The 42,712-nt window shown below is 72.6% G+C and carries 34 protein-coding genes and 1 tRNA gene; 14 read left to right on the top strand and 21 right to left on the bottom strand.

The genetic code is table 11. The features are described from left to right. A partial coding sequence (locus ACLIYP_RS10870) for an ATP-dependent helicase C-terminal domain-containing protein (RefSeq protein ID WP_412712920.1) occupies nt 1–1,304 on the top strand: 1,304 nt, incomplete at its 5' end. Nucleotides 1,305–1,355: 51 nt separating this feature from the next. Here ACLIYP_RS10870 and ACLIYP_RS10865 read toward each other — a convergent pair. Both ACLIYP_RS10865 and polA read right to left on the bottom strand, forming a co-directional pair. Further along, on the bottom strand, nt 1,356–2,792 hold the full coding sequence (locus ACLIYP_RS10865; protein WP_412712919.1) for a lytic transglycosylase domain-containing protein: 1,437 nt from the start codon (nt 2,790–2,792) through the stop codon (nt 1,356–1,358). A 524-nt stretch (nt 2,793–3,316) separates the two neighbouring features. After that, nucleotides 3,317–6,061 carry a DNA polymerase I gene (gene polA, locus ACLIYP_RS10860; RefSeq protein ID WP_412712918.1) on the bottom strand — a complete coding sequence of 915 codons (2,745 nt, stop codon included), beginning with the start codon at nt 6,059–6,061 and terminating at the stop codon, nt 3,317–3,319. Between the two features lie 92 nt (nt 6,062–6,153). On the opposite strand from polA, the gene ACLIYP_RS10855 reads away from it, so the two are divergent. From ACLIYP_RS10855 to ACLIYP_RS10845, 3 genes are all read left to right on the top strand, one after another. Beyond that, complete coding sequence (locus ACLIYP_RS10855; protein WP_412712917.1) at nt 6,154–8,454, top strand: FdhF/YdeP family oxidoreductase; 2,301 nt, start codon at nt 6,154–6,156, stop codon at nt 8,452–8,454. 79 nt (nt 8,455–8,533) lie between these two features. Further along, nucleotides 8,534–9,007: a PaaI family thioesterase gene (locus ACLIYP_RS10850; protein ID WP_412712916.1), complete on the top strand. Its 474-nt coding sequence runs from the start codon at nt 8,534–8,536 to the stop codon at nt 9,005–9,007. Nucleotides 9,008–9,119: 112 nt separating this feature from the next. Next, nucleotides 9,120–10,013: a trypsin-like serine protease gene (locus tag ACLIYP_RS10845; RefSeq protein ID WP_412712915.1), complete on the top strand. Its 894-nt coding sequence runs from the start codon at nt 9,120–9,122 to the stop codon at nt 10,011–10,013. A gap of 125 nt (nt 10,014–10,138) precedes the next feature. Here the strand turns inward: ACLIYP_RS10845 and ACLIYP_RS10840 are convergent, their stop codons facing one another. The 6 genes from ACLIYP_RS10840 to ACLIYP_RS10815 form a co-directional block, all read right to left on the bottom strand. After that, nucleotides 10,139–10,903, bottom strand: coding sequence for an ABC transporter ATP-binding protein (locus ACLIYP_RS10840; protein ID WP_412712914.1), 765 nt, complete (start codon nt 10,901–10,903; stop codon nt 10,139–10,141). After that, nucleotides 10,900–11,889 carry an ABC transporter ATP-binding protein gene (locus tag ACLIYP_RS10835; protein WP_412712913.1) on the bottom strand — a complete coding sequence of 330 codons (990 nt, stop codon included), beginning with the start codon at nt 11,887–11,889 and terminating at the stop codon, nt 10,900–10,902. The genes ACLIYP_RS10840 and ACLIYP_RS10835 overlap by 4 nt, the downstream gene beginning before the upstream one ends. After that, the gene (locus tag ACLIYP_RS10830; RefSeq protein ID WP_412712912.1) at nt 11,886–13,286 is read right to left on the bottom strand and encodes a branched-chain amino acid ABC transporter permease; all 1,401 of its coding nucleotides are present in this window, start codon (nt 13,284–13,286) and stop codon (nt 11,886–11,888) included. The genes ACLIYP_RS10835 and ACLIYP_RS10830 overlap by 4 nt, the downstream gene beginning before the upstream one ends. Then, the gene (locus tag ACLIYP_RS10825; protein WP_093655306.1) at nt 13,283–14,206 is read right to left on the bottom strand and encodes a branched-chain amino acid ABC transporter permease; all 924 of its coding nucleotides are present in this window, start codon (nt 14,204–14,206) and stop codon (nt 13,283–13,285) included. The genes ACLIYP_RS10830 and ACLIYP_RS10825 overlap by 4 nt, the downstream gene beginning before the upstream one ends. 175 nt (nt 14,207–14,381) lie before the next feature. Further along, the gene (locus tag ACLIYP_RS10820; RefSeq protein ID WP_412712911.1) at nt 14,382–15,542 is read right to left on the bottom strand and encodes a branched-chain amino acid ABC transporter substrate-binding protein; all 1,161 of its coding nucleotides are present in this window, start codon (nt 15,540–15,542) and stop codon (nt 14,382–14,384) included. Between the two features lie 470 nt (nt 15,543–16,012). Then, nucleotides 16,013–16,666, bottom strand: coding sequence for an ANTAR domain-containing response regulator (locus tag ACLIYP_RS10815; RefSeq protein WP_412712921.1), 654 nt, complete (start codon nt 16,664–16,666; stop codon nt 16,013–16,015). Between the two features lie 123 nt (nt 16,667–16,789). Here ACLIYP_RS10815 and ACLIYP_RS10810 point away from each other — a divergent pair. Together ACLIYP_RS10810 and ACLIYP_RS10805 are read left to right on the top strand one after the other, a co-directional pair. Continuing rightward, nucleotides 16,790–16,864, top strand: a tRNA-Leu gene (locus tag ACLIYP_RS10810). 110 nt (nt 16,865–16,974) lie between these two features. After that, nucleotides 16,975–17,757: a transcriptional regulator gene (locus ACLIYP_RS10805; protein WP_412712910.1), complete on the top strand. Its 783-nt coding sequence runs from the start codon at nt 16,975–16,977 to the stop codon at nt 17,755–17,757. A 112-nt stretch (nt 17,758–17,869) separates the two neighbouring features. Here the strand turns inward: ACLIYP_RS10805 and pyk are convergent, their stop codons facing one another. After that, nucleotides 17,870–19,303 carry a pyruvate kinase gene (gene pyk, locus ACLIYP_RS10800; protein ID WP_412712909.1) on the bottom strand — a complete coding sequence of 478 codons (1,434 nt, stop codon included), beginning with the start codon at nt 19,301–19,303 and terminating at the stop codon, nt 17,870–17,872. Nucleotides 19,304–19,549: 246 nt separating this feature from the next. On the opposite strand from pyk, the gene ACLIYP_RS10795 reads away from it, so the two are divergent. Next, nucleotides 19,550–20,002, top strand: coding sequence for a hypothetical protein (locus ACLIYP_RS10795; protein ID WP_412712908.1), 453 nt, complete (start codon nt 19,550–19,552; stop codon nt 20,000–20,002). A 135-nt stretch (nt 20,003–20,137) separates the two neighbouring features. On the opposite strand, the gene pepN is transcribed toward ACLIYP_RS10795, so the two are convergent. Then, nucleotides 20,138–22,672 (bottom strand): aminopeptidase N, encoded by a 2,535-nt coding sequence (gene pepN, locus ACLIYP_RS10790; RefSeq protein WP_412712907.1) that lies wholly within the window; start codon nt 22,670–22,672, stop codon nt 20,138–20,140. Between the two features lie 134 nt (nt 22,673–22,806). Next, nucleotides 22,807–23,112, bottom strand: coding sequence for a chorismate mutase (locus tag ACLIYP_RS10785; RefSeq protein WP_412712906.1), 306 nt, complete (start codon nt 23,110–23,112; stop codon nt 22,807–22,809). Between the two features lie 130 nt (nt 23,113–23,242). Here ACLIYP_RS10785 and ACLIYP_RS10780 point away from each other — a divergent pair, with 130 nt between their 5' ends. Then, nucleotides 23,243–23,713 (top strand): PPOX class F420-dependent oxidoreductase, encoded by a 471-nt coding sequence (locus ACLIYP_RS10780; RefSeq protein WP_412712905.1) that lies wholly within the window; start codon nt 23,243–23,245, stop codon nt 23,711–23,713. 133 nt (nt 23,714–23,846) lie between these two features. Here the strand turns inward: ACLIYP_RS10780 and ACLIYP_RS10775 are convergent, their stop codons facing one another. The 4 genes from ACLIYP_RS10775 to lgt form a co-directional block, all read right to left on the bottom strand. Beyond that, nucleotides 23,847–25,310, bottom strand: coding sequence for a glutamate synthase subunit beta (locus tag ACLIYP_RS10775; protein ID WP_412712904.1), 1,464 nt, complete (start codon nt 25,308–25,310; stop codon nt 23,847–23,849). After that, nucleotides 25,303–29,871 (bottom strand): glutamate synthase large subunit, encoded by a 4,569-nt coding sequence (gene gltB, locus ACLIYP_RS10770; protein WP_412712903.1) that lies wholly within the window; start codon nt 29,869–29,871, stop codon nt 25,303–25,305. Before gltB ends, ACLIYP_RS10775 begins: the two co-directional genes overlap by 8 nt. Before the next feature lie 357 nt (nt 29,872–30,228). Beyond that, on the bottom strand, nt 30,229–30,975 hold the full coding sequence (locus ACLIYP_RS10765; RefSeq protein WP_412712902.1) for a VIT1/CCC1 transporter family protein: 747 nt from the start codon (nt 30,973–30,975) through the stop codon (nt 30,229–30,231). Nucleotides 30,976–31,170: 195 nt separating this feature from the next. Further along, nucleotides 31,171–32,157, bottom strand: coding sequence for a prolipoprotein diacylglyceryl transferase (lgt, locus tag ACLIYP_RS10760; protein ID WP_412712901.1), 987 nt, complete (start codon nt 32,155–32,157; stop codon nt 31,171–31,173). 361 nt (nt 32,158–32,518) lie between these two features. Here lgt and ACLIYP_RS10755 point away from each other — a divergent pair, with 361 nt between their 5' ends. The 6 genes from ACLIYP_RS10755 to ACLIYP_RS10730 all read left to right on the top strand — a co-directional run bounded on the left by ACLIYP_RS10755 (nt 32,519) and on the right by ACLIYP_RS10730 (nt 38,602). Beyond that, complete coding sequence (locus ACLIYP_RS10755) at nt 32,519–32,908, top strand: DUF485 domain-containing protein (RefSeq protein ID WP_410538962.1); 390 nt, start codon at nt 32,519–32,521, stop codon at nt 32,906–32,908. Continuing rightward, entirely contained in the window at nt 32,905–34,605 is a 1,701-nt protein-coding gene (locus ACLIYP_RS10750; RefSeq protein ID WP_412712900.1) for a solute symporter family protein, read from the top strand. Before ACLIYP_RS10755 ends, ACLIYP_RS10750 begins: the two co-directional genes overlap by 4 nt. Nucleotides 34,606–34,792: 187 nt before the next feature. Further along, nucleotides 34,793–35,899, top strand: coding sequence for a sensor histidine kinase (locus ACLIYP_RS10745; RefSeq protein WP_412712899.1), 1,107 nt, complete (start codon nt 34,793–34,795; stop codon nt 35,897–35,899). Beyond that, nucleotides 35,896–36,681 carry a LytR/AlgR family response regulator transcription factor gene (locus ACLIYP_RS10740; protein ID WP_412712898.1) on the top strand — a complete coding sequence of 262 codons (786 nt, stop codon included), beginning with the start codon at nt 35,896–35,898 and terminating at the stop codon, nt 36,679–36,681. The genes ACLIYP_RS10745 and ACLIYP_RS10740 overlap by 4 nt, the downstream gene beginning before the upstream one ends. Next, nucleotides 36,678–37,133 (top strand): hypothetical protein, encoded by a 456-nt coding sequence (locus ACLIYP_RS10735; RefSeq protein WP_412712897.1) that lies wholly within the window; start codon nt 36,678–36,680, stop codon nt 37,131–37,133. The genes ACLIYP_RS10740 and ACLIYP_RS10735 overlap by 4 nt, the downstream gene beginning before the upstream one ends. Beyond that, nucleotides 37,130–38,602, top strand: coding sequence for a sodium/solute symporter (locus ACLIYP_RS10730; RefSeq protein WP_412712896.1), 1,473 nt, complete (start codon nt 37,130–37,132; stop codon nt 38,600–38,602). The genes ACLIYP_RS10735 and ACLIYP_RS10730 overlap by 4 nt, the downstream gene beginning before the upstream one ends. A 91-nt stretch (nt 38,603–38,693) precedes the next feature. On the opposite strand, the gene trpA is transcribed toward ACLIYP_RS10730, so the two are convergent. The 6 genes from trpA to ACLIYP_RS10700 all read right to left on the bottom strand — a co-directional run. After that, on the bottom strand, nt 38,694–39,512 hold the full coding sequence (gene trpA / locus ACLIYP_RS10725; protein WP_412712895.1) for a tryptophan synthase subunit alpha: 819 nt from the start codon (nt 39,510–39,512) through the stop codon (nt 38,694–38,696). Next, nucleotides 39,512–40,762: a tryptophan synthase subunit beta gene (trpB, locus tag ACLIYP_RS10720; protein WP_412712894.1), complete on the bottom strand. Its 1,251-nt coding sequence runs from the start codon at nt 40,760–40,762 to the stop codon at nt 39,512–39,514. Before trpB ends, trpA begins: the two co-directional genes overlap by 1 nt. Nucleotides 40,763–40,919: 157 nt before the next feature. Continuing rightward, nucleotides 40,920–41,072, bottom strand: coding sequence for a tryptophan biosynthesis modulator TrpM (gene trpM, locus ACLIYP_RS10715; RefSeq protein WP_410538954.1), 153 nt, complete (start codon nt 41,070–41,072; stop codon nt 40,920–40,922). Nucleotides 41,073–41,088: 16 nt separating this feature from the next. Continuing rightward, complete coding sequence (trpC, locus tag ACLIYP_RS10710) at nt 41,089–41,895, bottom strand: indole-3-glycerol phosphate synthase TrpC (RefSeq protein WP_412712893.1); 807 nt, start codon at nt 41,893–41,895, stop codon at nt 41,089–41,091. A gap of 237 nt (nt 41,896–42,132) precedes the next feature. Then, nucleotides 42,133–42,375 carry an HGxxPAAW family protein gene (locus ACLIYP_RS10705; RefSeq protein WP_412712892.1) on the bottom strand — a complete coding sequence of 81 codons (243 nt, stop codon included), beginning with the start codon at nt 42,373–42,375 and terminating at the stop codon, nt 42,133–42,135. A gap of 48 nt (nt 42,376–42,423) precedes the next feature. Next, a partial coding sequence (locus ACLIYP_RS10700) for a Trp biosynthesis-associated membrane protein (protein ID WP_412712891.1) occupies nt 42,424–42,712 on the bottom strand: 289 nt, incomplete at its 5' end.

Below are 42,712 nucleotides of genomic sequence, written 5' to 3'. Positions count from 1 at the left end.
CCACGCAGCTGGCGCCGGTACGGCCTCGCTCAGCTCCACACACCAGGCGTCGTCCGGCAAGGAGTAGTGGAACTGGACGGCGTAGTGGCGGCCTGCATGAACGCGCAGCTGTGGCATGCCCGCAGGTGGTGGCGCTGCTGAGCGAGGAGCCGCCCCGGGAGTACGGGGACGAGGTGGCGGCGGTGTGGCGCACCGCGCGCCGGGGCCGGGACGCGTACGCCGCCCGCTGGCGCCGGGAGGCGCGCCGGCTGGAGGGAGCCCTGCCCGGCGGGCCCGGCGGGCAGGGCTGCGCGGGAGCGGCCGACGACGCGGCCGCCGGGCTGGTGGTCGCGCTGGCCTTCCCCGAGCGGGTGGCGCGCTCACGCGGCGGGCGGGCGTATCTGATGGCCTCCGGCACCCGTGCCGAGCTCGCCCCGGGGTCAGGGCCGGGCGACGCGCCCTGGCTGGCGGTCGCCGTCGCGGACCGGCCCGTGGGGGCCGCCTGCGCGCGGATACGGCTGGCCGCGGCGATCGACGAGGACACGGCGCGGGAGGCGGCCGGGGCGCTGTACGCAAAGGCCGAGGAGGTCTTCTGGTCCGCCGGGCGGCGCGATGTGGTGGCCCGGCGCGTGGAGCGGCTGGGCGCGGTCGAGCTGTCCTCCGGCCCACTGCGCGACCCGGACCCGGCACGGGTGCGGGCGGCCCTGCTGGAGGGGCTGCGGCGCGAGGGCGTGGGGCTGCTGCGCTGGACTCGGGAGGCCGAGTCGCTGCGGCAGCGGCTGGCCTTCCTCCACCGGGAGCTGGGCGAGCCGTGGCCGGAGGTGTCGGACGAGGCGCTGCCGGCGCGGGCGGACGAGTGGCTGGACGGGGTGCTGGGCTCGGCGCGGCAGCGGGCCGACCTGGAGCGCGCGGACGCGGGCCGGCTGCTGGGCGCCCTGCTGCCGTGGGCCTCCGGGGACGCCGCCCGGCTGGACGAACTGGCGCCGGAGCGGATCGAGGTGCCCTCGGGCTCGCGGATACGGGTGGACTACGGCGGGGAGCGGCCGGTGCTCGCGGTCAAGCTCCAGGAGCTGTTCGGCTGGCAGGAGGCTCCCCGGCTGGCGGGCGGCCGGGTGCCGCTGCTGGTGCACCTGCTGTCGCCCGCGGGGCGGCCGGCGGCCGTGACCGCGGATCTGGCGTCGTTCTGGCGCGACGGGTACCGCTCGGTGCGGGCCGAGCTGCGCGGCCGCTACCCCAAGCACCCCTGGCCCGAGGATCCGGCGGCCGCGGAGCCGACCGGGCGCACGGCCGCCGCGGCGCGGAGGGCGGCCGGGCGGGGGCGCTGAGCGGTGCGCGCCGCGGGGGTCCGGTGGCGCCGGCCCCCGCGGCGCGGCGGTTCAGTCCTCCTGGCGGGCCTGGACGGTGGCGCCGGCGGTCGGGGCGGGAGCCTGCTCCCCGTCGTCCTGCCCGGGCTCGTCCGGGTTCTCGGTGTCCTCGTCCCCGCAGGGGTCCTCCGGGTCCTCAGGATCCTCCGGGCCGTCCCCGGGCTCCTCCGGGTCCCCGGAGTCCCCCGGTTCCCCGCTCGGGGCGGGGGAGGGCGAGCCGGTGGGCTCCTCGGTGCTCTCGCCGGGCGCCTCCGGGCTCTCGGGGTGCTCCGGGTCCACCGGGCATTCGGGGTCCTCGCCGGGCTCCTCCGGCTCCTCCCCGGGCTCTTCGGGCTCCTCGCCGGGCTCCTCCGGCTCATCGCCGGGCTCTTCGGGCTCCTCGCCGGGCTCCTCCGGCTCCTCGCCGGGCTCTTCGGGATTCTCCGGCTCCTCCCCCGGCTCCTCGGGGTCCCCGGGCCGCTCCGGCTCCTCGCCCGGCGCCCCGGGCTCCTCGGAGTCGGCCGGCGGGAGGGGGACGATCGTTCCGTCCCTGGAGACGGGCGGCTTCGGGGAGGGCTTCTTGCCGTCCCCGTCCTTCCCGCCGCCGTCCTCGTCCTTCCGGTCGCCGGTCTTCTCCCCCGGACCCTCGGTGGAGTCGGCGGCCGGCTTTCCGCCCGGCCGTGCGGGCCGCGACTCGTTGCCCGCACCGGGGCTGTCGGGCAGCACTCCCTGGCCGTCGGGGACCTCGTGGGCGCCCTTGCGGTAGAAGTCCAGCCAGGACAGCACCGTGCGCAGGTACTCCCGCGACTGGTTGTAGCTGAGGATGGCCCGTTCCAGGTCGGCCGGGTCCGACAGGTTCCTGCCGCCCGCGCACAGGTAGCGCCCGGCGGCGAGGGCGGCGTCGTGGATGTTGTTCGGGTCCTCGCGGCCGTCGCCGTTGCCGTCCGCGCCCCAGTTGGCCCAGGTGGACGGGATGAACTGCATCGGCCCGACGGCCCGGTCGTAGCGGGTGTCGCCGTCGTAGGCGCCGCCGTCGGTGTCCGAGATGTGCGCGAAGCCCACGCCGTTGAGCGCGGGCCCCAGGATCGGCTTGTGGGTGGTGCCCTGGGCGTCCACGGCTCCGCCGCGTGCCTGCCCGGACTCCACCTTGCCTATCGCGGCCAGGAGTTGCCAGGGGAGGTTGCAGCCGGGCCGCTCCTCGCCCAGGGTCCGCTCCGCCCGCTTGTAGGCGGCCAGGACGGTGGCGGGTATGCCGGACTCGGCGGGACCGGTGACCTCCGGCAGGTCGCTGGAGGATCCGGGCTTGTCCGGCTTCACCAGCGGCGGAAGCTCGGTGTGGTAGGGGGAGTTGCCGTCGGCGGGAAGGTCGGACGCCTCCGGGGAGCCCGCCGCCTCCCGGCCGCCGGGTTGCACCAGTTCCAGGCCGGGTCCCTGCGACGCGGTGAGCGCGGCCATCGCCGCAGCCGCCACCGCGGTGCTGGTAACGCCCCTTCGGACCCTGCCCACGAGCCGCCGAGCCGCCATCTGCCAGACCCTCCACGCTGTTGTCCCGCGCTGCCGCGCCGCATCCGCCGGATGCGGCGCGTCTCAGACGCCCTGTACGGTTTTGTACGCCCTGTGTGCCCGGTTCGCCCGGCGCGCGCGGTGTGTTCGCGCTCCGAGCGCGCCGCCTCCCCGCGAACGGTAACGAGCGGGACACTACGGCAAGTTCGGCACCCGATCCACCACACCCGAGGACGACGCGGCAACGCACACGACCGTTCCACCGGACGTTCACCGCCGTTCGCCGTCCTCCGCGGCCGACCCTCCCGCGGGCGCTCGCGGCGCTTACGGTGCTCGCGGTGCTCGCTGCCCGTCCTGGACCGGACCCGGGCTCCCGGAGCCGGCCGCGGGCCGTTCTCCGCCCGCCTCCCCGCGCAGAGGACCGCCGTGTGCCGCCACGGGCGGGCCGTCCCCGGCCCGCGGGCGGCACACGGCGGTCTTTCGCGGCCGCCTCAGTGGGCGGCGTCCTCCCAGTTCCCGCCGGAGCCCACGGAGACGTCCAGCGGCGCCTTCAGCCGGACGGCCCCGGCCATCTCTCCGCGCACCAGCTCCTCCACCCGGGCCCGCTCGCCCGGGGCCACCTCCAGCACGATCTCGTCGTGCACCTGGAGCAGCATGCGCGAGCGCAGCCCCGCCTCGTCCAGCGCCCGGTCCACCTTCAGCATCGCGATCTTCACGATGTCCGCGGCGGTGCCCTGGATCGGGGCGTTGAGCGCCATCCGCTCGGCCATCTCGCGGCGCTGGCGGTTGTCGCTGTTGAGGTCGGGCAGATAGCGGCGGCGGCCCAGGATGGTGGAGGTGTAGCCGGTGGCCCGGGCGTCCTCCACCACCCGGTGCAGGTAGTCGCGCACCCCGCCGAAGCGTTCGAAGTAGGCGTCCATCAGCCTGTGCGCCTCGTCCGCGGCGATGCCGAGCTGCTGCGACAGGCCGAAGGCCGACAGCCCGTAGGCCAGCCCGTACGACATGGCCTTGATCTTGCGGCGCATCTCCGGGTCCACCCGGTCCTTGGGGACCTCGAAGACCTGGGAGGCGGCGGTGGTGTGCAGGTCCTCGCCGGAGGTGAACGCCTCGATCAGGCCCTCGTCCTCCGACAGGTGCGCCATCACCCGCAGTTCGATCTGGCTGTAGTCGGCCGTCAGCAGCGACTCGTACCCCTCGCCGACCACGAAGCCCCGGCGGATGGCCCGGCCCTCGTCGGTGCGCACCGGGATGTTCTGCAGGTTGGGGTCGGTGGAGGACAGCCGGCCGGTGGCGGCGACCGTCTGGTTGAAGGTGGTGTGGATGCGGCCGTCGGCGGCGATCGTCTTGATCAGGCCCTCGACGGTGGTGCGCAGTTTGGACTGCTCTCGGTAGCGCAGCATGATCACCGGCAGCTCGTGCTCGGTCTGCGTCGCCAGCCAGGTCAGCGCGTCGGCGTCCGTGGTGTAACCGGTCTTGGTCCGCTTCGTCTTCGGCAGGCCCAGCTCGCCGAAGAGCACCTCCTGCAGCTGCTTGGGCGAGCCGAGGTTGAACTCGTGGCCCACCGCGGTGTGCGCCTCGCGCACCGCCTGCTGGACGGCCGCGGCGAACTGCTGCTCCATACGGCCCAGCCACTCGCGGTCCGCGGCGATGCCCGCCCGCTCCATCCGGGCCAGCAGGCCCGAGGTCGGCAGCTCGATGTCCTGGAGCAGCCCGGAGGCGCCGACCTCCGCCAGCCGCCCGGTCAGCGCCCCGCCCAGGTCCAGGACGGTGCGGGCCCGGGCCATCAGCGCGTCCGCCTCGGCCTCCTCGTCCGCACCCAGCGCCAGCTGCCCGCTGCTCTCGGCGGGCCGGGCCGGCTCCCGGCCCAGGAACTCCACCGACAGCGCCTCCAGGGCGAACGAGCGGCGGCCCGGCTGCACCAGGTAGGCGGCCAGCGCGGTGTCCATCGTGACGCCCGCGACGCTCCAGCCGTGCTCGGCGAAGACCCGCATCAACGCCTTGGCGTCGTGCATCACCTTCGGCCGGGCCCCGTCGGCGATCCACGCCGCGAACGCCCGCTCGTCGGCCTCGTCCAGCTGGGCCGGGTCGAACCACACGGCCGGACCGCTCCCGGTGGCCAGGGCGATCTCGGCGACGCTGCCCGAGCCCAGCTTCCAGCTGTCGACGGTGGCCACACCCAGCGGATCGGAGCCGGAGGCGGCGTGCTCGGCCAGCCAGGGGGCCAGCTCGCCCGCGCCGGCGACCACCCCGTCGACCTCCACACCGTCCGCCGGGGCCGCCGCCTCCTGGCCGGAGGCGCCCGGGTCGACCGCGTACAGCCGGTCGCGGAAACCGGTGTTGCGGAACTCCAGCGCGTCCAGCACCACCTCCAGCGCCCCCCGGTCGTACGGCGCCCGCACCAGGTCCGCCGGGCCGGCCGGCAGCTCCACGTCGCACACCAGCGCCGTCAGCCGCCGGTTGAGCCGGACGCTGTCCAGGTGCTCGCGCAGCTTCTCCCCGACCTTGCCCTTGACCTCGTCGGCGCGCTCCAGCAGCTCGGCGAGGGAGCCGAACTGCCTGATCCACTTCGCGGCGGTCTTCTCGCCCACCCCGGGGATGCCGGGGAGGTTGTCCGACGGATCGCCGCGCAGGGCCGCGAAGTCCGGGTACTGCTCGGGGGTCAGGCCGTACTTCTCCTCCACCATCGAGGGGGTGAAGCGGGTCAGCTCCGACACCCCCCTGGTGGGGTACAGCACCGTCGTCGCGTCGTTGACGAGCTGGAAGGAGTCCCGGTCGCCGGTGACGATCGAGACGTGGAAGCCCTCGGCCACCGCCTGCGTGGCCAGGGTGGCGATGATGTCGTCCGCCTCGAAGCCCTCCACCGCGAACCGCCGGATGCCCATCGCGTCCAGCAGTTCGCCGATCAGCTCCACCTGCCCCTTGAAGCCGTCCGGCGACTTGGAGCGGTTCGCCTTGTAGTCGGCGAACTCCTCGGTGCGCCAGGTCGTGCGCGACACGTCGAAGGCGACCGCCAGGTGGGTGGGGTCCTCGTCGCGCAGCGTGTTCGCCAGCATCGAGGCGAAACCGTAGATCGCGTTCGTCGGCTGCCCGGTGGTGGTGGAGAAGTTCTCCTCGGGCAGCGCGAAGAACGCCCGGTAGGCGAGGGAGTGCCCGTCCAGCAGGAGCAGGCGCCTGTCCTGGTGCCCGGGCGGATCGGAGGGGTTCGCTGCGGTCGCTTTCGATGCTTTGTTGGCCACGCCCCGATCCTGCCACGCACCACCGACACCGGATCACGGGCCGCCCTGGAGCCACTGTCGCACGCCGGTGGCGCGTGGCAGGATCACCGGTCATGAGACGCAGGCCGCCCGCCACCGATCCCGTCCAGGACGCCCCCCGGGTCGGCCCCCCGCGCCGGAGTGCCGCCGGGCTGCCCGCCGTCGCCCGGTCCCTGCGCGTGGCCGGGGAGCAGATGGGGGTGCGGCGCACCGCGCTGACCCTGCTGAGGGTCAACCAGGAGGACGGCTTCGACTGCCCCGGCTGCGCCTGGCCCGAGCCGGAGCGGCGGCACACCGCGGAGTTCTGCGAGAACGGCGCCAAGGCCGTCGCCGAGGAGGCCACGCTGCGGCGGGTGACCCCCGCCTTCTTCGCCGAGCACCCCGTGGCCGACCTGGCGACGCGCTCCGGCTACTGGCTGGGGCAGCAGGGCCGCCTCACCCGCCCGATGTACCTGGCCGAGGGATCCGGCCGCTACGAGCCGATCGGCTGGGACGAGGCCCTCGAGATCGTCGCCGGCGAACTGCGCGCCCTGGACTCCCCCGACGAGGCCGTCTTCTACACCTCCGGCCGCACGAGCAACGAGGCCGCCTTCCTCTACCAGCTCCTGGCCCGCTGCCTGGGCACCAACAACCTGCCCGACTGCTCCAACCTGTGCCACGAGTCCTCCGGCGCCGCGCTGACCGAGACCCTCGGCGTCGGCAAGGGCAGCGTGCTCCTGGAGGACCTCCACCGCGCCGACCTGGTCATCGTCGCCGGGCAGAACCCGGGCACCAACCACCCGAGGATGCTCTCCGCGCTGGAGAGGGCCAAGAAGGGCGGCGCGCGGATCATCACCGTCAACCCGCTGCCCGAGGCCGGCCTGGAGCGGTTCGACAACCCGCAGACCCTGCGCGGCCTGGCCGGATCCGGCACACGGCTGACCGACCTGTTCCTGCAGATCCGCATCGGCGGCGACCAGGCCCTCTTCCGCGAGCTGTGCCGCCGGGTGCTGGAGGCCGACGGCGGGGTGGACGAGGCCTTCGTCCGCGAACACACCCACGGGTACGAGGAGTTCGCCGCCGCGGCCCGCGCCACCGACCCCGCCGACGTGCTGCGCGCCACCGGGCTCGCCCCGGCCGACATCGACCGCGCCGCCGAACTGGTGCTGGCCTCGGAGCGCACCGTGGTGTGCTGGGCCATGGGCCTGACCCAGCACCGGCACGCCGTGCCCACCATCCGCGAGATCGTCAACCTCCTGCTGCTGCGCGGCGCCGTCGGCCGCCCCGGCGCCGGGGTCTGCCCGGTGCGCGGCCACAGCAACGTCCAGGGCGACCGCACCATGGGCATCGTCGAGAAGCCCTCCGGCGCCCTGCTGGACGCCCTGGAGGCCGAGTTCGGCCTCCCCATGCCGCGCGAGCACGGCCTGGACGTGGTGAACGCCATCCGCGCCCTGCGCGACGGGCGGGCGAAGGTCTTCTTCGCCCTCGGCGGCAACTTCGTCGCCGCCTCCCCCGACACCGAGGTGACCGAGGCGGCCGTGCGGCGGGCCCGGCTGACCGTGCACGTGTCCACCAAGCTCAACCGCTCCCACTGCGTCACCGGCGCCCGCGCCCTGATCCTGCCCACCCTCGGCCGCACCGAGCGCGACGTCCAGGCCTCCGGGGAGCAGTTCGTCACCGTCGAGGACTCCATGGGCGTCGTCCACGCCTCCCGCGGGCGCCTCGCCCCCGCGAGCGAGCACCTGCTGTCCGAGCCCGCCATCGTCTGCCGGCTGGCCCGCCGCGTCCTGGGCCCCGGCCACCCCGTGCCCTGGGAGGAGTTCGAGGCCGACTACGCCGCGATCCGCGACCGCATCGCCCGCACCATCCCCGGCTTCGCCGACTTCAACGCCCGCGTCGCCCGCCCCGGCGGCTTCACCCTGCCCCACGCCCCGCGCGACGAACGCCGCTTCCCCACCGCCACCGGAAAGGCCAACTTCACCGCCGCGCCGCTGACCTGGCCGCACCTCCCGCCCGGCCGCCTGCTGCTGCAGACCCTGCGCTCCCACGACCAGTACAACACCACCGTCTACGGCCTCGACGACCGCTACCGCGGCATCGAGGGAGGCCGCCGCGTGGTCCTCGTCCACCCCGGCGACGCCGCCGCGCTCGGCCTGGCGGACGGCTCCTACGCCGACCTCACCAGCGAGTGGGAGGACGGCCGCGAGCGCACCGCGCCCGGCTTCCGCGTCGTCCACTACCCCACCGCCCGCGGCTGCGCGGCCGCCTACTTCCCCGAGACCAACGTCCTGGTCCCCCTCGACGCCACCGCCGAGACCAGCAACACCCCCGCCAGCAAGTCCGTGGTGATCCGCCTCACCCCCGCCCGAGGGCCCGCCGATCCCTCTGATAAGTAAGACGGTGTAGAGCACATCCATCACCCGCCGCAGGGCCGTGCCCCACCGGCCCCGGCACGACGATCGGAGCCACGCGCCCATGGGCGAGCCGACCAGCACCGTCTTCCCCCAGGAGATCCTCGACCAGTGGGCCGGGCGCGGCATCGACCTGCCCGCCCTGTTCTCCGCCGGACGCCTCGGCGAGCGCATGGGCCTGGTCATCACCCACGCCGCGCCCGAGAAGGTCGTCGGCACCCTCCCCGTCGAGGGCAACACCCAGCCCTACGGGCTGCTGCACGGCGGCGCCTCCGCCGTGCTGGCCGAGACCCTCGGCTCCGTCGGCGCCATGCTCCACGGCGGCCCCACCAGGCTCGCCGTCGGCGTGGACCTCAACTGCACCCACCACCGCGGACTGACCTCCGGCACCGTCACCGGCACCGCCACCCCCGTGCACCGCGGCCGGTCCACCACCACCTACGAGATCGCCGTCACCGACGAGCAGGACCGCCGCGTGTGCAGCGCCCGGCTCACCTGCATGCTGCGCGACGCGCCCGGGGACGCCTACCGCACCTGACCGGCCCTCACCGAAAAAGCACAGGTCAAAGGGTTCTCCGCACCCGGTCCGATGCGCTTCGATACCGGTCCGGGCCGCCATCGGGGCGGCCGGGACCGAAAGGACACCGATCGTGCGGGCCACACGCCTGACATCACCCCGCAAGCGCGCCGCGGCCGTCACCACGGCCGCCGCCGCGCTCACGGTGGCAGCAGCCCTCCCCGCGGCGGCCATCAGCACCTACAACTCCTCCCCCGCCCCCGAACGGACCGAGGTCGGGGCCCTGGTCGTCACCTACGACCACGACGAGGACGCCGCCACCCCCGACCGCGTCGACTGGTTCTGCTCGGGCACCATGATCGACCGCGACACCTTCCTCACCGCCGCCCACTGCACCACCGACTGGCCGGCCGGCGCCCGCTTCCACGTCTCCCTGGAGCAGGACGTACAGGCCGCCCTCGACGCGGCCGCGCGGGAGCACCCCGGCGACCCGGCCGCCGTCGCCGCGGCCGTCGCCGTCGAGGGCACCGCGCACAACCACCCGGAGTACCCCGGCCCCGCCACCGACACCCGCGACATCTCCGTCGTGGAGGTCCCCGCCGGCCGGATGGCCGACCGCTGGGACTTCACCCCTGCCACCCTGCCCACCGCCGGGCAGCTCGACGCCCTGGGCCCCCAGGCGCTGGACGGCACCGGCTTCACCGTCGCCGGCTACGGCACCCAGGAGGCCCAGCGCGGCCCCGGCGGCCACACCCACCCCGGCGGCGGCGTGCGGATGAAGGCCCCTACCTCCTTCAACGCCCTCAACAAGGCGTGGGTGCGCGTGGCCATGACCGCCCCGCAGGGCAACGGCGGCGCCTGCTACGGCGACTCCGGCGGCCCCAACTTCGCCGAGATCGGCGGTGAGCGCGTCCTGGTCGGCACCACCATCACCGGTGACGCCCCCTGCTACGCCACGAACGTCGCCTACCGCCTCGACGCGCCCGGCGCCCGCGCCTTCCTCGCCCCCTACACCGACCTGCCCTGACCCGCGCACGCAACCGGACCCGTCCGCGCGTCCGGCCGGCACCACCGGCCGGACGCGCGAACGGCGGTGCCGCGGCGGCCTGCAGGCCGCCGCGGCACCGCCGCCTCACCCGACGAGGAGAGCCGTCAGGCGCCCTCGCCCAGATAGGCCGCCCGCACCCGCGGGTCGGACAGCAGCTCGGACGCCTCGCCCTCCATCGCCACCGAGCCGGTCTCCAGCACGTACCCGCGGTCGGCCATCCGCAGCGCCTGGGCGGCGTTCTGCTCCACCAGCAGCACCGTGGTGCCCTGCTCGTTGATCTCCTTGACGATCTCGAAGATCTGCTGAACGATCAGCGGCGCCAGACCCATCGACGGCTCGTCCAGCAGCAGCACCTCAGGCTTGCCCATCAGGGCGCGGCCGATCGCCAGCATCTGCTGCTCACCGCCCGACAGCGTCCCGCCCAGCTGGCTCTTGCGCTCCCCCAGCCGCGGGAACAGCGTGAACACCCGGTCCATGTCGGCCTTGTCCACCGACTTGAACCGGTACGCCCCCATCTGGAGGTTCTCCCGGACGGTCATCCGCGGGAACACCCCGCGCCCCTCGGGGACATGGCCGATGCCGAACCGGACCAGATCGTGCGACTTGATGCCGTCGATCCGCTCCCCGTGCAGCAGCACCTGCCCCTCGCGCGGCGCGATCATCCCCGACGCCGTCCGCAGCGTGGTCGTCTTGCCCGCGCCGTTGGCGCCCAGCAGCGCGACCACCTCACCGCGGCGGACCGTCAGGTTGACGCCCTTGAGCGCCTCGATGGCGCCGTAGAACACCCGCAGGTCCCGCAGCTCCAGCACCACCGGGGCGGCAGGCTCGCCGCCCTGCGGCTCCTTCTTCAGATCCGTGGTGACGCTCACTCGTGCTCCTTGGTGTCCCGCCGCGGCGCCTCGGCACCGGCTTCGGCACCGGCCCCGGCTCCGGCGTCTTCCTCCGCGCCCGCGCCCTCGGCACCGTCCCCGGCACCGCCCTCGGCGACGATCTCCGCCACCGCGGCCTCGTCCTCCTCGGCCACCGAGCCCAGGTACGCCTCGATCACCGCCGGGTCCTGCTGCACCTGCGACGGGGAACCCTCGGCGATCTTCTTGCCGAAGTTGAGCACCATCACCCGGTCGGCCACCGACATCACCAGCCGCATGTCGTGCTCGATCAGCAGCACGCTCACGCCCAGCTCGGTGTTGATCCGCCGGATCAGCTCCTCCAGCTCCAGCTTCTCCGTCGGGTTGGTGCCCGCCGCCGGCTCGTCCAGCAGCAGCACCTCCGGATCCGTCGCCAGCGCCCGCGCGATCTCCAGCCGCCGCTGGTCGCCGTAGCTCAGCGACCCCGCCAGCTCGTTCATCTTCTCCAGCAGGCCGACGTACGACAGCACCTCGTGCGCCCGGCGGTCGCTGGCCCGCTCGGCCTTCCGCGCGTTCGGCAGACCCAGCATGATCGACACCGGACCGGCCTTCAGCCGGGTCTCCGCAGCGATCTTGACGTTCTCCAGCGCGGTCAGCGCCCCGAACAGCCGGATGTTCTGGAACGTGCGCGCCAGGCCCCACTGGCTGACCACGTGCGGCTTGGCGCCCAGCAGCGAGTGCTCACCGCCCGAGCGAGGACGGAAGACGATCCGCCCCTCCTGCGGCACGTACGCACCCGTCAGCGAGTTGAACAGCGACGTCTTGCCCGCACCGTTGGGCCCGATGACCGCCAGCACCTCACCGCGCCGCATCCGCAGCTCGACGTCGTCCAGACTGGTCAGACCGCCGAACCGCAGCGTCACGCCCGACGTCTCCAGCACCAGCTCACCGGCGCCGGCCGAACCGCCCGCCGGCCCCTGCTCCTTCTTCACCGTCTCGGTGGTCACGGCTGCCTGCCTTCCGCCGGGCCGGTCGCGTCGGCACCGCCGAGCCCCGCCTCCGCCATCTGCAGCTCACGCTTGCGGCGGCGGGAGGGCAGCACACCCTGCGGCCGGTAGATCATCATGATGACGAGGAGAGCGCCCAGGTACATGTAGCGGTCCTTGGGATCCACCCACTCGCGCAGGTACTCCGGCAGCCACACCAGGAACGCGGCGCCGAACAGCACCCCGGGGATCGACCCCATGCCGCCGAAGATGACGTAGGCCAGCACCAGGATCGACAGCAGGATCGCGAAGTTCTCCGGGTTGAAGTACCCGACCTTGCTCGCGTACGCCACCCCGGCCACACCCGAGGTCGACGCACCGATCGCGAACGCCATCAGCTTGTACCGCACCGTGGGCACACCCGTGGCCGCCGCGGCCACCTCGTCCTCGCGGATCGCGGTCCACGCCCGGCCCACCTTGGAGTGCTCCAGCCGCAGGAACAGGAAGATCGCCAGCACCACGAAGGCGACCAGCAGCCAGTAGTACGGCATCGGGTCCAGCTTCCACTCGTAGGAGAAGAAGCCCAGGTCGACGCTGAACCGCTCGACCTTCACACCGCGCGCGCCCTCCGTCACCCCGTCGGCGTTCTTCGCCACCAGGTAGACGATCTCGTGGAAGCCCAGCGTCACGATCGCCAGGTAGTCGCCCCGCAGCCGCAGCGTCGGAGCACCCAGGACCACCCCCGCCACCAGACACGTCAGCACCGCGATCGGCAGCACCAGGAAGTTGTTCAGCGCCACCGGCGGCTGGACCGGCAGCGCGCCCGTCCAGTACGCCGCGCTGTACGCGCCGATCGCGAAGAACGCGATGAAGCCCAGGTCCAGCAGACCCGCCCAGCCGATCACCACGTTCAGGCCGATCGCCAGCAGCACGAAGATCGCGATCTGGTCCACCAGCACCTGCTGCCAGTACCGCTCGACCCCCAGCGGCCCGAACACCACCAGCGCCAGCACGGCCGTCAGCACGCCCATGCGCACCCGCTTGTCGGCCGACCACACCTGGCGGACCCGCTCCAGCGGGCCGGAGGAGACCTTCTTCGTGCCCTTGACCGCACGCGAGGTCTGGTCGGCCAGGAACTCCCGCACCGCCCAGACCGCCACCGCGATCGCCAGCCAGACCCACAGGCCGACACCGGTGAAGTCCTCGCGCAGCGCCAGGAACAGGTCCTGGGTGGTGCCCTCCTCGCCCGTCATCAGCCTGAGCGTCACCGCCAGCGCCAGCAGGGCCCCCAGCCGCCGCCAGCGCGGCTCCTGGTACCAGTGCACCCTCCGCAGCCGGGCCGCCGCCGACAGCGGCGCCGTGGCGCTCTTCGGCGAGTCCTGCCCGGCCCCCTGCGCAGTCGAGGTCTTGATGCTCACGCCGTCCTCCCCACACGCTCGCCGAGAATGCCGGTCGGACGGACCATCAGCACCAGCACCAGCACCACGAAGGCACCGACGTAACGCCAGTCGTCACCCCACAGGCCCACCGTCATGGTCTCCACCACGCCCAGCACCAGACCGCCCAGCATCGCGCCGCGCACATTGCCGATACCGCCCAGCACCGCCGCCGCGAAGGCCGTGATACCGGGCAGGAAGCCCATCGTGTACCAGACCTGGCTGTTGGTGCCGAACAGGAAGCCGGCCGCACCGCCCAGCAGACCGCCGAGCACGAACGTCCGGGACACCACCTTGTCGATGTCCACGCCCATCAGCGACGCGACCTCCGGGTCCTGCGCCACCGCGCGGATGCCCGAACCCATCTTCGTGCGGTTCACCACGTAGTCCAGGCCGACCATCATCGCCACCGCCGACACCAGGATCAGCACCTGCGTGATCGTCAGCTCGGCGCCGAAGACGCTCAGCACCTTCTTGTTCTCGTACATCGACGGCATCGGCAGCGGATTGCGGCCGAACAGCTTGCCCGCCAGGTTGTACAGGAAGAACGAGGCGCCGATCGCGGTGATCAGGAACACCAGGCGCGGCGCGTGGTGTCTGCGCAACGGCCGGTACGCCACCCGTTCCAGACCGAAGGCCACCGCGCCGCCCAGCGCGGCACCCGCCAGCATGCCGATCAGGACGTAGGCGACCGAGCCCATGCCGGAGGGCGTCGACTCGGGGATCAGGGCGGTCAGGGCCAGCAGGCCCCCGTAACCGCCGAACATGAAGACCTCGCTGTGCGCGAAGTTCAGAAGCTGGAGCACGCCGTACACCAGCGTGTAGCCGATGGCGATGACGGCGTAGAGACTGCCGAGCACCACCCCTAGGACGAGGAAGTCCCAGAACTCACTGAGGGACATCGAACTGTCTTCCTTGTGGGAATGTGCCGCCCGGCCGTGCGTTCAGCACTCGGGGAGCGGGCGGCGCGAGGATCACGGAGGCGGACGCCCGGCACGAGCGCGGTGTCCACCGGTGTCACGCCGGCCGGCGCGGGAGCGAACCCACCGCGCCGGCCGGCCGGAAGCGTCGGCCTGCTCAGCCGGCCAGCTCGTCGACGCTGCCCTGGTACTCGATGCCCTCGCCCTTGACCTGGTACAGGTAGATGGTCTGGTTGGTGAACTCACCCTTGTCGTCGAAGGAGAACTCCTTCGTCAGACCCTTGTACTTCGCCCCGCGCAGAGCGTCCACCAGCGCCTGGCGCTCGACGCCGCCGTCCTCGTGGAGCTTCTTGATCTCCTCGATGATCATCATCGCGGCGTCGTACGACTCGGCCGAGTACGTGCCCGGAGCCTGCTTGAACTCCTTCTCGTAGTCCGCGGCGAACTTCTTCGTCGCGTCCTCCTTGGTGGCGTCCGTGCACGGGCAGGTCAGCAGCCAGCCGTCCGAGGCGTCGCCCGCCAGCTCTATGAACTGCGCGTCGTTGGTGCCGTCACCCGACATCGCCACGCCGTCGAAGCCCGCCTCCTTGAGCTTCTTGGCGAACGGGCCGGCGTCCTGGTAGTAGCCCGCGTAGATCAGCGCGTCCGGCTTGTTCTTGGTGACGTTCTTCGCCGCGGCGCTGTAGTCCGGCGTCTTCTGCGGCACGCTCTGGCGCACCACGTCCACACCGGCGGCCTTCAGGTCCTTCTCGGCGACGTCCGCCAGGCCGATGCCGTAGTCGGTCTTGTCGTCGACCACCACGACCTTCTCGGCCTCGACCTTCTCCGACAGGTACTTCGCCATCCCGGCGCCCTGGGCGCTGTCGTTCGGCACCGCGCGCAGGAACGTCTCGTAGCCCTTGGTCGTCAGGTCGGGACGCGTCGCCGACGACGACAGCGCCACCAGGCCCGCGGCCCCGTACACCTCGGCGGCCGTGTCCGCCGGGCCCGAGAACGCCGGGCCGATCACCGCGACGACGTCCTCGTCGTCGATCGCCTTCTGCGCGGCCGCCGTCGCCTTGTCCGGCAGGCCCTGGTCGTCGACCGGGACGTACTCGACCTTGAACCCGAGGTCGCCCTCGGCGTTCGCCTGGTCGATCGCCAGCTTGATGCCGTTCTCCATGTTCTGGCCGAGCTGCACGTTGTCGCCGGAGAGCGGGCCCTGGAAGGCGATCTTGTACGCGTCGCCGCTTCCGCTGTCCCCTCCGCCGCAACCGGTCAGCGCGAGCGCGCCGACGGCCATGGGAATGGCCAGCTTGACGATGGTCTTGTTGAGCACGTGGAACCCCCTGGAGCCTGCTCAGATCACGACGACCGCCGTACCGTTCCGGCGTCGCGGTCCGCACGTACGTACGTGCGGCGTGGCCCGGAATCTATTGCCCCAGAAGCAGACCAGATAGGTGAGAGCGGCAGATGTGATCTCCCTGTGACCTGCGCCATGCGCCGGAAACAGAACACTCCTTACCGGAGAACGGACAGAAAGGGAAAGATCATCAGGGGTCGGACCCCGCGAATTCCCAACCCGCCGGCCACAAAAGCCCGCCGCGGCAACCCAGTTGCGACCGCACACGGCCCGCACGAAGATCCGGAATCCCCCCTCCCTCTCCGACACCCCCAGCTCACACGGGGCCGGCGCCGCCGAAGGCGGCCGCGGCCCGCCCTTTGCGGCCCGGCGCCGGCAACGACCCCCGCCGCACCCGGGCCGCACCCCGGACCGCCCCTGACGGGCCCCGCGCCCCCCGTGCGGCGTCACCGCTGCTGCTTCTTCTCCTCCGCGTCCTGGATCACGGCCTCGGCCACCTGCCTCATCGACAGCCGGCGGTCCATCGAGGTCTTCTGGATCCACCGGAACGCGGCCGGCTCGGTCAGCCCGTACTGCGTCTGCAGCACCCCCTTGGCCCGGTCCACCAGCTTCCGCGTCTCCAGCCGCTGCGCGAGGTCGGCGACCTCCCGGCTCAGCACCTTCATCTCGTTGAACCGCGACACCGCCATCTCGATGGCGGGCACCACGTCGCTCTTGCTGAACGGCTTCACCAGGTACGCCATCGCGCCCGCGTCCCGCGCCCGCTCCACCAGCTCGCGCTGCGAGAAGGCGGTCAGCATCAGCACCGGGGCGATCGACTCCTCGGCGATCTTCTCGGCAGCCGAGATCCCGTCGAGCACGGGCATCTTCACGTCCATGATCACCAGATCCGGCCGGTGCTCCCGCGCCAGGTCCACGGCCCGCTGCCCGTCCCCGGCCTCGCCGACGACGGTGTAGCCCTCCTCCTCCAGCATCTCCTTGAGGTCCAGGCGGATCAGCGCCTCGTCCTCGGCGATGACGACCCGCGTCGTCTCCGGAGGCACGTGCGCCCGCTCGCCGGCCGCGCCGGCTCCGCTGTCGGCGCCGGCGTCGGTGCTGATGGGCTCGGGGATGTCCGCGGTGCTCACTGGGCTCCTCGTTTTCCGGCCAGGTGGACCACAAGAGCCTACCTAGTTCCTGTAAGGTGTACCTACGTCGGGAGGCCCCAGCCTTCGATTCACATGGCCCCGGTAGCCCAATTGGCAGCAGGCAATGGATTCAAAACCCATACAGTGTCGGTTCGAATCCGACCCGGGGCACTTTACCTTTATTTCCAAGGTTGCAAGCAAAGCGGGAAAACTTCACTGATCAGAGGGAATGCCCCTCGGATCCTCCCCCGGGGAACACTCTCTTGTACAGGCTCGCGAGCATGTACGACCTCGCCACGCGAAAGCGTGTCCTCGCCCTCGTCGACCAGGGTCGCAGCCTGAACTCCGTCAGCAGGCAGACCGGGATATCCCGCTCCGCGATCCGCGCCTGGCAGATCCGCATCCGGCCGCTCCCGAACGCCTCCCGGGAGGAGGACTGCTTCCGGTGCGGACCCGAGCCGTCCCTCCCCGCCGATCAGCCCGCCTACGCATACCTGCTCGGCCTCTACCTCGGCGACGGCTGCCTCAGCGCGCACCCCCGGCGTGGGGGCCACTATCTGCGGATCGCCTGCGCGGACGCCTGGCCCGGGCTGATCACCGCGTGCCGCGAGGCGATCACCGCCGTCCTGCCGGGCCGGAACGCCTACCTCGTACAGGCGCAGGGGTGCGTCATGGTCACCTCCTACGGCCGTCACTGGCCCTGTCTGTTCCCCCAGCACGGGCCGGGCAGGAAGCACGAGCGGCGCATCGCCCTGGAGCCCTGGCAGCGGGAAGTCACCGACGAGCACTCCTGGGAGCTGATCCGGGGGCTCGTCCACTCCGACGGCTGCCGGATCACCAACTGGACGACACGTCCCGTCGGGGGCGTGCGCAAGCGCTATGAGTACCCGCGGTACTTCTTCACCAACACCTCCGAGGACATCGTGCGCATCTACGGAGAGACCCTGGACCGGCTGGGAGTCGAGTGGCGGGCCGTACGCCGCCCCACCGGGGCGTACAGCGTCTCCGTCGCCCGCCGGGCGTCCGTGGCGCTGATGGACGCGCACATCGGGCCGAAGCACTGAAGCGGGCGGGCGGGAACGGGAAGGGCGGGGGAAGCCCAGGCCGCCGCTGGCGCGGGGCGGCGGCCGGGGCTTCCCGGTTCACGGGGCGGCCGGTCGGGCCGTAGGGAGCCGGTCAGCGGGCGGTGTGCTCCTCGCCGATGCGGTGGACGCGGACCATGTTGGTGGTACCGGGGACGCCGGGCGGCGAGCCGGCGGTGATGATCACCTTGTCGCCCCTCTCGCAGCGCCCCATCTCCAGCAGCCGCCGGTCGACCTGCTCGACCATCTCGTCGGTGCTGTGTGCGGTGGGACCGAGGAAGGTCTCCACGCCCCAGGTGAGGTTGAGCTGGGCGCGGGTGGCCGGGTCGGGGGTGAAGGCGAGGACGGGGACCGGTGAGCGGTAGCGGGACAGGCGGCGGACGGTGTCGCCGGACTGGGTGAGGGCCACGAGGAACTTGGCTCCGAGGAAGTCGCCCATCTCGGCCGCGGCGCGGGCCACGGCCCCGCCCTGGGTGCGGGGCTTGGCGCTCTCGGCGAGCGGGCGCAGGCCCTGGGAGAGCATGTCCTCCTCGGCCGCGGCGACGATGCGGCCCATGGTCCTGACCGTCTCGACCGGGTACTTGCCGACGCTGGTCTCGCCGGAGAGCATCACGGCGTCGGTGCCGTCCATGACGGCGTTGGCGACGTCGGAGGCCTCGGCGCGGGTGGGCCGGGAGGAGTCGATCATCGAGTCGAGCATCTGGGTGGCGACGATGACCGGCTTGGCGTTGCGCCGGGCGAGGGCGACGGCGCGTTTCTGCACCAGGGGGACGGTCTCCAGGGGCATCTCGACGCCGAGGTCGCCGCGGGCGACCATGAGGCCGTCGAAGGCGGCGACGATCTCGGCGAGGTTCTCCACCGCCTGGGGTTTCTCGATCTTCGCGATGACGGGGAGGTGGCGGTTCTCCTCCTTCATGACGCGGTGGACGTCGGCTACGTCGCGTGCGCTGCGGACGAAGGAGAGGGCTATGACGTCCACGCCGGTGCGCAGTGCCCAGCGCAGGTCGTCGACGTCCTTGTCGGAGAGGGCGGGTACGGAGACGGCGACGCCGGGGAGGTTGAGGCCCTTGTGGTCGGAGACCATGCCGCCCTCGGTGACCTCGGTGCGGATGCGGGGGCCGTCGACGGCGGTGACCTTCAGGGTGACGCGGCCGTCGTCGACGAGGACGAGTTCGCCGGGTGTGACGTCGTCGGCGAGTCCTCCGTAGGTGGTGCCGCACTGTTCGCGGTCGCCCTCGACGTCCTCGGTGGTGATGGTGAACTCCTCGCCGCGTTCGAGGAGTACGGGGCCTTCGCGGAATCGTCCGAGCCGGATCTTCGGGCCTTGAAGGTCGGCGAGGATGCCGACGCTGCGGCCGGTCGCCTCGGACGCCCGGCGCACACGGTGGTAGCGCTCCTCGTGCTCGGCGTGGGCGCCGTGGCTGAGGTTGAGGCGGGCGACGTCCATTCCGGCTTCGACGAGCGCCTTGATCTGCTCGTACGAGTCGGTGGCGGGGCCCAGGGTGCAAACGATTTTCGCGCGGCGCATGGCAGCGAGCCTATGACTTACCTGCCGGTAGGGAACTGTGGAGAGGGAACTGTTCAACGACCGTTCCATATAGTGCCGTTAACAACTTGTGAAATGGGCGCGGGGACGCTCGAACGAGCATTTCCATTCTCCCCCGACGGCGCGCGACGGTATGCGGACCTTCACTCCGGCCCATCGGCGCACGCACCTGATCCGCACTGTTTTCGTCCGGTGACACAGCGGATCGGGCGGCCTGGGGGAGGGTGTGTGTCGTTCGACGAGGAGTGGGCCGCTCTGGTGGCGAAGGCCTCGGAGCGCAGCGGTACCGGGACGCGGCTGAACGAGGCCGGACCCGGTGGCGGCGGGGGTGACGGGCACGACCTGTCGGCCGCCCAGGACGAGCTGGGGGCCGTCGGGCACGACGCCCATGTGCTGTTCGGGCGGTTGCGGAAGGACGGCGACGGCGCCCGCGAGTCCAGCGGCGGCGCCGCCACCGCTCTGAAGAACGCCGACTTCACGCCGGGCGAGGAGCTCGGTCTCACCGTCGAGGTGGGGGACTCCCGGTTCAGGACGTTGCTGCGGTCCTGCGCGCACATCTCCAACCACCTCGGCTGCAGCGCGAAGTCCTACGTCAAGCAGGACAAGGAGATCGAGGCGCGGATGCGGCACCGCGACGGCTCGGCCATGCCGGTGTCGGAGACCGAGCGCTACTACAAGTGATCGCGAGGTGGCCGGGGAAAGGACCGGGGGAAACGGACCGTGGCCGAGTTGACCTCAGAAAACGATCCGTGCACCGACCGGTGAGCGCGTGGGTGCCGGGCCCGGCCAGCGGGCCGGGCCCGGCACCCACGCGCGTCAGTGCGCCGCGCGTACGCGCAGGGCGCGGGCGAGGTCGTCGAGTTCGTCGGCGAGGGGGCGGCGCAGGGCGGGGGTGAGGGCGTCGCCGGCCAGGCACCGCTGCCCCAGGGCCAGGGTGCCGGGGTCGGTGAAGGGGCGGGGGAAGCCGTGCCGCCCCAGTGCCTGGGCGATGGCGGGGCCGCGGCGGGCGGCGAGGGCGGGGGCCCGGTCGAAGTAGCGGGGTACGTAGTCGCGCAGCAGGTCGTGCTGCTCTGTGTGCCAGAAGCCCTGGAAGGTGGCTTTGAGCAGGTAGTTGGAGAGGCTGTCGGATTCGCCGAACAGGGCCTGCCAGGCGGCTTCCTTGGCCGCGGGGTCGGGCAGGGCGGCGCGGCAGCGTGCGGCGCCCTCGGTGCCGGCGGCGCTGGGGTCGGCGTCGAGTGCGGCGCCGATGTCGGAGGTGTTCACGGCGCCGAGGACGGCGAGGCGGTGCAGGAGCCGCCAGCGCAGTTCGTGGTCGAGGGGGCGTCCGCCGGGGAGGGTGCCGGTGGTCCACCAGTGGTGGAGGTCGCCGGGGGTGGTGGCGCTGTCGATGGCGGCGCGTACGGCTGTCAGGAGGATTCCTCCGTCGCGTGCGCCGTCGGCCGGTTCGCGCTCCAGCAGGGTGCGGGCGAGGTCGGTGAGGGTCTCCAGGGCGGCGGTGCGCTGCCCGGGCGGCAGGTAGCGGTCGGCGATCTCGTGGCGGGCGAAGTCCAGTACGCCGGCGACGACGGCGTCGTCCCTCTCGTGCGGCAGGTGGGCGCGTGCGGTGTCCAGGTAGTCGGCGGGGGGCAGTTGGCCGTCGCGGACCATGTCGCGGGCGGCGTTCCAGACGGTGGCGCGGGTGAGCGGGTCGGGCAGTTGGGCCAGGGCGCGTCGCACGGTGCGCCAGGAGCCGGTGTCCAGGCGGATCTTGGCGTAGGTGAGGTCGCGGTCGTTGAGGAGGACGAGGTCGGGGCGGGGGCCGTCGGCGGTGAGGGTGCGGCCGCCGTCGGCGGGGATGTCGGCGGTCAGGGGTTCGCGCGGTGCCAGGTGTTCCTTTCCGGTTCCGCCGTCCAGGTCGTACAGGCCGACGGTGACGCGGTGGGGGCGGTTGCCGGTGTGGGTGATCTCCAGGTGCCAGCGCCGGCCGTCGCGTCCGGGGGTGGTGTCGGTGGTGACGCGGGGGGTGAGGGTGTCGGCGCCGCTGGTGCGCAGCCAGCGTTCGGCCCAGGTGTGGACGTCGCGGCCGGATGCGCGGGCGAGGGAGTCGAGGAGGTCGGCGAGGGTGGCGTTGCCGAACCGGTGGCGGGCGAAGTGGTCGTTGATTCCGGCGAGGAAGTGCTTCTGGCCGAGCCAGGTGACCAGTTGGCGCAGTGCGGAGGCGCCCTTGGCGTAGGAGATGCCGTCGAAGTTGAGCAGGGCGGTGGCGGTGTCGGGCACCGCCTCGGGCTCGGGGGCGACGGGGTGGGTGGAGGGGCGCTGGTCGGCGTCGTAGCCCCAGGACTTGCGGTCGACGGCGAACTCGGTCCAGGTGCCGGTGAAGCGGGTGGCCTCGGCGACGACCTGGTAGCCCATGTACTCGGCGAAGGACTCGTTGAGCCAGATGTCGTCCCACCAGCGCAGGGTGACCAGGTCGCCGAACCACATGTGGGCCATCTCGTGGGCGATGGTGACGGCCCGGTTCTGGAGCTGGGTGTCGGTGACGGCGGAGCGGTGGACGTACTCGTCGCGGAAGGTGACCAGTCCGGGGTTCTCCATGGCGCCGGCGTTGAACTCGGGGACGAACGCCTGGTCGTAGGAGTCGAAGGGGTAGGGCTCGTCGAAGATCTCGTGGTAGCGGTCGAAGCAGGCGCGGGTGATGTCGAGCAGTTCCTGCGCGTCGTCGTCGAGGTGGCTGCCCAGGGACTGGCGTACGTGGAGGCCGAAGGGGATGCCGGCGTGCTCGGTGCGCACCGAGTGCCAGGGGCCGGCGGCCAGTGCCACGAAGTAGGTGCTCAGCGGCGGGGTGGGGGCGCATTCCCAGCGGCCGGGCTGCCCTTCGACGCGGCGGGCGGTGCCGTTGCCGAGGACGGTCCACTCCCGGGGTGCTGTGGCGGTGACGGTGAAGGGGGCCTTGAGGTCGGGCTGGTCGAAGGCGGCGAAGACGCGGGGGGCCTCGGTCTGGAAGCACATGGTGTAGAGGTAGGTGCGGCCGTCGGCGGGGTCGGTGAAGCGGTGCATGCCCTCGCCGGTGCGCGAGTAGGCCATGTCTGCCTCGATGCGCAGTTCGTGCTCGCCCGCGCTCAGTCCGGTCAGCGGCAGGCGCCCGTCGGCCAGGGAGGCGGTGTCGAGGCCGTGTCCGTCGAGGACGGCCCGGTGGAGGGTGCGGGGCCGTACCTCGACGAAGGTGTCGCCCGCTTCGCGGGTGGTGAAGCGGACGGTGGTGGTGGAGCCGAAGACCTCCTCGCCCCGGGTCAGGTCGAGGTCGATGGCGTAGCGCTGGACGTCGATGAGCCGGGCTCGGCTCCGCGCCTCTTCGCGGGTCAGTGCGGGCATGGCGCTCATGCTGCCGTATCGGCCGGGCGGGGCGCACCGGGTGTCCCGGGCAGTGCCCTGCGGCCGGTGGCGGGCGGGGCTGCGGGGGCCGGGGCCGCGCGGCCGGGAGCGTGCTGCCGGGCGGCGGGGGCTCGTCAGGAGCGGGCGATGGTCTCGTGGTGGCGGATCACCTCGGCGATGATGAAGTTCAGCAGCTTCTCGGCGAAGGCCGGGTCGAGTTTGGCGCTCTCGGCCAGGGAGCGCAGCCGGGCGATCTGCTGGGCCTCGCGGGCGGGGTCGGCCGGGGGCAGCCGGTGTTCGGCCTTGAGGCGGCCGACCTGCTGGGTGCACTTGAAGCGCTCGGCGAGCATGTGCACCACGGCGGCGTCGATGTTGTCGATGCTGTCGCGCAGCCGGGAGAGTTCTGCCTGCACCGACGGGTCGGTCTCGCTGTTCGTCATGGTCACCGACTCTATGCGCTCGGGGCCCTCCCGCCCGTTCCCGGTCCGGTGGGACGGCGGGCGGGGTGCGGGACGCGGGCCGCGGCGTGCTGGGTGCGGCGCCGGGGCGGGTGCGGCATAGGCTCGGATCATGAGCCCCTCCATCGCCACCAACACCCGTGTCGGTCTCGACGAACTGCTGGACTTCGTGCGCCCCCGCCACCGGGCGGTGCTGCTCACCCGCCGTGCCGACGGCTCCCCGCAGGGGTCGCCGGTGTCGTGCGGGGTGGACGGTGCGGGGCGGATCGTGGTCTCCACGTATCCCGAGCGCGCCAAGGCGCGCAACGCGCGCCGTGACCCGGCCGTGAGCGTGATCGTGCTGTCGGAGGACTTCGACGGCCCGTGGGTGCAGGTGGACGGCACCGCCGAGGTGCTGGGCGTGCCCGAGGCGGTGGAGCCGCTGGTGGAGTACTACCGGGCGGTCGCGGGCGAGCACCCGGACTGGGACGAGTACCGCGAGGCGATGGTGCGGCAGGGCAAGTCGCTGCTGCGGATCACGCCGGTGCGCTGGGGCCCGGTGGCCACGGGCGGTTTCCCGGCGCGTCTGGCCCAGGGGTCCTGACCCGTTCGCGGACGCGGCGCGGCGCCGGCCCCCGGTCGGGGAGGGGGTCGGCGCCGCGGTCTGTGGTCCGTGCCGGTGCGGGCGGCCGTCCGGGGCGGCCTGCCGCCCGCACCGCGCGGACGGTCGGGGTGCGTCAGACGGTCAGTGCGCGGTCGGTCGGCCTGATCGGGGCCGGCAGGGAGCTGGTGCCGGTCAGGTAGCGGTCCACGGCCCTGGCCGCCGAGCGGCCTTCGGCGATGGCCCACACGATCAGGGACTGGCCGCGGCCGGCGTCGCCGGCGACGTAGACGCCGTCGACGTTGGTGGCGTAGTCGGCGTCGCGGGCGACGTTGCCGCGCTCGTCCAGTTCCAGGCCGAACTGCTCGACCAGGCCGTTGGTCCTGTCGATGCCGGTGAAGCCCATGGCCAGGGTGACGAGCTGGGCCGGGATGCGCTTCTCGGTGCCCGGCTTGGGCTCGAGCTTCCCCTGCTTGAACTCGACCTCGACCAGGTGCAGGGCCTGGACGTTGCCGTCCTCGTCGCCCTCGAAGTGGGTGGTGGAGACGGAGTAGACCCTCTCGCCGCCCTCCTCGTGGGCGGAGGTGACCTTGTAGAGCATGGGGAAGGTGGGCCAGGGCTGGCTCACCGGGTCGCGCTCCTCGCCTGGCCGGGGCATGATCTCCAGCTGGGTGACGGAGGCCGCGCCCTGGCGGTGGGCGGTGCCGACGCAGTCGGCGCCGGTGTCGCCGCCGCCGATGACGACGACGTGCTTGCCCTCCGCGGTGATCGGCGGGGCGACGTAGTCGCCCTCCTGGACCTTGTTGGCCAGGGGCAGGTACTCCATCGCCTGGTGGATACCGTCCAGTTCACGGCCGGGCACGGGCAGGTCGCGGGCGGTGGTGGAGCCGGCGGCGATGACGACGGCGTCGTAGCGCTTGCGCAGGTCGGCGGCGTCGATGTCGCGGCCGATCTCCACTCCGGTGCGGAACTTGGTGCCCTCCGCGCGCATCTGCTCGATGCGGCGGTTGATGTGGCGCTTCTCCATCTTGAACTCGGGGATGCCGTAGCGCAGCAGTCCGCCGATGCGGTCGGCGCGCTCGTAGACGGCGACCGTGTGGCCGGCGCGGGTGAGCTGCTGGGCGGCGGCCAGGCCCGCGGGGCCGGAGCCGATGACGGCGACGGTCTTGCCCGACAGGCGCTCGGGCGGCTGCGGGGTGACGCCGCCGGCCTCCCATGCCTTGTCGATGATGGTGACCTCGACGTTCTTGATGGTCACCGGGGGCTGGTTGATGCCCAGTACGCAGGCGGACTCGCAGGGGGCCGGGCACAGCCGTCCGGTGAACTCCGGGAAGTTGTTGGTCGCGTGCAGCCGCTCTCCGGCGGCCTGCCAGTCCCCGCGCCAGGCGTAGTCGTTCCACTCGGGGATGAGGTTGCCCAGCGGGCAGCCGTTGTGGCAGAACGGGATGCCGCAGTCCATGCACCGGCCGGCCTGCTTGCCGATGATCGGCAGCAGGGAGCCGGGGACGTAGACCTCGTTCCAGTCCTTGACGCGCTCGGGTACGGGGCGGGTCCGGGCGACCTCGCGGTCGGTGTTCAGGAAGCCCTTGGGATCAGCCATTGGTCGCCGCCTCCATCATCTTCTCGTGGATCTTGTCCTGGGACAGTCCGGCTCGCTCGGCGGCGTCCTTGGCGGCGAGCACTGCCTTGTAGGTACGGGGCATGATCTTGCTGAAGCGGCCTGCGGCGTTCTCCCAGTCGGCGAGCAGCTTCTCCGCGACGGTGGAGCCGGTCTCCTCGTGGTGGCGGCGCACCACGTCGTGCAGCCACTGCCGGTCGGTGTCGTCGAGGGGCTCGACGGCTCCGGCGATGTCGGGGTTGACGTCGTCGGCGTCGAGGTCGATGACGTACGCGGTGCCGCCGGACATGCCGGCGCCGAAGTTGCGGCCGGTGCGGCCCAGGACGACGGCCGTGCCGCCGGTCATGTACTCGCAGCCGTGGTCGCCCACGCCCTCGGAGACGACCAGCGCGCCGGAGTTGCGGACGCAGAAGCGCTCGCCGACGCTGCCGCGCAGGAACATCTCGCCGCCGGTGGCGCCGTAGGCGAGGGTGTTGCCGGCGATGGTGGAGTACTCGGCCAGGTGGGAGGCGCTCCGGTCGGGGCGCACGACGACGCGTCCGCCCGACAGGCCCTTGCCGACGTAGTCGTTGGCGTCGCCCTCCAGGCGGAGGGTGATGCCGCGCGGCAGGAAGGCGCCGAAGGACTGGCCGGCGGAGCCGGTGAAGGTGATGTCGATGGTGTCGTCGGGCAGGCCGGCGCCGCCGAACTTCTTGGTCACCTCGTGGCCGAGCATGGTGCCGACCGTCCGGTTGATGTTGCGGATGGGCACCTGGGCGCGCACCGGCCGGGCGTCCTCGGCGGTGTCGGCCGACAGGGCGTCGGCGGCGAGCTTGATGAGCTGGTTGTCCAGGGCCTTGGCCAGGCCGTGGTCCTGGGGGACGACCTGGTGGCGGGCGGCGCCCTCGGGCAGCTCGGGGACGTGCAGCAGCGGGGCCAGGTCCAGTCCCTGGGCCTTCCAGTGGTCGACCGCGCGGCTGACGTCGAGGACCTCGGCGTGGCCGATGGCCTCGTCCAGGCTGCGGAAGCCCAGTTCGGCCAGGAGTTCGCGGACCTCCTCGGCGACGAACTCGAAGAAGTTCACCACGTGGTCGGCCTTGCCGCTGTAGCGGCCGCGCAGGACCGGGTTCTGGGTGGCGATGCCGACGGGGCAGGTGTCCAGGTGGCACACGCGCATCATCACGCAGCCGGAGACGACCAGCGGGGCGGTGGCGAAGCCGTACTCCTCGGCGCCCAGCAGGGCGGCGATGACCACGTCGCGGCCGGTCTTGAGCTGGCCGTCGGTCTGGACGACGATGCGGTCGCGCAGGCCGTTGAGCAGCAGGGTCTGCTGGGTCTCGGCCAGGCCCAGCTCCCAGGGGCCGCCCGCGTGCTTGAGGGAGGTGAGGGGGGAGGCGCCGGTGCCGCCGTCGTGGCCGGAGATCAGCACGACGTCGGCGTGGGCCTTGGAGACGCCCGCCGCGACCGTGCCGACACCGACCTCGGAGACCAGCTTCACGTGGATGCGGGCGGCGGGGTTGGCGTTCTTCAGGTCGTGGATGAGCTGGGCGAGGTCCTCGATGGAGTAGATGTCGTGGTGCGGCGGCGGGGAGATGAGTCCCACGCCCGGCGTGGAGTGCCGGGTCTTGGCCACCCACGGGTAGACCTTGTGGCCGGGCAGCTGGCCGCCCTCGCCGGGCTTGGCGCCCTGGGCCATCTTGATCTGGATGTCGTCGGAGTTGACCAGGTACTCGGAGGTGACGCCGAAGCGGCCGGAGGCGACCTGCTTGATGGCCGAGCGGCGGGCCGGGTCGTACAGCCGCTCGGGGTCCTCGCCGCCCTCGCCGGTGTTGGACTTGGCGCCCAGCCGGTTCATGGCGATGGCGAGGGTCTCGTGGGCCTCCTGGGAGATGGAGCCGTAGGACATGGCGCCGGTGGAGAACCGCTTGACGATCTCGGAGACGGGCTCGACCTCCTCGAGGGGGATCGAGGGCCGCTCGGACTTCAGGCCGAACAGGCCGCGCAGCGTCATCAGGCGTTCGGACTGCTCGTCCACGCGCCGGGTGTACTGCTTGAAGATGTCGTAGCGGCGGGTGCGGGTGGCGTGCTGGAGGCGGAAGACCGTCTCCGGGTCGAACAGGTGCGGCTCGCCCTCGCGACGCCACTGGTACTCGCCGCCGATGTCCAGGTTGCGGTGGGCCGGTGCGATGCCGGAGGCCGGGTAGGCCTTGGCGTGGCGGGCGGCGACCTCCTTGGCGATGACGTCCAGGCCGGCGCCGCCGATCTTGGTGGCGGTGCCGTGGAAGTAGGTGTCGACGAAGTCCTGCTCCAGGCCGACGGCCTCGAAGACCTGGGCGCCGCGGTAGGAGGCGACGGTGGAGATGCCCATCTTGGACATGACCTTCAGCACGCCCTTGCCGAGCGCCTTGATCAGGTTGCGGATGGCGGTCTCGGGGTCGGTGTCGCCGGGCAGGAAGGTGCCGGCGCGGACGAGGTCCTCGACGGTCTCCATGGCCAGGTAGGGGTTGACCGCGGCGGCGCCGTAGCCGATGAGCAGGGCGACGTGGTGGACCTCGCGGACGTCTCCGGCCTCGACCAGCAGGCCCACCTGGGTGCGCTGCTTGGTGCGGATGAGGTGGTGGTGGACGGCGGAGGTCAGCAGCAGCGACGGGATCGGCGCGTGCTCGGCGTCGCTGTGGCGGTCGGACAGGACGACCAGGCGGGCGCCGTCGGTGATGGCGGCCTCGGCCTCGGCGCAGATCTCCTCGATCCGCTCGGCCAGGGCCGCTCCCCCGCCGCCGACGCGGTAGAGGCCGGAGAGGGTGACGGCCTTCATCCCCGGCATGTCGCCGTCGGCGTTGATGTGGACGAGCTTGGCGAGTTCGTCGTTGTCGATGACCGGGAAGGGCAGGGTGACGCTGCGGCAGGAGGCCGCGGTGGGCTCCAGCAGGTTGCCCTGGGGGCCGAGGGAGGAGATCAGCGAGGTGACGAGTTCCTCGCGGATGGCGTCCAGCGGCGGGTTGGTGACCTGGGCGAACAGCTGGGTGAAGTAGTCGAAGATCAGCCTCGGGCGCGTCGAGAGCGCGGCGATGGGCGAGTCGGTGCCCATCGAGCCGATCGGCTCGGCGCCGGTGCGGGCCATCGGGGCGAGCAGGACGCGCAGTTCCTCCTCGGTGTAGCCGAAGGTCTGCTGGCGGCGGGTGACCGAGGCGTGGGTGTGGACGATGTGCTCGCGCTCGGGCAGGTCCTCCAGCTCGATGATCCCGGCCTCGAGCCACTCCTGGTAGGGGTGCTCGGCGGCGAGGGAGGCCTTGATCTCGTCGTCCTCGATGATGCGGTGCTCGGCGGTGTCCACCAGGAACATGCGGCCGGGCTGGAGGCGGCCCTTGCGGACGACCTTGTCCTGGTCGATGTCGAGGACGCCGACCTCGGAGGAGAGGACGACCAGGCCGTCGTCGGTGACCCAGTAGCGTCCCGGGCGCAGTCCGTTGCGGTCCAGGACGGCGCCGACCTGGGTGCCGTCGGTGAAGGTGACGCAGGCCGGTCCGTCCCAGGGCTCCATCATCGTGGAGTGGTACTGGTAGAAGGCGCGCCGGGCGGGGTCCATGGAGGGGTGGTTCTCCCACGCCTCGGGGACCATCATCAGCACCGCGTGGGGCAGGGAGCGGCCGCCGAGGTGGAGCAGTTCCAGGACCTCGTCGAAGGAGGCGGAGTCGGAGGCGTCCGGGGTGCAGACGGGGAAGATCCGCTCCAGGTCCCCGGTGTCCTTGCCGCCGAAGAGGTCGGAGACGAGCTGGGACTCGCGGGCGCGCATCCAGTTGCGGTTGCCGCGGACGGTGTTGATCTCGCCGTTGTGGGCGACGAAGCGGTAGGGGTGGGCCAGCGGCCAGCTGGGGAAGGTGTTGGTGGAGAACCGCGAGTGGACCAGGGCGATGGCGCTGGCGAAGCGGCGGTCGGACAGGTCGGGGAAGAAGGGTTCGAGCTGCCCGGTGGTCAGCATGCCCTTGTAGACGATCGTCCGCGCGGACAGCGACGGGAAGTAGGTGCCGGCCTCGCGTTCGGCGCGCTTGCGCAGCACGAAGGCCTTGCGGTCCAGGGCCAGGCCGGTGTTCACGCCGTCTGCGACGAAGAGCTGGCGGAAGGCGGGCATGGTGGCGCGCGCTCCGCTGCCCAGCAGCTGCGGGGCGACGGGGACCTCTCGCCAGCCCAGGACGTTCAGGCCCTCCTCGGCGGCGATCGCCTCGATGCGCGCGACGGCCTCGGCGCTGTCGGCCTCGCCGGTGGGGAGGAAGGCGATGCCCACGGCGTACGAGCCGGCCTCGGGCAGCTCGAAGCCGGCGGTCTCGCGCAGGAAGGCGTCGGGGACCTGGACCAGGATGCCCGCACCGTCGCCGGAGTCGGCCTCGGCGCCGGTGGCGCCGCGGTGCTCCAGGTTCCGCAGGACGGTCAGCGCCTGGTCGACCAGCGTGTGGCTCGCCTCACCGGTGAGGGTGGCCACGAAGCCGACGCCGCAGGCGTCGTGCTCGTCGCGCGGGTCGTACATTCCCTGCTTGGCAGGGTAGGCCGTCAGGGGCGCAGCACGCATCGGCTCTCCCGTCGTCATGGTGGGGCTTGGTGGCGCCTCGCGGAGCTGGTCCGGAAGGCACCGAGGGACGACGTTGGCCCTCTGCGGAACAAATTTTCGTGCAGGTTACATGATGAGGTTTCTTCCGAGGGGCGGACACCTCGGTCCATCATGCGGACCTGCGATGGGGGTCGAATCGGGCATACGGCACACAACCGCTGCGTGGATCCGGACTGCGTCGGCGACACTGCCAGAAGCGCTCGTTGTTCATTCCCAACGGTGACACAGCTGAAACCGGCGGGTAACGGGCGAGCGGACGTTTCAGGAGTTGAACAGCTCACATCGAGCCGGGCCGGGACCGCGCCCTCGCGGCCCCGCTCAGCCCACGGCTACTCCGAACAGGGTACCGAGCCCGTAGGTGACCGCGGCCGCCGCGCCGCCCAGGGTGAGCTGCCGCAGCCCGCTGTACCACCACGGGCGTACGGTGATCTTGGAGACCAGCACGCCGCACAGGAACAGGCCCAGCAGCGCCACCAGCACGGCGGGCCACAGCGCGACCGCTCCCAGCAGATAGGGCAGCACGGGTATCAGCGCGCCCACCGCGAAGGCGCCGAAGGAGGAGACGGCGGCGACCACGGGCGAGGGCAGGTCGCCCGGGTCCACGCCCAGCTCCTCGCGCGCGTGGATCTCCAGCGCCTGCTCGGGGTCCCTGGACAGCTGCTCGGCGACCTTCGCGGCCAGCTCGGGTTCCACGCCCCGGCCCACGTACAGCTCGGCCAGCTCCCGCTGCTCGTCCTCGGGGTTGCGGCGCAGTTCGCGCCGCTCCACGTCCAGCTCGGCCAGGACAAGCTCCCGCTGGGAGGCCACCGAGGTGTACTCGCCGGCCGCCATGGAGAAGGCTCCGGCGGCCAGTCCCGCCAGGCCGCTGATGATGATCACGGTGCGGTCCACGTTGCCGCCCGCGACACCCGTCATCAGGGCGAGGTTGGACACCAGTCCGTCCATCGCCCCGAAGACGGCCGGGCGCAGCCAGCCGCCGGTCACATCGCGGTGGGTGTGGTTGTCGCGGTGCGCGGAGTTCGGGGCTCCGGGCCGCAGGGTGATCTCGCTTCCGTCTCCGGTCATGGACGACATCCGCCTACGCCTCCTGAATTCCCCCATCCGGTGCCCGACGCCTCGACCGTACGTCCACCCCCGGGTGCGGTTCCAGCAAGGCAGGCCGAACTTACCTCGCTGACCTGGGGTTTCGCCGTGGCGTGGAGAAGGCCCCGGCCGCGCCGGAGGGGCGCGGCCGGGGCCGGTGCGGTTCTCGCCGCCGGGTCAGCCCGCGGTGGAGGCGGACGTCCCGCCGGCGGACTCGGCGCGCTCCGGTCCGTCGGGCCGGTCCTCCGCGGCCTTCCCCTCGCCCTCGGCGGAGCCCTTCGCCGTCTCGCCGCCGACGGTGTCCTCGGCGTCGCCGGCGCCACCGGCACCGGCACCGGCACCGTCGGACTTCTCCGACACCGGCTCCACCACGTCCTCACGTCCCGGGCGGAGCCTGGCCGAGAGCACGATGTAGGCCACCGCCGCGAGGAAGACGGCGATCGAGGTCCAGTTGTTCAGACGCAGGCCCCAGATCTCGTGGGCCTCGTCGATGCGCAGGTACTCGATCCAGAAGCGGCCCACCGTGTAGGCCGCGACGTACAGCGCGAAGGCGCGGCCGTGGCCGAGGCGGAAGCGGCGGTCGGCCCAGATCACCAGCAGGGCGACGCCCACGCACCACAGCGACTCGTACAGGAAGGTGGGGTGGAAGGTGCCCGTGTCGACGCCGTTGTCGATCCGCACCGCCCACGGCAGGTCCGTGGGGCGCCCGTACAGCTCCTGGTTGAACCAGTTGCCCCAGCGGCCGACGGCCTGGGCGAGCGCGATGCCGGGGGCGATGGCGTCCGCGTAGGCCGGCAGCGGGATGCCCCGCCTGCGGCAGCCGATCCAGGCGCCCACCGCGCCCAGCGCGATCGCTCCCCAGATGCCGAGTCCGCCCTCCCAGATCTTGAAGGCGTCGGCCCAGTCGCGGCCCTCGCCGAAGTAGAGCTGGTAGTCGGTGACGACGTGGTAGAGGCGGCCGCCGACCAGGCCGAACGGGACCGCCCACACGGCGATGTCGGCGACGGTGCCGGGCTGTCCGCCACGGGCGACCCAGCGCTTCCCGCCGAGCCAGACCGCGACGAAGACGCCGACGATGATGCAGAACGCGTAGCCCCGCAGCGGGATGGGTCCGATGACGATCTCGCCCGACGACGGGCTGGGGATGAAGGCAAGGGTTTCCATGACCCCACGAACGCTACCGTGCCGGGCCCCGAGGGCGCCGCTTCACCCCGGCAACGGGTGCGTAACGCGCGTGGGGACGGGGTGAGGCCCGCGCGAGGGATGCGCGGCGCGTACGCGGCCGCGGTCCGGGTGCGGCCTTCCCGCGCGCTCGCCGCCGTTTCCCCCGCGAGGGTGACCGCTCGGCGCGGAAAAGCGACCGTTCGGCGCACGACGGTCTACCGTTCGGCGCACGCATCCGGCGTTCGCCGCACACCGCGATCAGCTTCTTCACCACGGGTGTGACGCACCTTACGTTCCCCGCATTCCTTTTCCGCTCCCGTACGTCGTGTCGTATCGCGTCGTGTCGATGAAGGAGGCGGCAGTGTCCGCAGACCGTCTACAACAAACCCTGGACCCCGCCGGGGACGCGGAGGACCGCATGGTGGCCATGCACAGCGATCCGCGTTTCGACCAGCTCAGGCGGAGCCTGATGAGGTTCGTGCTCCCGGTGAGCGTCGGCTTCCTCGCCTGGTACCTGCTGTACGTGCTGATGTCCGCCTACGCCCGTGACGTGATGTCCACGGTCCTCTTCGGCGATGTCAACGTGGCCCTGGTGTTCGGGATCCTCCAGTTCGTCAGCACCTTCGGCATCGCGATCATGTACGCGCGCTACGCCGACCGGAAGGTCGACCCGCTCGCGGACGACCTGAGGGCCGAACTGGCCGGTGCGCCCGCGGGCTCCTCCGCCGGCCGGACGGGAGGACGGGCATGACGAACACCGCTTCCGGCGTGCTCCTGGCGGCCGAGGAGGTCAGCTCCAGCAGCCGTACCCTCACCATCCTGGTGTTCATCGTCATGATCGCCGTGACGCTCGGCGTCACGGTGTGGGCGGGCCGCCAGACGAAGTCGGCGGCCGACTTCCACTCCGGCGGACGCGAGTTCACCGGTATGCAGAACGGCTTCGCCATCGGCAGCGACTACATGTCCGCCGCCTCCTTCCTGGGCATCGCGGGCATGATCGCGCTGTTCGGCTACGACGGCTTCCTCTACTCCATCGGCTTCCTCGTCGCCTGGCTGGTGGCCCTGCTGCTGGTCGCCGAGCTGCTGAGGAACTCCGGCCGCTTCACCATGGCCGACGTGCTGTCGTACCGGATGCAGCAGCGGCCGGTGCGCACCGCCGCGGCCGTGTCCACCATCACCGTGTCGATCTTCTACCTGCTGGCCCAGATGGTCGGCGCCGGCGCGGTCGTCGCCCTCCTGCTGGGCATCCGGCCGGGCGAGACGTACCTGGGCATGGACGCCGACACCGCCAAGATCGTGGGCATCGTCGTCGTCGGCATCCTGATGACCCTGTACGTGACCTTCGGCGGCATGAAGGGCACCACCTGGGTGCAGATCATCAAGGCCGGCATGCTGATGGGCGGCACCATCATCCTGGCCACCCTGGTGATGGCCGTCTACGGCTTCGACTTCGGCGAGCTGATGAGCGACGCCGCAGGCGCCAGCGGCGCCGGGCAGTCCTTCCTGGAGCCGGGGCTGCGATTCGGCGTCGAGGTGCCCGGTGACGCCCTGCAGACGATGTGGAACAAGCTCGACCTGATCAGCCTGGGCATGGCTCTGGTGCTGGGCACCGCGGGCCTGCCGCACATCCTGATCCGCTTCTACACCGTTCCGGACTCCAAGGCCGCCCGCAAGTCCGTCAACTGGGGCATCGGCCTGATCGGCTCGTTCTACCTGATGACCCTGATCCTGGGCTTCGGCGCCGCGGCCCTGGTGGGCAAGGACGCCATCACCGCACAGGACGCCGCGGGCAACACCGCCGCGCCGCAGCTCGCCCGGCAGGTCGGGGAGCACTTCGGCGGCGAGTTCTTCGGCTCGGTGATGCTGGCGGTCATCGCGGCCGTCGCCTTCGCGGCGATCCTGTCCACGGTGGCCGGCCTGGTCATCGCCTCCTCCTCGTCCCTGGCGCACGACTTCTACAACAGCGTGGTGCGCAGGGGGCAGGCCTCCGAGCACGAGGAGATCAAGGTCGCGCGCCTGTCGGCCTTCGGCATCGGCGCCGCGTCGATCATCCTGGCGATCTTCGCCCAGAGCCTCAACGTGGCCTTCCTGGTCGGTCTGGCCTTCGCCATCGCCGCCTCGGCCAATCTGCCGACCCTGCTGCTGAGCCTGTTCTGGAAGCGGTTCAACACCCGGGGTGCGGTCGCGGGCATCTACGGCGGTCTGATCAGCGCGGTCGGCCTGGTGGTCTTCTCGCCGGTGTTCTCCGGGACCGAGAAGGCGCTGATCCCGGGCATCGACATCGCCTGGTTCCCGCTGACCAACCCGGGTCTGGTCTCCATCCCGCTCGGTCTGCTGTGCGCGATCGTCGGCACGATGTCCTCGGGCGAGAGCAACCCGCGGCGCTTCGCCCAGCTCCAGGTGCGGGCCCTGACCGGGGCCGGTGCCGAGGGCGCGGCCAGGCACTGACCGCGTCCCGGACAGGGCCCGCCGACCCCCCGGGCGGGCCCCCGGGCCCCCGGTGGCGGGTGCTTCTCTCCGGCGTGACCCCCCCCCCACGTATGGCGCCGGTCCCGCCACCGGGCCCCACGGGGAGTCCTTCGAAGCACGTTCGAAGGACTCCCCATCGCCATTTGTCGCGTTATACGGTCGCACCGTGGCCAGGAGATCGTGGATCGGCGCCCGCCGCGGGCGGGCGGGCCGGGGAGGCCCGGCCGGATCCGGCCTGCCCGGGACCATGGGCGTCCTGCGGGAGGTGCGGCTGATCGGCGCGGACCTCCAGGACGGTCTGCACGGCAGCCGGGCCCTGGCCGCTACCCGCCGCATCCGGCGGCTGGTGGGCGCCGACGCCGTGGTGCTCGCCGATCTCGACGGGCCCGTCGCCCGGCACGGCGCGCTGCCGGAGGGCACCGACCTGGACGCGGTGCTCGCCCAGGTGTACGAGCACGGCACCGTCTTCCGCAAGCCCCCGCTGTGCGCGGCCCCGCTGCTGGTGGCGGACGAGCTGACGGGCTGCCTGGTGGTCAGCGGTTCCGCGGACGGGCGGGCGCTGGACGAGGGGGAGGCCGCCGAGGTGGCCGAGCTGGTGTCGCAGGCACTGGACCACACCGCGCTGCGCAGCGCCCGCGCCCGGATCGCGGCGGCGGACCTGCGCACCCTGCGGGCCCAGATATCCCCGCACTTCGTCCACAACTCCCTGGCCGTCATCGCCGCGCACATCCGCACCGATCCCGGCCGCGCCCGCCGTCTGCTCACCGACTTCGCCGACTACCTGCGCTACAGCTTCTCCACGGCCGGCGACTACGTGACGGTCGCCGACGAGCTCCAGGCCACCCAGACCTACCTGGAGCTGCAGCGCGCCCGGTTCGACGACCGGATGGAGATCACCGTCCGGATGGCGCCGGAGATTCTTCCCGTCGCCATCCCCTTCCTCGTCGTCCAGCCCATAGTGGAAAATGCCGTGCGCCACGGTCTGGAGAAGAAGGCCGGACCCGGACACATCGGCGTCTCGGGGTTCGGCGAGGGCCCGCTGTGCGTCATCGAGATCGAGGACGACGGCGTGGGCATGGAGCCGGAACTCGCACGGGCGATCCTCGCCGGAGTCGGCCCTCCCGCGAAGAACGTCGGTCTGGCCAACGTGGACCGGCGGCTGCGCACCGTGTACGGCCCGGAGTACGGCCTCGTCATCGAGACCGCGCCCGGCAACGGCACCAAGGTCACGATCAGGGTGCCGCGATTCATGCGAGGAGTGGTTACGGAATGAGCAGCGCGCCGCGGGCCCTTCAGGTCCTCGTCGTCGAGGACGAGGCCTCCACCCGCGAGGAGCTCGCCGACCTCCTCTCGGACATCCCCGAGGTCGGCGAGGTGTACGCCGCCGAGAGCGGCGCCCGGGCGGTGCAGCTCATGGGGGCGACCGCCTTCGACGCCGTCTTCCTGGACATCTCCATGCCGGGTCTGGACGGCATGGACGTGGCCCGGGTCATCAGCCGGCTCTCGGCGCCGCCGTCCATCGTCTTCGTCACCGCCTCGGAGTCCCACGCCATCGAGGCGTTCGGCATCGGGGCCGTGGACTACCTGCTCAAGCCCGTCCGGCCGGAGCGGCTGGCCGAGTCGGTGGCCCGGATCGGCACCACGCGGCGGGCCGCGTCGTCCGGCGGCACGGACACCCGGGAGCCGCGCGACGAGCTGGCGGTCGTCCAGATCGACCACGGCCGCCGGACGGTGTTCGTGCGGCGCGACGACGTCCAGTTCGTGGAGGCCCACGGCGACTACATACGGCTGCACACCGAGCAGGGCACGCATCTGATCCGGCTGTCGCTGTCGTACCTGGAGGAGATCTGGGCTCCGGCGGGCTTCGTGCGGGTGCACCGCGGCTATCTGGTGGCCGTCGGCTGGGTCCACGACCTGCGGGTCACCAGCTCGTCGGGGCTGGTGGCGTGCACCCCGGCCGGTGACGTGCCGGTCAGCCGCCGCCATGCGCGGAGCCTGAAGGAGCAGTTGCTGGAGGCGGCGCGCAGCGGCCGGCTGGGCAGGGCGGCCCGGTGAAGAGCCCGGTCAAGGGCCCCCAGCTCGGCGGTCCGCGCCGGGTGAAGGTCACCAGCCCGCAGACGCGTATCGCCCTGGCGCGCGGGCACCGCCGCCATCCGCAGCTGCTGCCGCTGCCCGCGCCGGCCGACGCCGAGGCCGCGCGTGCCGTGTTCGCCGCGCAGCGCCGCACCGCGCTGCGGACCGTGGTCCTGCTGGTGGCGGTGCTGTTCGGTTCCAGCGGGACGATCGCGGCGCTGCCGGTGCTGGACCGGCTCGCCGTGGCGGGCGTGCCGGTGTCGTGGCTGGTGCTGGCGGTGGCCACCTACCCGGTGCTGCTGCTGCTCGCCCTGTGCCATGTGCGCCGGGCCGAGCGGGCGGAGAGCTCCGCGGGCACGGGCACGGGGACGGACACCGGCGCGGGTACGGGCGCGGACGCGCAGGCCGGTGCGGGCTCCGGGGGCGGCCCGTGACCGCCGTGACCGCGATCGGCCTGGTGCTGGCCGCCAGCCTGGTCATCGGCCTGTACGGCGTCCACGCGGCCCGCACCAGCCCGGACTTCCTCGTCGCCTCCCGCCGTATCGCCCCCGGCTGGAACGCCATGGCGATCGCCGGGGAGTACGTGTCGGCCGCCTCGGTGCTCGGTCTGGCCGGGCTGATGCTCAAGGACGGCATCGGGGCGATGTGGTACGCCGTCGGCTTCACCGCCGGGTACGTCGCGGTGGTGGCGCTGGTGGCCGGGCCGATGCGGCGCTCGGGGGCGTTCACCGTGCCCGACTTCGCCGAGTACCGGCTGGGCTCGCCCGCGATCCGCAAGCTGTGCGGGGTGATCGTGCTGGTGATCATGTGGCTCTACCTGGTGCCGCAGTTCAAGGGCGCCGGGGTGGTCCTGAGCCTGGTCAGCGGCACTCCGTACTGGGTGGGCGTGGTACTGGCCGGGCTGGTGGTGAGCGCGTCGATCGCGCTGGGCGGGATGCGGTCGGCCACCTATGTGCAGGCGTTCCACTACCTGGTCAAGCTGGCCTTCATCGCCGTGCCGGCGATCTACCTGATCGTGCACGTCGGCGCAGAGACGCGGGCCGACGCGCTGCGCCCGGTCCGGGAGACGGGGCCGGCCGCCGAGGAGTGGACCCGCCCGCTGATCGACATCCAGGGTGCCGGGCTGCCACTGCTGTCCACCTGGTCGGTGCTGCTGGCCACCACGCTGGGCGCCATCGGACTGCCCCATGTGATCATGCGCTTCCACACCAGCCCCACCGCCCGGGCCGCCCGGCGGGTGGCCGTGCTGGTGATCGGACTGCTGGGCCTGTTCTACCTGTTCCCGGCGGTCTACGGTCTGCTGGGGCGGGTGCTGACCCCGCACCTGGTGCACAGCAACGCCACCGACACCGTCTCCGTCGTCCTGCCGGGGGCGGCCGTGCCGGGGACGCTGGGGAGCGTGCTGACGGCGCTGGTGGCCACCGGCGCGTTCGCCGCCTTCCTGTCCACCTCCTCCGGGCTGCTGCTGGCCCTGGCCGGCGGGCTGTCCCACGACCTGTTCGGCGGCGGGGTGACCAGGCTGCGGCTGGCGGTGGCGGCGGGGGCGCTCGTGGCGGTGCTGCTGTCACTGCCCGCCGCGCACCTGGACATCAACGTGGTGGTCGGCTGGGCGTTCGCGGTGGCGGCGTCCACGTTCTGCCCGCTGCTGGTGCTGGGCATCTGGTGGACGAGGCTGACGGTCGCGGGCGCGGCGGCCGGGCTGGCCACCGGGGTGGTCACGGCGACGGGGGCCGCGGTGCTGTCCGCCGTCACGCAGCCGTCGTCGGCCTGGCTGACCGTACTGCTGGCCCAGCCCGCCGCCTGGACCGTTCCGCTGGCGTTCCTCATGATGATCGCGGTCTCGCTGCGCGGCGTTCCGGCCGACTGGTCCGAGCGTGCCGTGCTGCGGCTGCACGCTCCCTGACGGGTGCGCGCCCAGGAGCACAGGCGGGCCCGGGGGCGTACGACCGTTCGCCGTACGCCCCCGGGCCCGTGTCCGTGTCCTTCGGCCCCGCTCAGCCGCGGTGCCGTACGCCCTCGGCCAGTTCGCCGGCGAGTTCGCGGACGGCGGCCAGGCCGGCCTCCGGGTCTCCCTCGTGGTCCAGCAGCCGCTTGACGAAGGCCGAGCCGACGATGACGCCGTCCGCGAAGGCGGCCACCTCAGCGGCCTGCCGCGCGTTCGAGACGCCCAGCCCGACGCAGACCGGCAGGTCGGTGGTGGCGCGGGTGCGGCGCACCAGTTCCTCCGCCTCCTGCCCCACCGACTCGCGGGTGCCGGTGACGCCCATCAGGGAGGCCGCGTAGACGAAGCCGCTGCCGGCCTCGGTGATCCTGGCCAGCCGTTCGTCGCGGCTGCTGGGGGCCACCACGAAGACGGTCGCCAGGCCGTGCTGCTCGGCGGCCTTGCGCCACGCCTCGGACTCCTCGACCGGCAGGTCGGGCAGGATGCAGCCGGCGCCGCCCGCCTCGGCCAGCTCGGCGGCGAAGCGCTCGGCGCCGTAGCGGTCGACGGGGTTCCAGTACGTCATGCACAGCACCGGCGCGCCGGTGGCGGCGTGCGTCTCGCGCACGGTGCGCAGCACGTCGGCGATGCGCACCCCGCCGCGCAGGGCGATGTCGTCGGCGGTCTGGATGACCGGCCCGTCCAGCACCGGGTCGCTGTGCGGCAGCCCGACCTCGACGATGTCGCAGCCGCCCTCCAGCAGGGCGGTGCAGGCGGCGATGCCGCCGTCCACGGTGGGGAAGCCCGCGGGCAGGTAGCCCACCAGCGCGGCCCGTCCCTCGTCCCTGGCCCCGGCCAGGACGCGTCCCAGCAGCTCCGCACGGCCCGCCATCACTCGGCCCCCTTCGCGGTGTCCGCACCGTCGTACAGCCCGAAGTAGCGGGCGGCGGTGTCCATGTCCTTGTCGCCGCGGCCGGAGAGGTTCACCAGCAGCAGCGCCTCCGGGCCGAGCTCGCGGCCGACCTCCAGCGCGCCGGCCAGCGCGTGCGCGCTCTCGATGGCCGGGATGATGCCCTCGGTCTCCGACAGCAGGCGCAGCGCCCGCATCGCCTCGTCGTCGGTGACCGGGCGGTACTCGCCGCGCCCGATGTCCTTGAGGTAGGAGTGCTCGGGGCCGATGCCGGGGTAGTCCAGGCCGGCGGAGATGGAGTACGGCTCGGTGATCTGGCCCTCGTCGTCCTGCAGCACGTAGGAGCGCGAACCGTGCAGGATGCCCGGCTCGCCGGCCGTCAGGGTGGCCGCGTGCTCGCCGGAGGCCACGCCGTGCCCGGCGGCCTCCAGGCCGATCAGGCGCACGGAGGTGTCGGGGATGAAGGCGTGGAACAGGCCGATGGCGTTGGAGCCGCCGCCGACGCAGGCCAGCGCGGCGTCCGGCAGCCGCCCGGTGCGCTGAAGGATCTGCCGCCTGGCCTCGACTCCGATGACGCGGTGGAAGTCGCGCACCAGCGCCGGGAAGGGGTGGGGGCCGGCGACGGTGCCGAAGAGGTAGTGGGTGCGGTCGACGTTGGCGACCCAGTCGCGGAACGCCTCGTTGATGGCGTCCTTCAGGGTGCGGCTGCCGGAGGTGACGGGGACGACCTCGGCGCCCAGCATCCGCATCCGGGCGACGTTGAGCGCCTGGCGCTGGGTGTCGATCTCGCCCATGTAGACGGTGCACTCCAGGCCGAACAGGGCGCAGGCGGTCGCGGTGGCGACGCCGTGCTGGCCCGCGCCGGTCTCGGCGATGACGCGGGTCTTGCCCATGCGCCGGGTCAGCAACGCCTGCCCCAGCACGTTGTTGATCTTGTGTGAGCCGGTGTGGTTGAGGTCCTCGCGCTTGAGGAAGACCCGGGCGCCGCCGGCGTGCTCGGCGAACCGCCGCACCTCGGTCAGCGCGCTGGGCCGGCCGGTGTAGTTGACGAGCAGGTCCTCCAGCTCGGCGGCGAAGGCGGGATCGGCCTTGGCCTTCTCGTACTCGGCGGCCACCTCGTCCACGGCGGCGACGAGCGCCTCCGGGATGAACTTGCCGCCGAAGGCGCCGAAGTAGCCCTCGGCGGTCGGCACCCGGCCCTCGGGGTCGGGAACGAAGAAGTCGGTAGACATCCGACGTGCTCCTTGTCGGGGCGCGTGCCCCAGGAAGGGTGGTCAGAGGGAACGGCGGGCCGCACCGGCCCGGAGGGCGGGTGCGGCGGCCGGGGCGGGGCGGGGGCGCGGCCTGCGGCCGGCGGCGGCCCGGCGGGGCGCGGCCGGGCCCGGCCGCTCAGCTCCCGGCCCGGTCAGGCCATCGCCTGCCGTTGATCTGACCCGGCTCGCAGCCGATGTGGTAGCGCACCCGCCGCCCCAGCACCCGGCGCGCGGGCGCGCGGCAGCCACGGGGGCGGCAGCCGGGGGCGAGGCGGGCGGACAGGGCCATCGCGGTCGTCCCCGCCTCAGTTCCCGTGCCGCAGGGCGGGGTGGGCCCCGGCGGCGACCAGGTCGGCGACGGCCGTCCTCGGGTCCTTGCCGGTGACCAGGGACTCGCCGACGAGCACCGCGTCGGCGCCCTCGTTGGCGTAGGCGATCAGGTCGTGCGGGCCGCGCACGCCCGACTCGGCGATCTTCACGACGCCCTCGGGGATCTCGGGGGCGACCCGGGCGAAGGTGCCGCGGTCGACCTCCAGGGTCTTGAGGTTGCGCGCGTTCACGCCGATGACCTTGGCCCCGGCGTCCACCGCGCGCTCGACCTCCTCCTCGTCGTGCACCTCGACCAGCGGGGTCAGCCCGATGGACTCGGCCCGCTCCACCAGGGACACCAGCGCGTCCTGGTCGAGTGCGGCGACGATCAGCAGGGCGAGGTCGGCGCCGTGGGCCCGGGCCTCCCACAGCTGGTAGGAGGTGACGATGAAGTCCTTGCGCAGTACGGGGACGTCCACCCGCCCGCGCACCGCCTCCAGATCGGCCAGCGATCCCCCGAAGCGCCGCTGCTCGGTCAGCACCGAGATGACGGCGGCGCCGCCGGCCTCGTAGTCGGCGGCGAGGCCGGCCGGGTCGGCGATGGCCGCCAGCGCTCCCTTGGAGGGGCTGGACCGCTTGACCTCGCAGATGACCTTGACGCCCTCGCCCTTGAGGGCGGCCACGCCGTCGCGCGGGCGCGGCGCGCCGGCCGCGCGCTCCTTGAGCTCGTCGAGGCCCACACGCGCCTGCCGCTCGGCGAGGTCGGCACGGACCCCGTCGATGATCTCGTCGAGCACACTCACGCGAGCGGCCCCCTTCCTGGCTGGCTCGGGCCCCTGCGGCGGGCGCGGGGCTTGTCCGGACACGCGGTCACGCACTGCGATGGTATCCGGCCCGGGAGGCGGAACCCGCATCCGGGCGGCCCGGTCCCACATACCGGGCGGTATCGCCGTGCCGTGCTCCGGAGGGCTCCGGACACGGAAGAGCGCGGTGCCGCCTGGCCGGCACCGCGCCGGGGTGAGCCGCCCGGGGCGGCCCCGTCAGGCCTCCACCCGCTCCTTGGACTGGTCCAGACGGCGGCCCTGCGACTCCTCCGGCTGGCCCATGCCCATCGAGCGCATGACCAGACCGACGACGCCGCCGAGGAGGGTGATGGCCACACCGACCCAGAACCACACCGGCTCGGCCAGCACGGTGAAGACCGAGGCGATGCAGAAGCCGATGAACGCGATGGTGACGCCGGTCCAGGCGGCAGGGGTGTGTCCGTGGTTGTTGCCCGCCATTGAGTGCTCCTCGTAGGTCCGATCTGGGCTCGCTCACCAGCCATTGTGTCAGGACCGGTTTCCGCCGCTCCCGGTGGTGGGGTCCTCTCCGCGGTCCAGGGCCTTCCACAGCTCCTCGGGGCGGTCCGGGTCGGGGGCCGTGCGGCGGCCCGGGGCCGCCGCGGCGCCGCCCGCGCGCTCGTGGCGGCCCGACATCGCGGGCCAGCCGCTCCCGTGGCGCAGGGCCAGCAGCCCGGCGGCCAGCAGCGCCGCGCCGCCCAGGGCCGCGACGTAGGGCCACGGGCCGAAGGCGACGGCCTCGACCGCGCCCCGGGCCAGTCCGCTGGCCTCGGCCGCC

This window comes from Streptomyces nanhaiensis (assembly GCF_046614825.1).
Classification (GTDB): Bacteria; Actinomycetota; Actinomycetes; order Streptomycetales; family Streptomycetaceae; genus Streptomyces; species Streptomyces radiopugnans.
Note: the sequence above shows the minus strand (reverse complement) of the source record. Positions and strands in the feature narration are given on the sequence as shown.

Excerpts from the sequence above, each read along its gene's own strand:
- trpA (WP_412712895.1), bottom strand. The coding sequence starts at position 39,512 with ATGGCGGGCCGTGCGGAGCTGCTGGGACGCGTCCTGGCCGGGGCCAGG.
- ACLIYP_RS10780 (WP_412712905.1), top strand. The coding sequence starts at position 23,243 with ATGAGCCCCTCCATCGCCACCAACACCCGTGTCGGTCTCGACGAACTG.
- ACLIYP_RS10850 (WP_412712916.1), top strand. The coding sequence starts at position 8,534 with ATGGGCGAGCCGACCAGCACCGTCTTCCCCCAGGAGATCCTCGACCAG.
- ACLIYP_RS10825 (WP_093655306.1), bottom strand. The coding sequence starts at position 14,206 with ATGTCCCTCAGTGAGTTCTGGGACTTCCTCGTCCTAGGGGTGGTGCTC.
- pyk (WP_412712909.1), bottom strand. The coding sequence starts at position 19,303 with ATGCGCCGCGCGAAAATCGTTTGCACCCTGGGCCCCGCCACCGACTCG.
- gltB (WP_412712903.1), bottom strand. The coding sequence starts at position 29,871 with ATGCGTGCTGCGCCCCTGACGGCCTACCCTGCCAAGCAGGGAATGTAC.
- ACLIYP_RS10705 (WP_412712892.1), bottom strand. The coding sequence starts at position 42,375 with ATGGCGGGCAACAACCACGGACACACCCCTGCCGCCTGGACCGGCGTC.
- ACLIYP_RS10775 (WP_412712904.1), bottom strand. The coding sequence starts at position 25,310 with ATGGCTGATCCCAAGGGCTTCCTGAACACCGACCGCGAGGTCGCCCGG.
- ACLIYP_RS10805 (WP_412712910.1), top strand. The coding sequence starts at position 16,975 with ATGTACGACCTCGCCACGCGAAAGCGTGTCCTCGCCCTCGTCGACCAG.
- ACLIYP_RS10855 (WP_412712917.1), top strand. The coding sequence starts at position 6,154 with ATGAGACGCAGGCCGCCCGCCACCGATCCCGTCCAGGACGCCCCCCGG.
- trpB (WP_412712894.1), bottom strand. The coding sequence starts at position 40,762 with ATGTCTACCGACTTCTTCGTTCCCGACCCCGAGGGCCGGGTGCCGACC.
- ACLIYP_RS10765 (WP_412712902.1), bottom strand. The coding sequence starts at position 30,975 with ATGACCGGAGACGGAAGCGAGATCACCCTGCGGCCCGGAGCCCCGAAC.
- ACLIYP_RS10785 (WP_412712906.1), bottom strand. The coding sequence starts at position 23,112 with ATGACGAACAGCGAGACCGACCCGTCGGTGCAGGCAGAACTCTCCCGG.
- pepN (WP_412712907.1), bottom strand. The coding sequence starts at position 22,672 with ATGCCCGCACTGACCCGCGAAGAGGCGCGGAGCCGAGCCCGGCTCATC.
- trpM (WP_410538954.1), bottom strand. The coding sequence starts at position 41,072 with ATGGCCCTGTCCGCCCGCCTCGCCCCCGGCTGCCGCCCCCGTGGCTGC.
- lgt (WP_412712901.1), bottom strand. The coding sequence starts at position 32,157 with ATGGAAACCCTTGCCTTCATCCCCAGCCCGTCGTCGGGCGAGATCGTC.
- ACLIYP_RS10750 (WP_412712900.1), top strand. The coding sequence starts at position 32,905 with ATGACGAACACCGCTTCCGGCGTGCTCCTGGCGGCCGAGGAGGTCAGC.
- ACLIYP_RS10740 (WP_412712898.1), top strand. The coding sequence starts at position 35,896 with ATGAGCAGCGCGCCGCGGGCCCTTCAGGTCCTCGTCGTCGAGGACGAG.